The following is a 54215-nucleotide window of genomic DNA, read 5'->3' on the forward strand; positions in this document are numbered from 1 at the left end:
CCACAAACACGGCTGACACATGACAACCACACCCAGCTCCCCTGGGCCTCCCGATCCTACGAATGACCGAATCAACCCAAGAAGAAAGGTATGGAACCCATGACCGCCATCGTGGACGCGCCGCCGAACCAACTCAGCCCGGTGCGGTTTCATCAAGTAGGCAAGGCGTTCGGGACCGGCAGCAAGGCAGTGGTCGCGCTCGACGGTGTCGACCTCGAGGTCGGCGCGGGTGAGTTCGTCTGCCTGCTCGGCGCTTCGGGCTGCGGCAAGACCACGCTGCTGAACCTGGTCGCTGGACTGGACCGGCCGACCAGCGGGCGCATCGAGATCAACTCCTCACGTCCGGCCGTCGTCTTCCAGGAGGCTGCGCTGATGCCGTGGCTGACGGCTGCCGGGAATGTCGAGTTGCCGCTGCGAATGGCCGGCGTACCGAAAGCAGAACGACGGGCGAAGGCAGCCGAGCTGCTCGAACTCGTCCGGCTCGGCGGGCTCGGCGACAAGCGCCCGCACGAGCTGTCCGGCGGGATGCGCCAGCGTGTCGCCCTCGCCCGGGCACTCGCGTCCACGACCGACTCCCGTGACGCGGGCAAGCCGTCGTTGCTGTTGATGGACGAGCCGTTCTCCGCGCTCGACGCGATCACGCGCGACGTCCTCCAGGGCGAGCTGCTGCGCATTTGGGAAGCGACCGGTACGGCGATCCTCTTCGTCACGCACGACGTCCGAGAGGCGGTGCGGCTCGGGCAACGCGTCGTACTGCTGTCGTCTCGGCCGGGGCGGGTCGTGCGCGAGTGGGACGTCGAGGACGCGCCGAACGCGGTGGACGAGATCAACACGGCGCTGCGAAAGGTGATCAGTAGTCATGCCGCAGCTTGAGGTCCAGGAAGGATCGGTCGAGGCCGGCCTGGATGCCCTCGACACCCCGGTCCACGCGCCCGAAGGATCACGGGTGCGGCGGATCGCCGCGCGCGTGCTGCCGCCCGTTGGGGCGATCGTCGTCCTGGTGGCGATCTGGCAGGCGTTGTGGGCGGCGGCGTTCTGGCCCGAGTTCAAGCTGCCCGCGCCGGTCGACGTCTGGGGCCAGATCTGGCAACTGGTGACCACCGGCCAGATCCTCGAGCTGTTCTGGGTGTCGGTGCACCGCGCCGTGATCGGGTTCGCGATCTCGCTGCTGATCGCCGTACCGCTGGGGCTCGCGATCGCGAACATCCAGGTCGTCCGGCGGGGGATCGGGCCGCTGATCTCGGGACTGCAGAGCCTGCCGTCGGTGGCCTGGGTGCCGGCCGCGATCCTCTGGTTCGGGCTGAACGACCGGGCGATCTACTGGGTCGTCCTGCTCGGCGCGGTGCCGTCGATCGCGAACGGGCTGGTGTCCGGACTCGACCAGGTGCCGCCGATCCTGCCGCGGGTCGGCAAGGCACTCGGCGCCGGTCGGTTGAGCGGCATCCGGTACATCCTGCTGCCCGCGGCGCTGCCCGGGTTCCTCGGCGGGCTCAAGCAGGGCTGGGCGTTCTCGTGGCGGTCGCTGATGGCGGCCGAGCTGATCGCGACCTCACCGGAGCTCGGTGAGGGCCTCGGACAGTTCCTGCACAACGGCATGTCGCTGTCGGACATCTCGATGGTGTTCGCCGGGATCGTGCTGATCTTCGTGGTCGGCGTCGGCATCGAACTGCTCGTGTTCAGGCCGCTGGAGACCAGCGTGCTGCGCGCGCGGGGACTCACCGCCTCCGCCCGCTGATCGGGTCCGCACCGTACTGTTGGAACGTGGTTCGATTTCTGCCGTTCCTGATCAGCCTCGTGCTCACCGTGTACGCGCTGTTCTCCTGCATCCAGACACCCGACGAAGACGTGCCGCACCTGCCCAAGCTGGTGTGGATCGTCCTGATCGTGTTCGTCCCGTTCGCCGGGCCGATCATCTGGCTGCTGATCTCGCGGACCCACGGCGGTCGCGCCGAGCCCGTCGTACGACGACCCTCGGCGCAGCCGCTCAGTCGGCCGCTGGCGCCCGACGACGATCCGGACTTCCTCAAGTCCCTGGACCGCTACCGGGACCCGCGCACGACCGTGAAGCCACCGGAGCCCGAGGACCCGAAGGACTCACCGAAGCCGAAGGACTCCAACGGCTCCGGTGACTCACCGACCGAGGACGACGGGTCTGCCTGAGATCAGCTAGGCCGACTTGCGGTGCTCGGGGAGGACGGGGTTGTCGCGCTCCGACTCGGTGGTGCCGCCCCAGACGCCGTACGGCTCACCGACCGACAGCGCGTGCTGCCGGCACTCGGGCTGAACGGGGCAGGTGCCGCAGAGCGACTTGGCCACCATCTCGCGTGCGCGTTTGCGAACGCCACGCTCCGATTCGGGTGAGAAGAAGAGCTCCGGGTTGACGTCCCGGCAGGCAGCTTGTGACTGCCAGTCCCACAGATCCATGAGCGGGCGGGGCAGGCGAGGCATCCCTCTCGACATGGCAACCTCCTTGACTCACCGTAAGCGCGGACGGGCGCTCGGTGAAAACTATGCTCATCTCTTACGTAGTTCAACCCTTGTTGTCTCGAAGTTCGGGCGCATTGTTATCGGCGCGCGCCGTCGCGGGCCGTGATCGGCCCTTTTCAGGCGGCGAGCGTGTTCACGTCACCACCAGGTGTGACATGAGTCACTTCAGCGATGCACAATCAGCTGCACGTGCAGATGCGTCAGGCGCCGTTTGAAGGGTCGTAGCGGTAGTACTCGTGGGCCCCGTGCGCGGTGTTCTTCTCGCCGGTCAACGCCCGGATCACGGTCGTGTGCGTGATCGCCAGCACCGGTCCGTCGGTGCTCGCGGTGTGCCGGGCGAGAGCGGCGCGGGCCCGCTCGCGAACGCGCGAGAGCGGCTCCCAAGGCCGCTGGATGCCGTTCGGCCACTCGCCGTCGTACGCCTCGAACTCGGCCTGCGCGGCGCGCACGTCGGCGGCGCCGCGCCAGAGTCCGTTGTGGTCCGGCAGCCAGTCGCGCAGGTCGTGGTCGACCTTCACGCCGAGGGCGAGCCGGTGGCCGATGATCGCGGCACTGTGCAGGGCCCGCGTGAACGGGGAGCTGACCAGGTACGTCGCGCGGATGCCGCCGAGCAGGTCGGCAAGCTCTTCGGCCTGCTTCATCCCGACGGCGGTGAGGGGGGCGGAGTCGGCCGCCGTTCCCGGCCAGCCCCGGGAATCGATCGGCGCGTAGTCCGGCTCACCGTGCCGGACCAGATAGATCTGCGTCACGGGCATGTTCTACCGGAGATGCCGGGCCGCCGCCCATCCGCGCGGGTGACCGGGCGGCGTGAACGGGTCGGTGGCAGAGGGCGGGCGGATCTGGTGCAGCTCGTCGAAGAGGTTGTCGAGACCGGCCCGCGGCGCGGTCGGCGTCGCCTGCGCGTCGATCCAGCGGATCTCGGTCGCGCCCTGGTGGCCGTGCACGGCGAGGATTGCCTCGACGTTCGGCCAGACGGCTGTCGCCGGGTTGTCGCCGCGCCAGCGCAGGGCCACCGATCCGTCGGTGAACTCACATCCCTCCGCCACCACGCCGGTCCCCGACACACCGCTGGGATCCCGATACCGAACCAACTCAAAGGTCCGTGGCCTCACCACCTGCAGCACTCCCCGCTGTCTAGACCGTCTTGCAGCCCTCAACGAGCCCACACCACTCGTGGTTACTGCCCAGCAACCTCTCGCCGCATGAACATCCGCTGCACAGGGTCCAGCCCGAACTCGGTTTCCTTCGCCCGAATCACCAGCAGCCCAGGCGTGAGCTCATCAACCTCCACGAACCCGAGCCGCGCGTAGTACGGCCCGTTCCACGGGACACTCCGGAAGGTGCTGAGCGTCAGCGCCGGAAACCCCTGGTCGCCCGCCCACCGATCGACGTGATCGATCAGCCGCCGCCCGATCCCGTTGCCTTGGTACGCCGGATGCACGCTCACCTGCTCGACGGAAATCGTCTTGGTGGGCGGGACGGATGTTCATGGGTGCTATTGTCTGTCTCGTGAAGCGTTGCTATTGGCGATTTTTTGAGTGGCCGGCCTTGGTGCCGGGCGACTCAGCCGATTGCTGACGCCCACCCGCAGACACCAGAGCCGGCACGAAGGCAAGGACATCCGTCCTTGCCTTTTCTCGTTCCCAGCCGGCTGACTGCGATGCTTCGTGGCGACCGGCGGAAAGGTCCACCATGAACACCCTCCCCCGACCGAGCGAACAGACGCGCGTCGTCGACCGACGGATCGAGAAGACCGTCCCGCTGGTCACCCCGCAGGCCCTGCACGACGAGTACCCCCTCGACGACGACCTGGCCGGCACCGTCGCCGGCGGTCGCCAGGCAGTGGCCGACGTACTGAACGGCGTCGACGACCGGCTCGTGGTCGTGGTCGGCCCGTGCTCGGTGCACGACGCCGACGCTGCCCTCGAGTACGCCGGACGCCTCGCACCGGTCGCCGAGCGCCTCTCCGACGGCCTCCTGGTCGTGATGCGGGTGTACTTCGAGAAACCGCGCTCGACCCTCGGGTGGAAGGGCCTGATCAACGACCCGGGCCTGGACGGCTCCGGTGACGTGAACCGCGGGCTGCGGATCGCCCGGCAGCTCCTCGTCCAGGTCACCGAACTCGGACTCCCGGTCGGGTGCGAGTTCCTCGACCCGATCACCCCGCAGTACATCGCCGACACCGTCGGCTGGGGCGCGATCGGCGCCCGCACCGTCGAGAGCCAGGTGCACCGTCAGCTGTCCTCCGGCCTGTCGATGCCGATCGGGATGAAGAACCGCCCCGACGGTTCGGTCGCCACCGCGGTCGACGCCGTCAAGGCCGCCGCCGTACCGCACGTCTTCACCGGTATCGACCACGACGGCGCCCCCGCGATCCTGCACACCCGCGGCAACCCGGACTGCCATCTGGTACTGCGTGGCTCGGACAGCGGCCCGAACTACGACGCTGAGTCGGTCGCCGGTGCGGTCGAACTCCTCGGCAAGGCGGGCCTGCCCGAGCGGGTCGTCGTCGACGCCAGCCACGGAAACAGCCGCAAGGACCACCGCCGGCAGCCGGTCGTCGCCGAGGAGATCGGCGCGCAGGTCGCGGCCGGTAACAAGGCGATCGTCGGCGTGATGCTGGAGTCGTTCCTGCAGGAGGGCCGCCAGGAGCTCGACCCGACCCGCGAGCTGACCTACGGCCAGTCGATCACGGACGCCTGCATGGGTTGGGACACGACGGTAGAGACCCTGGAGAAGCTCCGGGACGCGGCAATCGCTCGACGCGGCTAGCTGTTCATCTGCAGGCCGCACAGCGGCTACAGGGCGATCCTAAGGTCCGGACCATGACTGTCTTGAATTCCGCGACTCCGTCGCGGGGGTCATTGGGCTTCAACTCCCGCCCTTCCCTCGTCGTTCCAGTCGCTTCGCTCCCTTCACTCCTCAGTCCAGGGCGGGAGGCCCAATGACCGGGATCTCCCGGCGCCTGGTGCTCGGTTCGGTGGCGGGTGGGGCAGCGGCTTCGCTGCTCCCACCGTCACTGCACACCGCGATGGCGCAACCTGTGCGGCGTGGTGGCCTGCGCGCGATCGAGCACGTGATCGTGCTGATGCAGGAGAACCGCTCGTTCGACCACTACTTCGGGACGCTGCGCGGCGTCCGTGGGTACGGCGATCGGCAGCCGCTGCGGCTGCGCAACGGCAAGAGCATCTTCCACCAGCCGAAATCCGGTGGTGGCGAGGTGCTGCCGTTCTCGCTCAGCAAGGCCGCCGCCGACGCGGGCCGGAAACCCGGCGACATCCAGTACCTCGGTGCGCTGGCGCACGGTTTCGGTGACGCCACCCAGGCCTGGGCCGGCGGCTGGAACGACGACTGGGTGCAGGCCAAGACGGCCGCCAGCCTGACCCACTACGAACGCCGCGACATCCCGCTGCAGTACGAACTCGCCGAGAACTTCACGATCTGCGACGCCTACCACTGTTCGGTCAACGGCTCGACGAACCCGAACCGCAACTACCTGTGGTCCGGCACCACCGGCAACGAGCCCGGTACGACGCAGCGCGCGGTCACGAATGCGGCGTACGACTACAATCACGCCGGCTACGACTGGACGGCGTACCCCGAGCGGCTCGAGAAGGCCGGGGTCTCGTGGCAGATCTACCAGGAGTGGGACAACTTCACCGACAACGCGGTCGAGTACTTCAAGACCTTCAAGGACATCGGTCACCGGATCCTGGCGAACGTGCCCGGCGGGTACCGCACGACCGAGGAGTTCTACGACAAGCTCTTCGCGAAGACTGAAGCCGACCGGACCGATGCGCTGAAGCAGCTGGACGCGGCCGTCGAGCAGCTGCCGGTCACGGACCAGAAGCTGTTCCGCAAGGCGATGTGCCGCTCCGAGCCGGAGTCGCTGGTCCCGCGGCTGCGGGCCGACATCAAGGCCGGCACCCTGCCGCAGGTCAGCTGGCTGGTCCCGTCCGCGGTCGACTCCGAACACCCCGGCTCGTCCACCCCGGTCGGCAGCGCGAACCTGATCTACGACGTCCTCGACGCGATCGCGTCCGACCCCGAGACCTGGTCGAAGACCGTGCTGTTCGTGAACTTCGACGAGAACGACGGGTACTTCGACCACGTCCCGCCGCCGGTCGCGCCGCAGCCGCCTTCGGGTGCCGGCGACGACTGGTACGCCGGTAAGCCGATCGGACTCGGCCCGCGGGTCCCGATGACCGTGGTGTCACCGTGGTCGGTCGGCGGGCACGTGAACTCGCAGGTCTTCGACCACACCTCGGTACTGCGCTTCCTCGAACGGTGGACCGGTGTCGAGGAGCCGAACATCAGCGCGTGGCGACGGACCGCCTGTGGCGACCTGACGTCCGCACTGGACTTCGACCGCAGCTACCGCCAGCCGTCCGTCGACCGGCCCGGTCCGGTGCCGGCGCCGATCGGCCGCTGGCACCCGACGCCGCCCGTCGACCAGGCGGTCCCGGTGCAGGAGCCCGGCCGGCGTCCGGCCCGCGCACTGCCTTACCAGCCGACGGTCTCGGGCTTCGTTGCCAGCGGCAATCTGATGTTGGCCCTCAGCAACCATGGCGCGCAGTCGGCACACTTCGCCATCTACCCGTACGGCGGCGAGTTGCCGGCGCCGGCGCACGTCGACGTCCACCACGCCGCGGCCGGGAAGACGCCGGGCGCGACACCGACCTCGGTCGCGATCCCGGTCGACGGCCCGTTCGAGCTCGCGATCCAGGGCCCGAACCGTTTCTGGGCGGAGATCGCCGGCTCGTCCGACGGCGCGGCGGCCGGCCTGGACGTGCGGATCGAGAACCGGGCGGGCGCGCTGCAGCTGCACCTCGTCAACACCTCGCGGAAGCCGCTGACGGTCAAGCTCAACGCCCGCGGGTACGCGAGCAAGACCACGACGCTCGACCTGCGCGGCAAGCAGACCCGGCCGATCTTCTGGCCGACCGATCACGGCTGGTACGACGTCGAGGTCACCACCGCGGACGACACGACGTACCGACGCCGATTGTCCGGCCACCTGGAGACCGGGAAACCAAGTATCACCGGCTGACGCAGCCGCAGGACTCACGGTGCATGATCTCCGCAGGCAGCCGGACTGCCTGCGGAGACGTGCCCGGGTCGTTCATCCGGCCGGGTCCCGTTGACGACGTGCGAGACCGTGCTCACCGATACGCCGGCGGGGCGTGCGACCTCGGTCATCGTGACCATCAGTCGTATGGTCGTCGCTCTCCGTGCTATCGCGCAAGAGATGACGCAAGTGCGCCGGCTGTCAGCGGGCGATCGCCGCTGTGAGCGCCCTGGTCACGCTGATCAGCGCGGCGGGGGACAGGCCGATGTCGAGACCGCGCCGGCCGCCCGACACGTAGACCGTCGGGTGCTCGGTGGCGGTGCTGTCGACGACCGTGGGCAGCGCGCGCTTCTGGCCGATCGGGCTGATCCCGCCGACGACGTACCCGGTGCTGCGTTCGGCGGCGGCCGGTTCGGCCATCACCGCTTTCTTGCCGCCGGCGGCGGCCGCGATCGCCTTCAGGTCGAGCTGCTTGCCGACCGGTACGACGCCGACGGTGAGCTTCCCGTCGACCTCGACGAGCAGCGTCTTGAACACCTGCTCCGGCGCCAGCCCGAGCGCTTCCGCGGCCTCCAGCCCGTACGACTTGGCCGCTGGGTCGTGTTCGTAGGTGTGCGTCGTGAACTCGACCTTTGCCTTGGTCAGCGCGACCGTCGCCGGCGTCCCCTGACTCTGCTTGCCCTTAGCCACGATCCGACTGTACGAGACGCACGCAGCAATGACCGGTGCCGGGAGCGAGCTCGGCCTGGAGTGGTGCGTCCAGACTCGCCAGCAGACCGGCGACCAGGTGCAGGTTCATTCCGCAGACCAGTTGCGGGTGGGCTCCGGCGAGTCGGCGGAAGGGGCAGTTGGCCAAGGTGATCCCGTCCTCGTCCGGACGCGGTTCGAAGCCGTTCGCTTCCAGTGCCTCGAGCAGAGTAGAGCCGGAGCGGCCGAGGGTTTCGCCGTACTCGCGGGCTCGGCGGTTGACCGCGTCGCGGGGCGAGCTGCCGGTCTCCTCGGCGTCCTGGATCGCCGCGGCGAGCAGGTGGCCCGCGACGGCGTACTGGCGTTCGGGGAGGGCGATCTCGATCTCCCGGTCGGAGCGGTGGTACAGCTTCGCGGGCCGCCCCGCGCCCGGGCCGGTCCGGCCGCTGCGGCGCTCGTAGCCGGTGTCGAGCAGCCCTTCCTCGGTGAGCTTGTCGAGGTGGAACGCGGCGGTGGTCCGGGGGATCCCGAGGGCGGTCGCGGCGTCGTCGCGGCTGACCGGGGCCGGCGCGCCCGCGACGTACTCGTAGAGGCGCCGCCGCGTCGGCTCCTCCAGCGCGGCGATCGCCTGAAGCCGAGCGTCCCAGGAGATGTCCACGGAATGATTCTATCGACAACTTCGGTTGGATAAACAGTATGATGGCTGTTCACTGATACTTCAGGGAGTGTGCAGATGGCGATCTCGGCCGACCTCGAGTCCGTCCCCCTCCATATCGTCGCCCGCCGGGAGGAGATCGATCTTCCCGCCGCGGAGCGCGCCGTCGCGGACCTGCTGACCGCCCTCGGGCGGGATCCGCGGAGCGCGCACCTCGCGGACACCCCGCGCCGGGTCGCGAACGCGTACGCCGAGATGCTCACCCCCCGCGAGTTCGAGCTCACCACCTTCCCCAACGACGAGGGGTACGACGAACTCGTCCTGGCCAAGGACATCCCGGTGCAGTCGCTGTGCGAGCACCACCTGCTGCCGTTCCAGGGCGTCGCCCACGTCGGGTACCTGCCGGGCGACCGGATCCTCGGGCTGTCGAAGCTGGCGCGCGTGGTGGAGCTGTTCGCCCGCGATTTCCAGGTGCAGGAGCGGCTGACCAAGCAGGTCGCCGACTGGCTGCAGGATCACCTGGACCCGAAGGGGGTCGGCGTGGTGATCGAGGCCGAGCACCAGTGCATGTCGCTGCGTGGGGTCCGCGCGACCGGATCGCGGACGGTTACGTCGGCATTGCACGGCGTACTGCGCAACAACCCCAGCTCGCGTCAGGAGTTCTTCGCCCTCACAGGTCTGACCCCCTGACGCTCGCAGGCGCGGTGCGTCAGGCCGACGCGGCCGTTGGGTGCTGGGTCCGCCGGCCGGTCGCGAGGATGTGGGTCAGTTCGCCGGGCAGGAGATCGGTGCCCGGGACCGGGTCCATCTCGGAGACGTCCAGCCAGCGCACCACGGTGGCACCGCAGTGGCCGTGCACGGCGAGGATGGAGTCCAGGTCCGGCCAGACGGCCGTCGACGGGTTTGGGCCGTGCCAGCGGAGCGCCACCGAACCATCGGTGAAGACGCATCCTTCGGCGACGACGCCGGTCCCGGAAACCCCGCTGATGTCGGTGTAACGGACGAGTTCGAAGGTCTGGGGTTTCACCGGCTACACCCCGCGGGGCGCGAATGAGCTGCCATGATCCTTTCCCCGTTGTGACGTGGGTGGGTTTCGCCACAAACCGGGGACGTCTACCGAGTGTCAGCGGGGAAGGACGGTCCGTAGCGACTCATCTTCTCAGAACAAGCTAGATCGAATCTGCCCGAACACGCCAGCCTTCAAACCGCGTGTCTCTTTCAGTGACCCATGATCGAATACTGCAGGTGTTCCTCACCCTCGGTACCGATCTGGCCGGCGTCGGCGTCCCCGCGAGCGACTTCGGGTTCCTGTTGCACAAGAACCCGGCCCGGCCGCAGGCGATCGATGTCACCGGCGGATCGGCCCACGTGTTCTACCCCGAGGCGACCGCGGAGCGCTGTACGGCGGCCGTCCTGCTGGAGATCGACCCGATCGGCCTGGTGAAGGCCGGTCGCGGCAAGGCCTCCGAGGGCTTCACGCTCGGCCAGTACGTCAACGACCGCCCGTACGCCGCGTCGAGCCTGCTCGCGGTGGCCATCGGAAAGCTGTTCCGGACCGCGATGAACGGTCGCTGCGACGCCCGTCCGGAGCTCGCGGCGCGGGGGATCCCGCTGGAGATCCACCTCCCGGCGCTGCCGTGCAGCGGTGGCAACGACCTGGCGCAGCGGTTGTTCGCGCCGCTCGGCTGGACCGTCGACGCGCGCCCCGTCCCGCTCGATCCGGAGATCCCGGCGTGGGGTCCTTCGCGGTACGTCGACCTGCGCCTCACCGGCGTACTGCGGCTGGCCGACGCGCTGAACCACCTGTACGTGATGCTCCCGGTGCTCGACGACGCCAAGCACTACTGGGTCGGGTCGGACGAGGTCGACAAGCTCGTCCGGGCAGGCGAGGGCTGGCTCGCCGAACACCCCGAGAAGGAACTGATCTCGCGCCGCTACCTCGCGCACCGGCGCTATCTGATGGACGCAGCATTGGAGAAGCTGGCCGAGGCGGACGGCGTCGAGCTCCCCGAAGACAGCCCCGAAGAGGGCTCGGTGTCACTGGCCGTGGAGCGGCGTACGACGGTGGCCGCCGTACTGCGGGAGCTCGGCGCCCGGCGGATCGCGGACATCGGCTGTGGCGAGGGAGCCCTGGTCGGCGAGCTGCTCAAGGACCCGATGATCGGCGAGCTGATCGCGACGGACGTGTCGGTACGGGCGATGCTCGCGGCCAAACGGCGGCTGCACTACGACGACCTGCCGGACCGGCAGCGAGATCGGCTGAAGTTCCTGCAGTCCTCGGTGACGTACGCCGACGAGCGGCTCGCCGGCCTGGACGCGGTCGTGCTGATGGAGGTCGTCGAACACGTCGACCCGCCGCGGCTGCCCGCGCTGGCCCAGTCGATCTTCCGGGCTGCCCGTCCGGGAGCTGTCGTGATGACCACGCCGAACAGCGAGTACAACGTCCGCTTCCCGTCGCTTGCCGCCGGCAACTTCCGGCACCCCGACCACCGGTTCGAGTGGACTCGCGCGGAGTTCGAGGGGTGGGCTGGCGAGGTTGCCGCGACGTACGGGTACTCGGTCGAGTTCCGGCCGGTCGGTGCGGTTGATGCCGAGGTCGGTGCGCCGACGCAGCTGGCGTTGTTCCGGCGGGAGGAGGCGTGATGACCATCGACGTACCTGCGCTGTGTCTGGTGGTGCTCGTGGGCGCGAGCGGGTCCGGGAAGTCCACGTTCGCGCGCCGGCACTTCCTGTCGACCGAGGTGATCTCGAGCGACTTCTGCCGCGGTCTGGTGTCCGACGACGAGAACGACCAGGCCGCGACGAAGGACGCCTTCGAGGTCCTGCACTTCATCGCGGGCAAGCGGCTCGCGGCCGGGCGGCTGACCGTGATCGACGCGACCAACGTGCAGCCGGAGGCCCGCAAGGAACTGGTGAACCTGGCCCGTGAGTACGACGTACTCCCGGTCGCGATCGTCCTGGACCCGCCGGAGCGGGTCTGTGTGGAGCGGAACGAGCAGCGGTCCGACCGGCAGTTCGGCGCGAAGGTGGTGGTCCGGCAGCGGTCGCAGCTGAAGCGTGGTCTGCGCAGCCTCAAGCGCGAGGGTTTCCGGACCGTGCACGTGCTGAACAGCGTCGAGGAGATCGATGCCGTCAGCATCGAACGCACCAAGCTGTACAACGACCTGACCGATCAGACCGGTCCGTTCGACGTGATCGGGGACGTGCACGGCTGCCGTCCCGAGCTCGAGCGGCTGCTCGCCGACCTCGGATACACGCTGACCCGCGACGCCGCCGGCCGGCCGGTCGACGCGGTGCACCCGGACCGGCGAGCGGTATTCGTCGGTGACCTGGTCGACCGCGGTCCCGACAGTCCCGGCGTACTCCGGCTGGTGATGGGGATGGTTGCCGCGGGCCACGCGTACTGCGTCCCGGGCAACCACGAGGACAAGCTGCTGCGCGCGCTCCGCGGCAAGAACGTGAAGATCAGCCACGGCCTGGAGACCACCCTGGAACAGCTCGCCGGCGAGCCGGAGGAGTTCCGGAACGCGGTCGCGGCGTTCATCGACGGGCTGATCTCGCACTACGTCTTTGACGACGGCAAGCTGGTCGTCTCGCACGCCGGCCTGGTCGAGCGGATGCACGGACGGACCAGCGGCCGCGTCCGCTCGTTCTGCCTGTACGGCGAGACGACCGGGGAGACCGACGAGTTCGGGCTGCCGGTGCGCTACCCGTGGGCGAACGACTACCGCGGTCGCGCGATGGTCGTCTACGGTCACACGCCGACGCCGGAGCCGGAGTGGATCAACAACACGATCTGCCTGGACACCGGCGCCGTCTTCGGTGGATCGCTGACCGCACTGCGGTACCCGGAGCGCGAGCTGGTGTCGGTGCAGGCGGCCGAGGAGTACTACGCCCCGGCCAAACCATTGCACGTGGCAACGGCACCGGAGCGCGAACCCGACGTACTCGAACTGACCGACGTCACCGGTCGCCGGGTGATCGAGACCGGGACGCACGGGCGGTTGAGCGTCCGCGCCGAGCAGGCCGGGGCGGCGCTCGAGGTGATGAGCCGGTTCGCGATCGACCCGCGGTTCCTGCTGTACCTGCCGCCGACGATGAGCCCGGTCGCGACCTCGCCGGAGCCGGGGCTGCTGGAGCACCCGCGGCAGGCGTTCGAGGCGTTCCGCGGGCAGGGCGTCACCGAGCTGGTGTGCGAGGAGAAGCACATGGGCTCGCGCGCGGTCGTACTGCTCACCCGGGACGACGACGTCGCCGAGAAGCGCTTCGGACTGGCCGGCCGCGGCGCGATCCACACCCGGACCGGACGCTCGTTCTTCGACGCCGGCCTGACCGACGAACTCCTGCTCCGGCTGCGTGCTGTCGTCGCGGACGCGGGTGTCTTCGACGAGCTGGACACATCCTGGCTGTTGCTCGACGCCGAGCTGCTCCCGTGGAGTGCGAAGGCCGAGGACCTGCTCAGGAACCAGTACGCCGCCGTTGGTGCGGCCGCCCGTACGTCGTTGCCCGCCGCAACCGCAGCGCTACGATCCGCTCGGGACGCCGGGCTGGATGTCGGCGGGCTGCTCGCGACGAACGAGCAGCGGATGGCGAACGCGGAACGGTTCACCGCGGCGTACCGGCGGTACTGCTGGCCGACCGACGGGCTCGACGGGGTGCGGCTGGCGCCGTTCCAGGTGCTCGCGTCCGAGGGGGCGACGTACCAGGACCGGCCGCATGCTTGGCACCTCGGCGTGGCCGACCGGATGGTTGCCGCGGGCCCGGAGCTGATCCTGCAGACCCGGCGGCTGTTCGTCGACGCTGACAACTGGGACGCCGGGATCGCGTGGTGGGAGGAACTCACCGGCGCCGGGGGAGAGGGCATGGTGGTGAAGCCGGCCGCCAACCTCACCCGGACGGCGAAGGGGATGGCGCAGCCGGGGCTGAAGGTACGCGGGCAGGAGTACCTGCGGCTGATCTACGGGCCGGACTACACCGAGCCGGCGAACTTCAGCCGGTTGCGCGACCGGAACCTCGGTCACAAACGCTCGCTCGCGCTCCGCGAGTACGCGCTCGGTCTGGAAGCGCTCGACCGCGCCACCCGCGGCGAACCGCTGTGGCGGATCCACGAGTGCGTCTTCGCCGTCCTCGCCCTCGAGTCGGAGCCGATCGACCCACGCCTCTAAGTCACTGCCGCCGTCGCGCGATGACCACGGTCGCCAGTGCGATCAGCAGCATGACGACTGGCAGCGCGGCGAAGGCCCCGAAGTCGAGGGCCGAAATCGTCGTGAGGCCAACGGTGGGGAGAAGGGCCAGCGTCACCGGGATCACCGCTCGGGGGTCGCCGCGCTGGACGTCGTACAGGACCAGTGGCGCGAGGAGCCAGAGGGCGAGCAGGACGAGGTAGGTAACCACCTGGCCGGGTTTGGGGTTGAGCCCGATCGCGCTGATGAGCCAGCCGAGTCCGCCGAGGGCGAGAGCGATGACGGCGATCGCTGTCGGCAGCCAGCGGCGGACGGCCGGGAGGTCGAGGGTTCGACGTCTCAGGGCCACGGCGATGTAGCAGCCGAGGATCACGAGCTGCGTCCCGGCTGTGATGAGCAGCAGGATCCATGCGGTGCTGGATCCCGTGATCGTGTCCAGGCTCGGGCAGGGTTCGTCGTCGTAACAGACGTCGTAGTCGGGCAGCGGTAGCCACAGATCGGCTGCGAGGAGCAGGGGGAGACTCAGTACGCTCACTGCGGCCGTGACGCGGAACAGGTTGCCGGCCGGCTTCCGCACGGGCCGCTGGAGGTCGAGACGTTCGGCGGTCATGTTCGCGCCTGTCGGGATCGGCGGACGATCGCAACCGAGACGACGGCGATCACGAGCATGAGGGGCGGCAAGGCCGCGGGCGGGACCTTCGGGAGCGCGCCCATGCTGACGAACGCGGTGGGGAGCAGCCCGAGGGCTACTGGAATCACCGCACTCCGGTCGCCGCGATGGACGCCGTACAGCACCAGGGGAGCGAGCAGCCACAGGCCGAGCAGGATCAGATAGCCCTTCCCTGGTGAGCTGCCGCCGTGGTTGGTGGGCGCTTCCAACCAGCCTCCGAGTCCCACCACGGCGAGAACGACGACGCCGATCGCGGTCGGCACGGCGCGGAACGCCACGCTCCGCGCGAGTCTGCCGCGTGCCGTCGCCAGGACGAGGTAGCCGCCGATCAGCAGGAGTTCGACGCCGGCGGTCGTGCCGAGGACGAACGCGGTATAGACCTCGGGAAGGATGAGCTCCTCACACTCCGGCCAGGGCCGGCATCGGCCGGCATGCGTGGCGATCTGCAGGACATAGGACGCGATGGCCAGTGGGATCGACAGGGCCACGACCACCGCGGTGACGCGGAACAGATGGCCGGCGGGCCTTCCGACCGGGCGGCCGAGGTCGAGGGGCGTGGCGGTCACGGGACCACACTGTCGGTCGAGGGGGCCACCGGGGGGATGACGCGGCGGACGATGCGGCGATCTCCGACGTCGATGGTTTCCGGCGTGTAAACGTCTTCCGTTTGCTCTTGGCAAGGTGTGACATTGCACTTAAGGTCAGTGCAATGTCACACGGTACAGAGGTGAAGGTCGCGCTGACCGGCGGTGTGCTGCACGCCTGGCAGCAGCGCAACCGGACGGCGACGATCCCGCACGCGATCGCCGAACTGCGCAAGGCCGGGAACCTGGAGAACCTCCGCCGGCTGACCGATCCGTCGGTCGGGCCGTACCGCGGGCGGTACCCGTTCCTGGACACGGATCTCTACAAGACCCTCGAGGGACTCGCCTACGAGATCGGCCGCGACGACGCGCCGGCCGGGGCGCGGGAGTTCTACGACGAGGTCGTCGAGCTGCTCGCCCAGGCGCAGGCCGACGACGGCTACCTGAACTCGTACTTCCAAGACCCGGACCAGCCCAAGCAACCTTGGTCGGACCTCGGCTGGGGACACGAGCTCTACAACCTCGGCCACCTGATCCAGGCAGCCGTCGCTGCCGCGCGTCAGCTCGGTGACGACCGACTACTGATCACCGCGCGCAAATTCGCCGACCTGGTGGTCGCGAAGTACGGCGAGCAAGGTGAGGAAGTCGTCGACGGTCACCCCGAGGTCGAGATGGCGCTTGTCGAGCTTTATCGTGAAACCGGCGACGCGGACTACCTCACCCAGGCCCGGCTGTTCGTCGATCGTCGCGGCCGGGGGAAGCTCAAGCACACGATCTTCCCGGGGGAGTACTTCCAGGACCACGTGCCGTTCCGCGAGCTGCCGTCGGTCACCGGGCACGCCGTACGGATGGCGTATCTCGCGGCCGGTGCGACGGACGTCCACCTGGAGACGGGCGATCCGACGTTGCTCGCAGCGCTCGAGCGGCTGTGGGACGACATGGTCGCCACCAAGCTGTACCTCACCGGCGGACTCGGCAGCCGGCACTCCGACGAGGCGATCGGCGACCGCTACGAGTTGCCGTCCGAGCGCGCGTACGCCGAGACGTGCGCGGCGATCGCGACGATGCAGTGGGCCTGGCGGATGTTCCGCGCGACCGGCAAGGCGTCGTACCTCGATGTCTACGAGACCGTGCTCTACAACGCTTACGCGGTAGGGCTTTCGGCCGACGGTACGGCGTTCTTCTACGACAACCCGCTGCAGCGCCGGCCGGACCACGAGCAGCGTTCCGGCGCCGAGGACGGTGGTGAGCTGCTCCGGCGCGCGTGGTTCGGCTGCCCGTGCTGCCCGCCGAACATCATCCGCTGGATGTCCGAACTCCAGGACCACGTCGCTCTCGAGCACGACAACACCTTGTACGTCGGGGTCTACGCCGACGCCCGCATCACCGCCGGGGATCTCACCGTCACGGTCGCCACAAACTACCCGTGGAACGGAGAGATCGCGCTCACCGTCGAGGAAGCACCGGCCGACGAACGCGGGATCGCCCTGCGCATACCTGGCTGGTCAACAGGAGCCGACCTCGATGGTCTGCCCGTCAGCGCCGGGTGGACCGAGGTCCGGCGGGCGTTCGCGGCGGGCGACGTCCTGAAGCTGACGTTGCCGATGACACCGAGAGCGCACGGTTCGCATCCGTACCTCGATGCCACTCGCGGCGCGATCGCCGTTGCCCGCGGCCCGCTTGTTTATTGCGTCGAGCAACAAGACGTCGACGCCCCCGTGGACGACCTGCTGCTGAAGCCGGCCACCGTTGCGCGGGCGACAGCACGACAGCAGGACGACCACGTCGTACTGGAGCTGACCGGCGGTGTCGCAGCCGAGGCGTCTCCCGAGCTCTATCCAGTGATCACCGATACACCCCAGGACTCCGCCGAACACGAAGTGCCCGTGACGCTCACGCCGTACTTCCTCTGGGGAAACCGTCAGGCCCTGGCCATGCGTGTGTGGCTGCGAACCGAAAGAGACAACTGATGAAGAGAACTTCCATGCTGGTGGGGCTCGTGGCGTCGGCCGCGCTCGCGCTCAGTGCGTGCGGCGGCAATGCCACCGGAACGAAGAGTGAGTCGGCCGGTCCAGGGGCGAAGGCCGCGCAGGGCGGAACCCTCCAGGTGCTCGCGAACGCGGCGTTCTCGCACCTCGACCCGGCGCGCGGCTTCGACGGCGGCGTGAACAACTTCTACCGGTTGGTCTATCGCACGCTGACCACCCAGGGCGCCGCGCCCGGGGGCGACGGCACCAAGATCGTCCCGGACCTGGCGACCGACACCGGTAAGCCGTCCGACGATGGCAAGACCTGGACGTTCACGCTGAAGGACGGCCTGTTCTTCGAGACCGGTGCGCCGATCACCAGCGCGGACGTGAAGTGGGGCGTCTCGCGGGCCTGGGATCCGGAGATCGGCATCGGCTCGCCGTACGCGAAGCAGTTGATCGAGGCGCCCGCGTCGTACCAGGGCCCCTACAAGTCGGGTGAGCTGTCGACGATCGAGACGCCGGACGCGAAGACGATCGTGTTCCACCTGAAGAAGCCGTTCGCGGACTTCGGCAGCGTGGTCGCGCAGAACACCTTCACCCCGGTGCCGAAGGGCCAGGGCGCCGGCAACCAGCTGGACAGCAAGCCGATCTCGTCCGGCCCGTACAAGCTCGCCGACTACAAGCCGGGCGCGTCGCTGAAGCTGGTCCGCAACGACAAGTGGGACAAGAAGACCGACGACGTGCGGACGGCGAACCCGGACGCGTTCCAGTGGACGTTCGGACTCGACCCGGCGACGATCGACGAGCGGATGATCGCCGGCCAGGGGACCGACGCCGACGCGATCGCCGGGACCGTCCAGGCCGCGACGGTGGCCCGGATGCAGACCCCGCAGCTCAAGCAGCGCACGATGACGGGCATCAACGGCTGTACGACGTACATGGGCCTGAACGTCACGAAGAAGCCGCTGGACAACGTGAAGGTCCGGCAGGCGATCAACCTCGCGATCAACAAGCAGACGGTCCGCGACGCGGACGGCGGTTCGGCGCTCGCCGAGATCGGCACCAGCATCCAGCCGCCGACGATCACCGGCCGGGTGGACTACGACCCGTACCCGAGCCCGGACGACAAGGGTGACGTCGAGGGCGCCCGCAAACTGCTCACCGAGGCCGGCTTCGCGGACGGGTTCACGATGACGCTCGACACCCGCGCGCAGCCGAAGATGCAGGCGATGGCGGTCGCGATCCAGCAGGCGCTCGAGCCGCTGAAGGTCACCGTGAAGATCAACACCATCGACACCGCGACGTACTACGAGGTCATCGGGACCACGTCGCAGCAGCACGACGCGGCGATCACCGGCTGGTGCCCGGACTGGCCGTCCGGCGCGACCTTCCTGCCGCCGCTGTTCGACGGCCGCAACATCACCCCGAAGGGCAACACCAACCTGTCGCAGCTGAACGACCCGGGCGTGAACGCGAAGATCGACGAGATCTCCAAGCTCACCGACGTCACCGCGGCGAACAAGGCGTACGGCGACCTCGACAAGCAGATCATGGAGCTCGCGCCGGTCGTCCCGCTGCTCTACGAAAAGGTGCTGATGCTGGTCGGCACCAACATCGGCGGCGCCTACCTGCACGACGGGTTCTCCGGTGGCATCGACCTGGTGTCGGTCGGCCTCAAGGACGCCGGAAAGTGACAACCGCCCCGACCCTTGCCGAACTCGAGGAGGCGGTGCCGCCGGGGCCGCCGGCACCGCCCGCCTCGGGCAAGCGGGTGCTCACCAAAGTCACCCGGGACAAGGGCGCGCTGGCCTGCCTGGTGTTCCTCGCGCTCGTGGTCCTGATGGCGATCGCGGCGCCGCTGATCACCAAGCTCAGCGGCTGGGGGCCGTATGCGTTCGACTCGGCCGCGATCATCTCCGACCTCGGCGGCCTGCCGCGCGGTCCGCTCGGCGGGATCAGCGGCTCGCACTGGTTCGGTGTCGAGCCGCAGAACGGCCGCGACCTGTTCGCCCGGATCGTGTACGGCGCGCGCGTGTCGATCACGATCTCGCTGTCGGCCACGCTGCTGACCGGGATCCTCGGCGTCGTGCTCGGCATGCTCGCCGGGTTCTACCGCGGCTGGGTGGACCAGGTGATCTCCCGGGTGATGGACTTCCTGATGGCGTTCCCGGCGCTGATCTTCATGATCGCGATCCTGTCGTCGCTGCCGTCCGGGAACCGGCCGGTGCTGCTGGTCGTGGTGATCAGCGCGTTCGGCTGGCCGTACCTGGCCCGGGTGATCCGCGGCCAGACGATGACGCTGGCGAACCGGGAGTTCGTCGAGGCGGCGCGGGCGTCCGGCGCGAAGGACTCCCAGGTGGTGTTCCGGGAGATCCTGCCGAACCTGCGCGGCTCGATCGTGGTGATGACGACGCTCGCGATCCCCGGCTACATCGGCACCGAGGCCGGCCTGTCGTTCCTCGGCGTCGGCGTCTCGCCGCCGACCGCGTCCTGGGGCCAGATGATCGCGAGTTCGGTGAGCTGGTACTCGGTCGACCCGATGTTCTTCGCGATCCCCGGTCTCTTCCTGTTCCTCACCGTCCTCTCGCTGACCGTCCTCGGCGACAAGATCCGCACCCTCATCGACCAGGGGGAGGCAGCCGCATGACGCGCTACATCCTCGGTCGGCTCGGTGGCGTCGTACTGATCCTGCTGGCCGTTTGTCTGTTCACGTATCTGATCTTCTTCAAGCTGTCGCCGGATCCGGCCGTGATGATCTGCGGGAAGACCTGTACGCCGGAGCGGATCAACTCGATCCGGGACGTGCTCGGGCTGAACCAGCCGATCCTGACCCAGTTCTGGGAGTTCCTGCGCGGGATCTTCGCGGGCCGCGAGTACGGCTCGGTGCACTGTCCGGCACCGTGTCTCGGGTACAGCTTCCAGACCAACGAGTCGGTGTGGAGCATGATCACCGCACGGCTTCCCGTCAGCATCACGGTCGCGGTCGGCGCCGCCGTACTCTGGCTGCTCGCCGGTGTGATCGGTGGTCTGGTCAGCGCGGTGAAGCAGGGGACGTGGTGGGACCGCACCGCGATGGGGCTCGCGCTCGGCGGCGTCAGCGTGCCGAACTACGTGCTCGCGCTGGTGCTGCAGTACGTCCTGGTCGTGAAGCTGCAGATCCTGCCGTTCCCGTCGGCGGTGTCGTTCGCCGACGATCCGGTCGTCTGGTTCGAGTCGTACCTGATGCCGTGGGTCGTGCTCGCCGTCGGCTACGCCTGTCTGTACGCACGGTTGACCCGGAGCAACGTGATCGACACCTTGTCCGAGAACTACTTCCGCACCGCCCGGGCCAAGGGACTCAACAGCTCGCTGATCATGCGCCGGCACGCACTCCGGCCCGCCCTGACCCCGATCACCACGATCTTCGGGATGGACTTCGCCGGCCTGCTCGGCGGCGCGCTGATCACCGAGACCGTCTTCGGGCTGAACGGGATCGGCAAGATGGCGGCCGACTCGATCGCCAAGAACGACCAGCCGGTGATCATGGCGGTGACGCTGCTCGCCGCGTTCTTCGTTGTCATCGGCAACGTTGTGGTCGACCTGTTGTACACGGCGCTGGATCCGCGGGTCCGGGTGGTGACGTCATGAGCGACGAGTTGTTCGTTGTCGACGATCTGACGGTCACGTTGCCGACCAGTCGCGGTCCGGTGGACGTGGTGAAGAACGTGTCGTTCACGGTCGGCCGGGACGAGACGCTGGGTATCGTCGGCGAGTCCGGATCGGGCAAGTCGATGACGGCGCTCGCCGTCCTCGGCCTGTTGCCCCGCGGGGCGCGGACGTCCGGCAGCGTGAAGCTGGACGGCGCCGAGTTGCTCGGCCGGTCGGAGCGGGAGTTCAGATCCGTGCGGGGCAACGCGATCTCGATGGTGTTCCAGGACCCGCTGTCGTCGCTGAACCCCTACTACACTGTGGGCCTGCAGATCGAGGAGATGTACCGGACGCACTGCGGCAGCTCCAAACGGGCCGCTCGGCAGGTGGCGATCGAGGCGCTCGAACGGGTCCGGATTCCCGACCCGGAACGGCGCGTCGATCACTATCCGCACCAGTTCTCCGGTGGCCAGCGGCAACGCGTGATGATCGCGATGGCGTTGTGCTGCTCGCCCTCGCTGCTGATCGCGGACGAGCCGACGACTGCGCTCGACGTCACCGTGCAGGCGCAGATCCTGGAACTCCTGCACGACCTGCAGGCCTCGACGGGTACCGGGATGGTGTTCATCACCCACGACCTGGCCGTGATCAGTTCGATCGCGCAGCGAGTACTGGTGATGCGGTCGGGTGACCCGGTCGAGTACGGGACGGCGGAAGCGGTGTTCTCGGATCCGCAGCACGAGTACACCCGGATGCTGCTGGACGCCGTACCGCGGATCGACGACGAGGTAGCGCTATGACACTGCTCGAGGTGAAGGGCGTGACGAAGGAGTTCGTCACGCGAGGCGAAGGGGCGATGGCGCGGAAGTCTACGTTCACCGCCGTCGACGACGTCAGCTTCGACGTCGAGCTCGGCGAGACCCTGGCCATCGTGGGGGAGTCCGGCAGTGGGAAGTCGACCACGGCCCGGATCGCGGCCCGGTTGCTGGAGCCGACCGGCGGTACGGTCGTGTTCGACGGGCAGGACGTGACGCGGGCCCGGGGCAAGGACCTGGCGACGTTCCGCAACAACGTGCAGGTGGTGTTCCAGGACCCGTTCTCGTCGCTGAACCCGCGGTACACGGTGGAGCGGATCATCACCGCGCCGCTGACCTACCAGGGCATCACGCCGAAGGGCGGGCGGCGGGCGTTCACACAGGAGCTGATGGAGCGGGTCGGGCTGGACCCGGACCACTGCCGGCGGTACCCGGCGCAGTTCTCCGGCGGGCAGGCGCAACGGATCGGGATCGCCCGGGCGCTCGCGGTGAACCCGAAGCTGGTGATCTGCGACGAGGCGGTGTCGGCGCTGGACGTGTCGATCCAGGCGCAGGTGCTGGAGCTGCTGATGCGGCTGCAGCGGGAGAGCGGGTTCAGCTACATCTTCATCGCGCACGATCTGGCCGTCGTCCGGCAGATCTCGCAGCGGGTGGCGGTGATGAACCGAGGCAGAATCGTGGAGTTGGGGTCGCGGGACCAGGTGTTCGGCGAACCTCGGGACGAGTACACGAAGACGCTGCTGGCCGCCGTACCGCGGATCAACCCGGAGTGGGACGCCAGACGGAGGAGACGCGATGGTTGAGTACACGATCCCTGGAATGCACGTTCGCGAGCACCTTGCCGAGGTGCCCCTGGACTGGTCGAAGCCAGGTAAGACCATCATGGTCTTCGCGCGCGAACTCGTCGACCCGACGCGCAAGGACGAGGACCTGCCGTGCCTGGTGTTCCTCCAGGGCGGTCCGGGCGGGAAGGGCCCGCGTCCGACGGGTCCGTCGGGGTGGGTCGGGCAGGCGCTGAAGAAGTACCGGGTCGTGCTGATGGACCAGCGCGGGACCGGACGGAGTACGCCGGTCAGCGGCCGGCTGATGGCGTCGATGTCCGCGCAGGAAGGCGCCGACTACCTGGCGTGCTTCCGGGCGGACTCGATCGTCGCCGACGCCGAGCACCTGCGGAAGACCGTGTTCGGCGGCAAACGCTGGTCGACCCTCGGGCAGAGCTACGGCGGATTCCTGACGCTCACCTACCTGTCGAAGGCACCCGAGGGACTGTCGGCCTGCTACGTGACAGGCGGGCTCGCATCGATCGACCCGTCGGCGGCCGAGGTGTATCGCCGTACCTATCCGCGGGTCGCGGCGAAGAACCGCGAGTTCTACCGGCGGTACCCGCACAACGTGGAGCAGGTCGGCAGGATCGCGGACCGGCTCGCGAGCGACGACGTACGGCTGCCGGACGGTGACCGGCTGACGGTCCGGCGGCTCCAGTCGCTGGGCATCGACTTCGGGATGAAGCCCGGGTACGAGCGCATCCACTGGCTGCTCGACGAAGCATTCGATGGGGACGAACTCTCGGACACCTTCCTGGGTCAGGTTCTCGCCTCGTCCTCCTACCTCGGGAACCCGCTCTTCGCGGCGCTCCAGGAGAGCATCTACGGCTCCGGCGACGGTGCGACTGCCTGGGCAGCCGAGGCGGAGCGGGCGCGGCGTCCGGAGTTCGCTGAGGACGCACGACCGCTGCTGTTCACCGGCGAGATGATGTACCCCTGGATGTTCGACGAGATCCGCGGGCTGCGGCCGTTCCAGGGTGCGGTCGAATTGCTCGCGCAGCGGCCGTCGTGGCCCGAGCTGTACGACCTCGACCGGCTCGCGGCGAACGACGTACCGGTGGCTGCCGCTGTCTACTTCGACGACATGTACGTCGACTCCGGGCTGCAGCTCGACACCGCCGGGCGGGTCGGGAACGTGCAGGCCTGGGTGACGAACGAGTACGAGCACGACGGCATCGGCGCGGACCGGGTGTTCGAGCGACTCACCGAGCTGGTCGCGTCCGTCGGGGGTGGCATCCCGAATCCGTGAGGTCCGGTGTTCACAATAGGCGGCGACCCAGGGAGGTGAATCATGGCTGCCGATTCGATCGGTCCGCTGCCGAGCGTACGGCGCCTCGCGCAGCGGGAGAACCTGCGCGACAGCGTCGCCAACGCGCTGCGGGCAGCGGTGATCTCGGGTGAGCTGACGCCGGGAGAGGTGTACTCGGCGCCGACGCTCGGAGCGCGGTTCGGGGTCTCCGCGACGCCGGTCCGCGAGGCGATGCTGGACCTGGTTCGCGAGGGCCTGGTGATCTCGCTGCGCAACAAGGGGTTCCGGGTCACCGAGGTGTCCGACGCGGATCTCGACAACGTGGCGGCGGTCCGGCAACTCATCGAGCCGCCGACGATCCGCGACGTCGTACCCGCGATCCCCGCGGAGGACTACCCGCGGCTGCGGCGGCTGGCCGAGGACATCGTGGTCGCGGCGGAGGCCGGCGACCTGATCGCGTACATCGAGGCGGACCGGGTCTTCCACGTCACGCTGCTGGCGTACTCCGGGAACCAGAAGCTCGTCGACGTCGTGTCGGATCTGCGCTCGCAAACCCGATTGCTGGGGCTCACGCCGCTCCTGGAGAGCGGTCGCCTCGTCCCGTCAGCGGCCGAACACCACGAGTTGCTCGACCTCGTGGAGGCCGGCGACGCGGACGGCGCCGAGCAGTTGATGCGCCGCCACATCGGCCACGTCCGCGGATTGTGGGCCCGCTCTCAGAGCAGCTGACGGTGGAGCACGTCGGCGACGAAGGCCTCGAACTCCTCCGGACTCCAGCCCGACTCGTCGACCAGCTCCTGGTACACGCCCGGCGCCGCGACCGCGCGGTACACGGCCTGTGCCTGCTGCAGCGGGATCCGTAGGGCGTCCTCGAGCGACGCGATCATCGCGTCCATCACCTGGTTGCGGCCGGCAAGCTTCGAGCGCAGCAGCGCCTTGGTCTCGGGGCTCTCGTCGGTCGCCGCCTCGAAGATCAGGACGACGTCGAATCCGGCGGCGTACAGGGTGGTCAGCCAGCCGGCAGCGCCACCGAGGCGCTCGACCGGGTCCTCGATCGCGAGCACCTGCTCGGCGCGCTCGACCGCTCCGGCCTCCTGCAGCCAGAGGTCGCAGATCAGCGACAGGATCTCCCGCTTGGTGCCGAAGGCCGAGTACACGGTCCGGGTCGCGACGCCGGCCTCCTTGGCGATCGCGTCGATACTCGTGGCGCCGTACCCCTGCGCGGCGAAGAGCCGGCGCGCGGCCGGGTGCGCGGTACCGCGACCGGCTCGTTCTTCGGTCCGCCCAGCAACGCGCCCGTCGACATCGCGCTGTTCGAGATGGCGCGTGTTGTCGACGGCCGGATCGTCGAGCACTGGGGCTGTCCGGACCGGTTCGCCCTCCCCGCGCAGACCGGCGCGCTGGCGCGGCTGTCCTAGCTCAGGGCGCGCTTCGCGGTGGTGGCGGCGTCGGCGCCGTACGCGGTGGTGAGGCGGTCCATGAACGACGCGTGGTCGAGGGTGTACTCCTGGGTACCGACTTTCTCCAGGACCGTGGTCGCCAGCGTGCAGCCGAGGTGCGCGGCCGGCTCGTGGTCGAGGCCGGCGGCGCGCCCGGTCAGGTAGCCGGCGCGGAACGCGTCGCCGCCGCCGGTCGGGTCGACCAGGTTCGGCGCGGGCACCGCCGGGACCTTCGCGAGGATCCCGTTGGAGTCCTCGATCACGACCCCGTCGCCGCCGTGCGTGGTGATCCGGACGCCGACCCGCTGCAGGATCTCCTCATGGCTCCAGCCGGTCTTCTGCACCAGCAGGCCGGCCTCGTACTCGTTGCTGAACAGGTACGCCGCCCCGTCGATGAGCCGCCGGATGTCCGTACCCTCCATCCGGGCCAGCTGCTGTGACGGGTCCGCGGCGACCGCGATCCCGTGCTGCCGCGCCAGCTCGGTGTGCTTGATCATCGCGTCCGGGTCGTCGGCGCCGATCAGCACCAGGTCGACGCCGCCGGCGGCCTGGTGGATCGCTCCCAGGTCGAGCTCGCGGGCCTCGGCCATCGCGCCGGTGTAGAACGAGGCGATCTGGTTCGCGTCGAGGTCCGTCGTACAGGTGAACCGGGCGGTGTGTACGTTCTCGCAGACACGGACGTGCGAGATGTCCACGCCGGCCGCCGTCAGCGCCGCGCCGTACTCGGCGAAGTCGGCGCCGACCGAGCCGACGAGCAGCGACGGGAAGCCGAGCTGCGCCATCCCGTAGCAGATGTTCGCGCCGACGCCGCCGCGATGCACCACCAGTTCGTCGACCAGGAACGACAGGGAGACCTTGTGCAGCTGCTCCTCGAGGAACTGGTCCTTGAACCGGCCCGGGAACGTCATCAGGATGTCGGTCGCGATCGATCCGGCGACGGCGATGCGCATACGGAGTGCTCCTCGGGGGTGGTGTACATCGGTTTGGACAACCCATAGAGACTACAGGCGACCGATCTAATACACGGAGGGCGGGAATTCATGGGCCATCAGGTACCGGTGACCGAGGAACTGCACGATTACATGGTCGCCCACGGCATGCCGCTGGACGAGATCGCGACCGAACTGCGGGCCGAGACCGAGACGCTCGGCAACCCGGCCGGCATGCTCACGACCGCCGACCAGGCCGGTCTGCTGACCACGCTGACCCGGCTGATCGGCGCCCGCCGGGCGGTCGAGATCGGCACCTTCACCGGCTTCTCCGCGCTGGCGATCTCGCGCGGTCTGCCGGACGACGGCGAGCTGATCTGCCTGGACGTCAGCGACGAGTGGACCTCGATCGGGCGCAAGTACTGGGAGCGGGCCGGCGTCGCGGGCAAGATCGACCTGCGGATCGGCGACGCGCACGAGTCGGCCACCAAGCTCGACGGTGAGTTCGACCTGGCCTTCGTCGACGCCGACAAGGACTGGTACATCCAGTACTTCGAGACGGTGCTGCCGCTGATCCGGCCGAACGGCCTGCTGCTGTTCGACAACACGCTGGCCGGTGGCCGCGTGGTGGACGCCGACGGTCCGGCCGACCGCAAGGAGTTCAACGCGCACATCGCCGCCGACGACCGCGTGGACGTGATCATGCTCGGCATCGGCGACGGACTGACGCTGGTCCGCAAGAAGTGAGCCAGCAGAAATAAGCAGGCCGAGACGGGCCGGCAGAAATGAGCCAGGAGAAATGAGCAAGAAGGCGGCGCCACGGCTGGCCGTGACGGACCTGCAGCACAAGTACGGCGACCGGCCGGTGATCGAGGGCCTCACGTTCACCTTGGCCGCCGGTCAGGCGATCGCGCTGGTCGGCCCGAACGGCGCCGGCAAGACGACCGTGCTGAAGTGCATCGTCGGCGCGGCCGCTCCGGCCGCGGGCAAGATCATGCTCGACGGCCGGCCGATCGACGAACGCGCCGAGGCGGTCCGCCGCGACGTCGCCTCCCTGCTCGACGACCTGGACTTCTTCCCGGACCTGACCGCGGCCGAGCACCTGGATCTGCTCGCCCGCGCGCACGGCAACCCGACGCCCGAGGATCTCGTCGACACCACGCTCGACGAGATCGGCCTGCTTCCGGCCGCCGATCAGCTGCCCGGTTCGCTGTCCTCCGGTCAGCGCCGCCGGCTCGCGCTCGCGACGGCGCTGGTCCGGCCGCGGACGCTGATGGTGCTCGACGAGCCCGAGGCCCGGCTGGACGTCGGCGGCGTCCAGTGGCTGTCCGAGCGGCTGGTCGCCGAGAAGAAGTCCGGTACGTCGATCCTGTTCGCGAGCCACGACCCGGCCCTCGTCGAGACGGTCGCCGACTCGATCGTCACGCTCACCCCGCTGCCATGAGCACCGCGGACGGACCGGTCGAGTTCGACCCGGCGGACTTCGGGACGATCCCGTCGTCGCGGTCGATGCGGCAGTGGATGCGCACGACGCGGCGGCGGCACGCGGACCGGTCGTTCTGGGAGATCTTCGAGGATGTGTACCTCGTCCTGTTCACCATCGCGATGGCGGGGGCGACCGGCGGGAACGTCGTACGGCAGCTGAACTCGGACGCCGCGGGGTGCTCGTCGTGGCGCTGCGGTCAGCTGACGACGTGGCTGCCGTTGATCATCATTCCGTTGCTGGTGGCAATCACAGTGCGGATGCTGCTCGCGATCGGGCCGGTGTCGGCGACGCGGGCCAGCGGGTTCTGGTTGCTGGCCACTCCGATCAATCGGGCGGCCTTGTTGCGACCGGCGTACCGGCTCGTGACGGCCGCTGTGGGTGCTGTCGGCCTGGTCGTCGCGGCGGTGATCTGGGCGTTGCTCGGGGCGCCGGTGATCGGGGTCCTCGAGGCTGCGGTGCTGATCAGCGCGCTGTTGGTGTGTACGGCGATGGCGACGGTCTGGGTGCAGCAGAGTGCTCGGCGGTCGAAGTGGACCCTGCGGGTCGCGGATCTGTTCCTACTTGCAGCCGTGGTGCCTGCGGTGGCACTCGCTGTGAGGCCTGACCCGCTGAAGGGCGCACGAGCAGGAACTCTCGACCTGGCCGTTGCCGAGGTGCGGAACGGGAGCGCGTTGACGTCGGGCCAGACGTATCTGCTCGTGGTGTGTGCGGTGGTTCTGCTGCTCGCGGTCGCGCTGACGATGGTGACGTCGCGGTCGCTCGACAAGCTCGGGCGGGCGAGTGTGATCGCGGGCGGCGAATTGCTGGCCGGGCTCGCGGGCGCGGCGAGCAGTCTGGACATCAGCATGCTCGGCGACGTCATCTCCGGACGGCACTGGCGGATGCAGGGCCGGGTGCGGTCCCGTCGTGGTCGGGGCGCGCAGGGTGCCGCGATCGTGAACCGTGAGTTCCTCCGGATCCTCCGCTGGCCGCGCCGTCTGGTGATCGGCGCGGCACTGCTCGTCGTCCCGTACGCCGTCCACGGGGCGGGCTTCCGCGTACTGGTTCCGGTCGCCGCCGGGATCGCCGGCTTCGTCGCCGTCCGGCCGTTGCTCGACGGACTGCGCACCGCCTGCCGTTCGACCGGTCTCGTCCGCGCGCTCGGGATGGACCTGCGCGAGCTGCGGGTGCTGATGGGTGTGGTCCCAGGTCTGTTCGCGATCGTCTGGACGGCGCTCGCCTACCCCGCGATCGGCAGCGCTTCGGCCTGTTTCGCGGTTGCCGCCGGCATCATCACCGGCACTGTCCGGCAGGCGTCCGCCCGACCCCCGTCGTACGCCGGTCCGCTGGTCACCTCGCCGATGGGCGCGATCCCGCCGGGGCTGTTCTCGCAGCCGGCCCGCGGTTTCGATCTCCTGGTGGTCTGCCTCGCCCCCGTGCTCTTCAACCTCCCCAGCCTGTGGGTGGTGGTGATCCCGTCGTTCGTGGTCACCGTCATGTTCGCGGTGCGCCCCAAGACCGACTGACCGTTTCGACTGACTGACGCGGCAGGCGTTCTTGCCGGATCTTGGCGCGAACAGGTACCTTGTGTCGCATGGTAGCCGAGAAAGTCTTCACGCAGCTGCGCCGCGGGACGCTGGAGTTCTGCGTCCTGGCGCTGTTGCAGGGAGAGGCTCGTTACGGTTTCGAGTTGGTCAAGGCGCTGGGTGAGATCGACGGACTGGTCACCACGGAAGGCACGATCTACCCACTCCTCGCGCGGTTGCGGCGCGAGGGTCTGGTGGAGACGAGCTGGCAGGAGTCCGAGTCCGGGCCACCGCGGCGCTACTACACCTCGACACCCGAGGGCAGCCGAGCCCTGACCGAGTTCACCGCGGACTGGCAACGGTTCTGTGCGTCGGTCGACAAGATCTTGCAGAGTGGGAGACGGGGATGAACATGGAACTGGACAGCGACCGCCTGGTCGATGCGTACCTGAAGGAGCTGGCCGCCGAGGCCGAGGTGCTGCCGGCCGGCCGCCGGGACGAGTTGCTCGCCGACATGAAGGCGCACATCGCCGAGGCGCGTGCGGGCGGCGCGACGTCCGAGGACGAGATCCGCGACGTGCTGCAGCGGCTCGGCCGGCCGAGCGAGATCGTTGCCGCCGCCACCGACGGTCTGGTGCAGGTCGTGGTCCCGCCGCGGATGCGCCCGCAGGACTTCGTCGCGGTCGGGCTGGCGATGTTCGGGCCGTACCTGCTGGAGCTCAACACGATCCTGGCACTGGTCGCCTGGGGAGTCGGCCTCGGGCTGCTCTGGACGTCGAACCGCTGGACCACGATCTGGAAGCTGCTCGGCACCCTGAGCTGGCCGATCGGGTACGCCGTGGTGATCGCGGTAGACACGATCTTCCTGGGCCCGGTCTGGGTCAGCATGGCAGCCGACGCGGTGGTCACGCTCGCGCTGACCGCCGGACTCTTGCTGAACGCCCGCCCGCCGCGTCAGGACTCGTAGACCAGCCACTTCCGCTCGATCTCGGCCGGGAGATCGACATCGTGCTGCTTCGCGAACAGGAGCAGCTGGCACAGTACGTCGGCGAACTCCTGGTGGAACGTGTCGCGGATCTGCTCGGTGGTCGCACCCTTCGTCCGAGCTCGGCCGGTCTGCTGGAGGTAGGCCTGGGTGAGCTCGCCGACCTCCTCCTGGAGTTTGAGCAGGAACCAGTCGGGGTCGCGCTCGAAGCCGAGGTGTGCGCCGTACCCGGCGGAGATCTGCTCGAGCCGGTCCTGCAGGTGCTTGAGATCCACCCGGACAGGAAACCAGGCCCCACCGACAGAAAGCCGGTGGGGCCTGGGCTTTGTCCTACTGTGCTGGTTCTGCTGCCTTGGGTTCCTCGACCGGCGGGAACGGGTCGAGGGCGTGGTCCTCGAGCGCCGGGTCGATGTTGGGGTCCGGGACCTGCGGCTCCTGCTGGGCCGGCGCGTCGGCGGCCAGGTTCTTCGGTGCGGTGGCCCAGACCGCGGCGGCCGCGCGGGCGGCGTCGGCGGCGTCGGTCTGGCGTTCGTAGTTCTTGATGTCGAGCGCGTACGCCTTGGCCACCGCCGTCAGGTCGCGGCGCAGCTGCTTGTGCACCCAGAGCGCGTAGGCCTGCGAACGGGCCTCGATGAAGTTCTTCAGTTCCTGCATCTGGGCGGGGGTCATGTCGTCGTCCTCCGAGTGGCCGGGTGTGAATTCGCCGCGGGCGATCGCGGCGCGGGCGGGGTCGCCGGGGCAGTCGGTCGGCTCCGGGCGGACCGCGGAGTGCGGCCGGATCGCCGTACCGCGCGGGTAGAGCTTGCGGAAGTCGGCGATCACCCCGCGGGTGGTCGCCTTCATCGCGGCGGACGGCTGCTCACCGGTGACGAGGACCAGCAGAATGGCGCCGTACCGCTCGTTCACGTCGTTGTCGCCGTTGGCGCCGGACTGGGTCCGTAGGCCGCGCAGGGTCCAGGCCCGGCCTTCTTGATCGACCGCGATCTGGTAGGCGATGTCCGACCAGCCGCGGCTGTCCATGTGGTAGTCCTGCCAGCCACGCAACGCGGACGCGACCGCCGCCTTGGTGTGGATGACCTTCGTCGAGCCGGTGCCCGGCCAGTGGATGACCGCGCCCTCGACGCGGGACACGGTCAGGTTGCCCGGCCCGGCGTTCGGCGGTCGTGCGTTCCAGGCGGACCGGGGCAGATATTCGACCATCAGCGCTCCTCACATGCCTCACAGCGCACATACCCAGGGTTGGCGCTCGGTAACCAACCGAACACTTTCGGGCAGGCGAGCGTCAAGCGATGGCCCTCATCCAAGCAGCTTAGGAGAGCAGCGGGAGGAGTTGATCACCGATCCGCACCGTTTCCTCGCGGTACGGAGTGTCGGAGAGGACGAAGTGCGTGATGCCGAGATCGCGGTACTTGCTCAGCGATTTGGCGACGTCCTCGGGGGAGCCGACCAGCCAGGTGGTGCCGGCGCCGCCACCGCCGTACTTGCCGGGTGCGGTGTAGAGGTTGTCGTCGAGGACCTCGCCGCGGTCGGCCAGGTCGAGCAGCCGCTGCTGGCCGACAGCCTTGAACCAGCGCCGGTCCCGCTTGCCCTGTGCCTCGGCCATCTTGGCGACCTTGGCCTCGGCATCGGCCCACGCCTGCTCCGTCGTGTCGCGTACCAGCGTGGTGATCCGGAGTCCGAACTCCAGAGCAGCGTGCTCACGACCAAGTTCGGCCTCGAGCTCCTTCAGTCGCGCGATCCGTGCCGCGACGCCGTCCAGCGGCTCACCCCAGAACAGCTGTACGTCGGCATCCGTCGCGGCCACCCTTTGCGCGGCCTCGGACGCGCCACCGAAGTACAACCGCGGATGCGGCCGCCCTTCCCGTACGACGGGGCGTGTCGCGACCGTGGATCCGGCAACCGAGAAGTACTCGCCGTCGAACGTGACGTTCTCCTCGGTCCACAACCGCCTGACCAGTTGGAGGAACTCCTTGGTCCGGGCGTAGCGCTGCGGCTGGTCGCCCTCGCTGTCGCCGTACGCCGCGAGGTTGTCCTGACCGGAGACGATGTTGATCAGCAGCCGCCCGCCGCTCAGCTGGTCGAGCGTGCTCGCCGCGGACGCGAAGTGCGCGGGATGCCAGTACCCGGGGCGGATCGCGGCGAGTGGCTGGAAGGTGGTCGTCCGGGCGGCCAGCGCGGTCGCGACGGTGAACGTGTCGGGCCGGCCCCACCCGGTGCCGAGCAGCGCGCCGGACCAGCCGTGGTCCTCGGTGAGCCGGGCCAGCCCGGTCAGCCGCTCGAGGCTGTTGTGTCCCTGGACGGCGTCGTCCCCGCGGTGCCCGGGGTCGACCTGGTTCGGGATGTACCAGAGGAAGGTCATGAAAATCAGCTTAAGTTCACTCAGTTAGTCGACTTTGGGCATCTCGCGGGCTGGTCACCCGGCTGAGCAGGGCTCAGCAGTTGGTCTACGGCTGCGGGCACAGCGAGAAGCTGATCGCGGACGCGCTCGGGGACGTCCGCGACGACATCGTGATCGCCTCGAAGGCCGGCTACACGTACGTCGAGGAGACCCGCGAGGCGCCGGGGGAGAACGGTGACCCCGCTGACCGCGGCGCAGTTCGACGAGATCGGCGCGATTCTCGGCTGAAAACTCACGGTCGTCGCGCCATTGACATCGTTGTCTGGCGCGACGACGATACATCCTCGGAAGCTCGGTGAAACGTTTCCAAGCCCCTCGAGGAGATCCGCCCATGGTCTTGCCCCGACGTACCTTCCGTTTGCTCATGGCCGGGGCGGTGACGCTGGCCCTCGGGTTCGCGGCACCGCCGGCCGGCGCGGCGCCCACCCCGGCCGACGGCCCGACCGCCGTCGCCCGCGCCCGGGTCGCCGCCGACCAGCTGATGAGTTCCTACGAGCCGAACAAGGCCTGGTTCCCGTCGAGCTGGTGGAACTCAGCGGTCGCCCTGCAGACCATCGGCGACTACATGCAGCGCACCGGCGACCGGCGCTACCTGGGTCAGCTGGACAACACGTTCGAGAAGGACAAGGGCAAGTTCCCGGCCGGGGTCCTGTCCGGTGACGAGCTGCTCGGAAACTTCACCAGTCGCGCGATCGACGACTCCGAATGGTGGGGCCTGACCTGGGTCCAGGCCTACGACCTGACCAAGAACCCGAAGTACCTCGACATGGCGGTGAAGATCGCGGAGTACGTCGAGGGATACTGGGACCCGAGCTCGTGCGGCGGCGGTGTCTGGTGGAACGGCGAGCGCACCTACAAGAACGCCGTCACCAACGGTCTGTGGATCCGGCTCACCGCGGAGCTGCACAACCGGATGCCGAAGGACACGCGCTGGCTCGGCCGCGCGCAGGAAGGCTGGACCTGGTTCACCAACAGCGGGATGATCAACTCCGCCGGTCTGGTGAACGACGGTCTGAAGGACAACTGCGAGAGCAACGGCGACACGGTCTGGTCCTACAACCAGGGCCTGGCGATCGGTGCCGGCCTCGAGCTCTGGCGCGCGACCCACGACCCGAAACTGCTCACCTCGGTACGGCGGTTGGCGGACGCGGCGATCGGTTCTGGTGGACTGGTCACCGACGGCGCGCTGACCGAGTTCTGCGATCAGCCCGGGCGCACGTGTGACGACAACGGCAAGCAGTTCAAGGGCATCTTCATGCGGTACTGGATGGACCTCGCCGACACCACGCACGACAGCCACTACCAGAACTTCGTCGCGCAGCAGGTCGCGACGATCTGGGACAACGACCGGGATGCCTCGGACCGGCTGGGGGAGCGGTGGTCCGGCGCGACCCCGAACGTCTTCGACTGGCGTACCCAGGCCAGTGCGCTGAGCGCGTTGCTCGCCGCCGTCCCCGCGACGCCGCCGGTGCGATCGTTGTCGGCGACAACCGATCCGGCGCTCCCGGTGGTCATGCCGGCGACCGGAAGCGTGACGCACGTGAAGGTCAAGGTCACGGTCCAGGCGACGGGACCCGTGGACCAGCCGGTGAAGGTCGCGGTGAAGGCCGCAGGCCCGTCGGGCTGGACGGTGACTCCGGCGGTCTCGAACGTGACGCTCCGGCCGCGCGGGAACGCCGTACCGGTGGAGACGTCCGTGGACCTCGACGTGACGATCCCGGCCGGTACGACGGACGGTCTGCACTCGGTGAACGTGACGGCGACGTCCGGTTCGCAGCTCGCGTTCAGCTCGCGTTCGGACATCCTGATCGCCCACACGGCCGACTTCGACACCGGTACGGCGGCCGAGACCCCGTGGCTGTTCGACGCGGACGGTTCACAGAGCAACGGCGTACAGAACCGGTTCGCTGACGGGCACTCGTACTTCGTCTACCGGTTCCCGTTCCCGTCCGACACCACGAAGGCCTCGGCGACGCTGACGATCGACAACGAGTTCGTCGTCCAGGTCAGCGGCGACGGGCAGAACTGGACCACGGTCGCGACCGAGACCAACCAGGAGCACGACGGCAACAACAAGGCGGCGCGGACGTTCGACCTCACGCCGTACCTCGGTGCCGACAAAGCCGGGTACGTCCGGGTGTCGGACTCGTTCCCCAATGACGGGTGGGGCGGCCGCGTCTACCACGTGACGGCGAACTACAGCTAGCGGTAGCGGCTTGCGAGCTGCGGGTTCTGGCCGCCGAACGCGGCCAGATCCGCGGCGAACACCGTGTCCAGCAGGCTGCTGTCCTCGAGGCCTGGAGCCGTGACCGTCTCACCGAGCTCCAGGCCGCGCAGGCTGGCCGTGACGACGTCGTCGGCGCTCATCCGCGGGATCGAGCTCAGGTCCATGCCCTGGCGGGTGTGGAACTCGGTGGCGACGACTCCCGGGAGCAGCGCCTGCACCCGGACTCCGGTGCCTTCGAGTTCCGCGCTCAGGGTCTGCGAGAAGGCGAGCAGGTTCGCGAGCGCTCCGGCGTACACGGCGCGGCGCGGCATCACGGAGCTCGGGGCCGGACCGCTGAACGCGATCATGCCGCCGACGTTGATGATCGTGCCGCTGCCGCGCTCCTGCATTCCGCCGACCACGGCCCGGGTCAGCAGGGTCGGCGCGAGGACCTTGACGGTGACCAACTCGGTCGCCTTGTCCGCGGGGAGGTCGGCGAGCGGCATGTAGTGCGCGACGCCGGCGTTGTTGATCAGCAGGTCGACGGGTTCGGCGGCCGCGATGTCGGCGACGCTCTGGATCCCGGCGAGGGTGGAGAGATCGGCGGACACCGGCCGGATCTTCACCTCCGGATGGGCTTCGACGAGCTGGCCGAGCCGTTCGGCGTTGCGGCCGACGGCGATCACGTCGTACCCGTCGGACACCAGCCGCTCGGCGAAGGCTTTGCCGATGCCGGAGGTGGCGCCGGTGACGAGTGCGAGCTTGCTCATGGCAATGATTCCCTTCAGGTGGTCTCATCACCGAGCATCCGTGACCCGCACTCGCCCGACAAGGGTCCCGCTGTCCCTAGGAGTCGAGGGACCAGGCTGGGCTACGCGGCGGCGCGGTCGCCGACCGTCCGGCGACGCAGCGACGGGTCGAGGATCGCCGGGGTGTTGTAGTCCATGTCGAGGCGCCCGACATCCGTACCGGGCGGGACGATCTTGTCGATCTGGTCGAGGACGTCGTCGTCGAGGACCACGTCCGCGCCGGCCAGCGCGTCGTCGAGATGCTCCATGGTCCGCGGTCCGATGATCGCCGAGGTGACCGCCGGGTGCGCGATCGCGAACGCCATCGCCAGGTGCGTCAGCTTCAGTCCTGCCGCGTCAGCCACCGGGCCCAGTTGCTCCACGACCTCGAGCCGCCGCGCGTCGGTCATGTGCCGGAACATCGCCGTACGCCGAAGGTCTGACGGCGCCCGCCCGGTGAGCTGGCCACCCGCGAGCGGGCTCCACACGAGCGCACCGAGACCGTACTTCTGAACCATCGGCAGCACCTCGCGCTCGATCCCACGGTTCAGAATCGAGTACGGCGGCTGCTCGGTGCGGAACCGTTCCAGACCGCGCCGGTCGGCGACCCACTGTGCCTCGACGATCTCGCTCGCCGGGGTGGTCGACGAGCCGATCGCGCGGACCTTGCCGCTGCGGATCAGGTCGGTCAGCGCCGACAGCGTCTCCTCGACATCGGTGTCCGGGTCGGGACGGTGCATCTGGAAGACGTCGATGTAGTCGGTCTGCAGGCGGCGCAGTGAGTCCTCGACGGCGGTCATGATCCAGCGCCGGGAGTTGCCGCGCTGGTTCGGGTCCTCGCCCATCGGGAGGTGCGACTTGGTCGCCAGGACGACGTGCTCCCGGCGGCCCTTCAGCGCCTCGCCGACGATCACCTCGGACTCACCGTGCGAGTACATGTCCGCGGTGTCGACGAAGTTGATGCCGGCGTCGAGGGCCTTGTGGATGATCCGGGTCGAGGCGGCGTGATCGTCGTTGCCGACGGCACCGAACATCATCGCGCCGAGGGCGTACGGGCTGACCTTGATCCCGGTCCGGCCGAGTGTGCGGTAGTGCATGAACTTCCTCCTTGGGGTTGCTCCCAGCGTTGCCGGGCCGCCGGGTGGGGAGAAGGCCCACTTCATCCACGGACAGGTTGTCCCTGGATAGCCGCTTGGGTGGTCACGCATGATGGATGTGTGACCGATCGTGACGGCCTGGCCGATTTCCTCCGCCGGCGCCGGGAGCTGCTGCACCCGGCCGACGTGGGCCTGCCGGACGGCGCGCGCCGCCGTACGCCCGGCCTGCGCCGCGAAGAGGTCGCCCAGCTTGCGGGGATGTCGACCGACTACTACTCGCGCCTCGAGCAGTCGCGCGGCGCGAACCCGTCCGAGCCGATCATCGCCGGCCTCGCCCGCGCCCTGCGCTGCGACCTCGACGAACGTGACCACCTGTACAACCTGGCCGGCCTGGCACCGCCGCTTCGGCGCGCCGGTCGGCACATCAGCCCCGGCCTGACCGGCCTCGTCGAGCGCCTCGTCGACATCCCGGTCTTCATCGTGACCGACCTCGACGAGGTCCTCTGGCAGAACGCCCTGGCCGACGTCGTTATCGGCCGGTACTCCGGCACGGGACTCGCCCGGAACCTGACCTGGCTCTGGTTCACCGACCAGACCATCCGGCGAATCTTCCCCGAGGAGGACTGGGACGCGCACTCGGCCGCGCACGTCGCCGACCTGCGCGGCACCTACTCCCGCCGGATGGGTGACCCCGACGTCACCGAGCTGGTTGACGCACTCGTCGCGCAGAGTGCGGAGTTCCGCGCACTGTGGGAGCTGCACGAGGTCGCCGTACGCCGGCTGCCGCGCAAGCGGTTCCTGCACCCGGAGGTCGGCGAGCTCGACCTGACCTGCGAGACCCTCCTGACGCCCGCTGCCGATCTGAGAGTGCGCGCGTTCCTGCCCCTCGACGGCACCGACGCTCGCGAGAAGCTCGACCTCCTCCGCGTGATCGGCACGCAGACCTTCGTCTAGCGCTGCCGGAGACCGTCGATCAGTAGCCTGAGCAGCCGCTCGGTCTGTTCGCGTTGCTGCTCCGGATCGGCGGCGATCACGGCACCGGCCATCGCCGCCACCACGTCCTCAGGCGGTACGTCGCTCCGCAGCACGCCCGCGCCGGCTTCCAAGAAGTGTCCGATCGCCGCGGTCAGCCGAGCCCGGGTGTCCGCCTGCGTGACGGCGCCCGAGGCGACGATCGCCCGGAGGCTGCCCCCCATCGCGCGCTTGGAGTCGACGAAGTCGGCGTACCGGAACATCCAGGCGAGCAGCGCTTCGTCCGTGGGTCCGTCGTTGGCCAGCTCGGGCGCCGCGTCGCACAGCCGGGTCAGTTCCTGCTGATACACGGCCGCGAGCAGGGCCTCACGGGTCGGGAAATGCCGGTACAGCGTCGCCACGCCGACCTGCGCGCGCGCCGCGACGCGGTCGAGCGACAGGTGCACCGAGTCGCCCTGGCGTGCGGCCTCGGCGAGATCGGCCAGCTCGCCCGCCGCGGCCGTCACCACCTGCTCCCGTTTTCGCGCCGCATCGGCGCGGAGCGGCCGGACTCCCTGGCTCATAAGTGGAGAAACCTCCAGTTAGTGCTACGGTAATCGGAGAAACCTCCACTTACTCTACCTCGGGACGTCCTCATGGCCACGACACCGAAGCACCCGGGCGGCACCGTCGCCCTCGGCCGGCACCAGATCAGCAGGATCGGGTACGGCGCGATGCAGCTCGAACACCTGGACACGGCCGCGGCCACCACCGTCCTGCGACGCATGGTCGAGCTCGGCATCAACCACCTCGACACCGCATCCTTTTACGGCGACACCACGGTCAACCAGCACCTCCGCGCCGCCCTGCACCCGTACGCCGACGACCTCGTGATCGTGAGCAAGGTCGGAGCGCGACGCGTCGACGCCCCGGTCCCGCTGGCCCTGGCGCAACGGCCGGAGGAGTTGCGGAAGCAGGTCCACCTCGACCTCGACTCGCTCGGCATCGACCAGGTGCCGGTGGTCAACCTGCGCCGTGCGGACCAAGGCCCGGGCCTGATCGCGGAAGGCGACCAGGTCGTCCCGCTCGACGACCAGCTCGCCGAAGTGATCGCCTTGCGCGACGAGGGGCTGATCGGAGCGATCGGCCTGAGCAACGTCAGCACCGAGCAGCTGAAGCAGGCGCTGCCCGCCGGGATCGTCTGCGTGCAGAACGCCTACCACCTGCTCGACCGTTCGAGCGAGGACCAGCTCGCACTCTGCGCCGCGAACGGCATCACCTGGGTGCCGTTCTTCCCCCTGGGCTCAGCGTTCCGCCAGCCACCCTTCGACCAGCTGGCAGTCCCCACCGAGCACCCCGTCGTACAGCGGATCGCCGAACGCCTAGGAGTCAGTACGGCGGCCGTCTGTCTCGCCTGGATTCTTGCCCACGACAACCACACCGCACTGATCCCCGGCACCCGCAGCATCGCCCACCTCGAGGACAACGTCCGAACCGCCGACGTCGAGCTCGACACCGAAACCCTGGCAGAGCTGGACGCCATCGCCTGAACACGGAAACCTCTGCCGATGAGCGGTGGTTCCCCCGTACGATGCGCACCTGTGAGCGAAGCACAGGAATTCGACATCAAGGCGCGTACCGAAGCGCCACTGCACGGCAGCGAAGTCGTGATCCTGCGTGGATCACTGGCGTACCAACGCGACACGCTCCGGTGGAAGTGCTCCGGCCTCACCCAGGAACAGTTGGCGCAGCAATGCCCGCCGACCGACATGACACTGGGCGGCCTGATGAAGCACCTCGCGCTCGTTGAGTCCCAGTGGTTCGATCACTGGTTCCGCAACGCAGGTTTCGCGCAGCCTTTTGACACCGTCGACTGGGCTCTCGTCGAGAACGACTGGGAGTTCGATTCGGCTCGTGACGACACTCCGGAGGAGCTGCGGGCGCTCTTCGACGAGGCCGTCAGCCGTTCAGACGCGGTCATCGACGAAGCGCTCACGCGCGGTGGACTCGACGAGGAGTCGGCACTCACGAGCCCGCATACCGGCGAGACCTTCACCTTGCGGTGGATCCTGGTCCACATGATCGAGGAGTACGCACGGCACAACGGCCACGCCGACTTGATCAGGGAGTCGATCGACGGTCAGACCGGGTGAACGGCCCGAGTTACTTAGTGCACAGCTGTTACACAGGAGCACGAAAAAGGCCCCGTCCGCCTTGCCGGACGGGGCCTTTCCCTCAGACGAACTCAGACGTCGTAGATCTGATCGAGCCTAGGAAGAACCTGCAGGTGAGAGCGTCATTCGACGGCACGCAGCACCCCCGGAGTCAACGCGGGGTCAACAGCGGTCGCACTGAACGCCTGGTCGATCGCCTGCCGCGCCCTGGTTTCAGAGTCCGGCATCAGGTGTGTGTACACGCGCAGGGTGAAACCGGCATCGGAGTGACCGAGGTATTCACTCACAGTCTTAATAGACTCCCCGGCGTGCAGTAGCACGCTCGCATAGGTGTGCCTCAGTACATGCATGCCGTTGTCCCTGGTTGTTTCAATACTCGCGGCCTTGAGTGACGGCTTCCAGATGAACGGATTGAAGTAGTTTCTGTTCATAGCCTTGCCCTCGCGGCTGGTCAGGATCAGGTCAGCCGCTACCAGCCTTCCGGTAGGGGAGTCCCAAGGCAAGGTAACCGACTTAGCGGGGAGAGCCTGTAGGTAGGCTGCGAGTTCGTTGCCGACGGACTCAGGCAACGGAACATCTCGCACCTTGCCACCTTTCGGGAGGCCGAAGACTAGGCGAGCCTTGACGATCTTGACCTGCCTCTGTACGTGGATAACGCCACGGAGGAAATCAATATCGCTGACGGCCAGACCGAAGATCTCGTCGTTTTAAGAGTCGCCGCCGTGCCCGCGAGGCAGACTGAGAATGGAACGGCGAGGCGGCGCCGATGCAGGGATCAAGACACCGCCTCGCCGGTATTGTAGGAAACCACATCCACGGCGATTACTACCTTCGCGCCGGTTGCTCCCTCAAAGTGCTCTCTGATGCGCTTCGGGTCACCGAGGACTGCGAAATGCAGCATGCTAGGCAAGATGACGGTTTCAACCTTGTCGTTGACGACCGCCTGAACCAGACGCTCGAATGCGTCTGGTGCGGTCTGAACCTCTTCCACGAAAACGGCGGATAAGTTGTAGCCGGCTTGTTTCGCGAAGTAGGTAAGCCGCTCTTTGGTGCGGTTCACTTCCGACTCGCACATCAAGAGATGCTTTCGCGCGTAGGCATATGCGCGGGGGAGTTCAGTCTTCGTCTCGCCATCGGCGGAATGTGTCGTTGAGCTTGCGCCACAGGATGAATAGCCGTCGCCGGAGTCGCTCACGCACCATCGCCTCTTTGCCGTACCCCGTGTGCCGGTTGCATGCGACAAACTTAGGGAGCGGCGAACGGTAAGGGCTACGTTGTTGCGATTAGTTTCTACATCGCGTTCAGCGCGTTGACGATCAGGTCGCGCGCGTCGCGGCCGTATACGGCTGGCTTGCGCAGGGTCTCGAACATTCGCACGTAGAGAGCTATCTCTTGGGGCTGGCTGACCTCGATACCTGCGGTCGGAGTCTCAAGCTTGACGAGCTTGTCATCGAATATCCAGAAGCCAGCAGTGCCGATGACTTCCCGGTCAACTGTGCGGGGCACGATGCCTATCGACACATTCGGCAGGCTTGCGGCGGTCAGCAAGCGGTCGAGCTGGCCGATCATGGTGTCGGTCCCACCGAACCGCGTGTAGAGCGCGGCTTCTTCCAACACAATGGCGAAGGTCTTCGAGCTCTGATACAGGACCGCTTGGCGCTCCATACGTGCCGACACAGATTCGTCAATGTCGTTTTGGATTTCGAGAAAGCGAAACCAGAATTCGAGCATCGCTCGTATGTAGTCGGGTGTCTGAAAGAGTCCCGGTATCGCGTTGTGCTCGTACAGCCGGAAGTGCGTTGTTTGCTGATAGAGCGGGACTGCTGACAACATCAGTTGTTTCATGCCCGAGCGAGCGCGGTGCCGGAACTCCATGTACATGGACTGGATCGTCCGGGCCTGCGCTATCAGGTCGGCTGCCTGGTCTTCCGCGCCGCACGCTGCGCACCATACGCGGATATCTAGATCTGATGGTGTTTGAATGGCATTCTCTAACTTGCTGATGCGCGTGAAATGCCAGCCGGTCGCCTCGGCGAGAGCGCGACCGGTGAAGCCAGCATCTTTACGCAATCCCCGAAGGCGCAGACCTAATGCTTCCTGTGCCTTCCGGGCTGCGCTATTAGGGTTTGTATTCACTATGTGGTGTGGCCAATGCCCAAACTTGTTCAAATGCCGTGCGGCATCGTTGGATATCTTCAGGATCGGTGGAAATCGTGTGAGCGTTCGCAAGACCGTTCCCGCTAAAATGCATGAAAATGACCAGTTCGTCGTCCAGAACGTAATAGTCATTTCCGGGGATCGCGATTGACGAGACGAGCCGTCTAGGTGTCCATCGAATGTCTTCCCCGGCATCTGCAATCGGAGTGAGGACCGTGTAGGCCCAACGTTGGTAGTCGCTCAACGGCTCGGAGACGACCTTTGCGCGCCTGGTCATCGCTCCCGCGTCAACGTGACTGCGGATGTTGCTACACCACGCCTGCAGCCATTCGAGGTCGTCCGGCTCGCCCGCTGCCCATTTCGCCATGTGCGGAAGTTCGGTTTCCGTGCCGTAGGCGTCGCGGGTTTCCAGATGAATAGCGCTCCGCTTGAAGTCGTTCAGCAAGCGCCTGAATTCGTCTAGTGAGATATCCTCCACGGTCCGCCTTACTGGAAGAACTGAATCATGCGGTCGGGGATCTCGACCACAGTTTCCCCGTCAGGGACGTTGAGTGCGGCGAGTGCCTCCGGATCATTGACGACCCAACCTTGTACGACCCAACTTCCCCGATCGGTCTTGTAGAGCGTGGGCGAGTTGTCGGGTACGGACTGCGGGTCACCGGCGACGAGTGTAAGTTTCATGATTTGTCCCCTCGTATTCCGTTGCGAATGATTGCTTGCCCAAGTCTCCTGTTGCTCTGATCGAGCGTCAATGGTTGTTGCGAAAAGTTGCGAGCAGACCTCCGGGCGGCATATCCGACGTACGCGGCGACTGTGGGGGCTGACGGGGCCGGGGTAGCGGAAGCGCTGTGCGGATGCACCCGGCGCCCATGCAGCCCGCCATGAGCGGCCCGTGAGGGCCCCTGTGAGCCTCGTACGGCGCTGCTGGGTTGTCGGGGTGCCAGCTCGGCTAGCTGCGTGCCTGAGGGGCGTTGCGACACGGAAGCCCTTGGGCTGGGTCAACGGAAAGTCAACCGGAGGGGGCCGAACGCATGACAAGGGCCCCTAACCCTTGTGAGGCTAGAGGCCCTTGTTTATAAGGCTTTTCGTGACGGGACCGGACTAGGACCGAAGGGTCCTAAAGCCTGGGCTTAAACGTCGTAGTAGAGCTCGAACTCGTGCGGGTGCGGGCGGAGCTGGATCGGGGCGATCTCCTGCTCACGCTTGAGGTCGATCCAGGTCTCGATCAGGTCGGACGTGAACACGTCGCCCTCGAGCAGGAAGTCGTGGTCGGCCTCGAGGGCGTCGATCACGGCCGGCAGCGAGGTCGGCACCTGGGCGATGCCCGCGTGCTCCTCCGGCGGCAGCTCGTAGAGGTCCTTGTCGACCGGGTCGGCCGGCTCGATCTTGTTGCGGATACCGTCCAGGCCGGCCAGCAGCTGCGCCGCGAAGGCCAGGTACGGGTTCGCCGACGGGTCGGGGCAGCGGAACTCGATCCGCTTCGCCTTCGGGTTCGACCCGGTGATCGGGATCCGGATGCAGGCCGAGCGGTTCCGGGACGAGTAGACCAGGTTGACCGGCGCCTCGAAGCCCGGGACCAGGCGGTGGTAGGAGTTCACCGTCGGGTTGGTGAAGGCCAGCAGCGACGGGGCGTGCTTCAGCAGACCGCCGATGTACCAGCGGGCGGTGTCGGACAGGCCGCCGTACCCGGACTCGTCGTAGAACAGCGGGTCGCCGTTGCTCCACAGCGACTGGTGGCAGTGCATGCCGGAGCCGTTGTCACCGAAGATCGGCTTCGGCATGAAGGTCGCGGTCTTGCCGGCCTCCCACGCCTTGTTCTTGACGATGTACTTGAACTTCATCACGTCGTCGGCGGCCTTGAGCAGCTCGTCGAAGCGGAAGTTGATCTCCGCCTGACCCGCCGTGCCGACCTCGTGGTGGGCGCGCTCGACGATCAGCCCGGAGCGCTCCAGCGCCAGCGTGATGTCGTCGCGCAGCTCGCCGAAGTGGTCGGTCGGCGCGACCGGGAAGTAACCACCCTTGTAGCGGACCTTGTACCCGCGGTTGCCGCCGTCCTCGACGCGGCCCGTGTTCCAGGCGCCGGCGACCGAGTCGATCGAGTAGTGCGCGCCGTTCGCCTTGGTCTCGAACCGGACGTCGTCGAAGACGTAGAACTCGGCCTCGGGGGCGAAGAACGCGGTGTCCGCGATGCCGGTCGACTTCAGGTACTCCTGCGCCTTGCGGGCGATGTTCCGCGGGTCACGCGAGTACGCCTCACCGGTCAGCGGGTCGTGCACGAAGAAGTTGATCACCAGCGTCTTCGCGGTGCGGAACTCGTCGATGTACGCGCTGGTCGGGTCCGGCAGCAGCTTCATGTCGGACTCGTGGATCTGCTGGAAACCGCGGACCGACGAACCATCGAACGCGAGGCCGTCCTCGAAGACCTCGGGCCCGAACGACGACACCGGGACGGTGAAGTGCTGCATGATGCCCGGCAGGTCACAGAACCGGACGTCGACGATCTCGACGCCCTCGTCCTTGACGTAGGCGAGCAGCTCCTCCGCACTGGAAAACATACGTACTCCTAGGGTGGCTCAGAGATTGCATCTGAACGTAGGGCCCGCCGGTTTCTCCGTCATGACCCTGATGTTTCGCGGATGTTACGCCCAGCGTGTCCGCGCTGACCCACTGGTGTACGGCGGTTACGCCCTGAGATATCGCGGCCGCCTTGGGCCGCCTCCGAACGTGTCCGTAGGCTAGACATCATGGCATCATCCCCGGCGAGTGCTGCAGGACCCTCTGAAGAATTCCGTTACCCGGGCAACCGGCTCGGGCTGCCGGAGGAGGGCGCGGGCTCGGTCGCGAGCTGGGGCCGCCGCGTGCTCGCCCTGGTCGTGGACTGGCTGATCGCAGGCCTGATCGCCTCCGCCGTGGTCGGCAAACCGATGTGGGCGGGAGGGAACGACTACAACACCTCGCACCTGGCGATCTTCTTTGTGATGAGCGCCATACTGACCGGCCTGGTCGGCGGCACGATCGGTCACCGGCTGCTCGGGCTGCGGGTGATTCCGGTCCGGGACAAGAAGACCTTCACGGCGCCGGCCGGTCTGCTCGGCGGCGTGATCCGCTCGTTCCTGATCTGCGTGGTGATCCCGGCCGTCGTCTTCGACCGGGACCGGCGCGGTCTCCACGACCTGGCCGCCAAGACCGTCGTCGTACGCCGGTAGTTCAGCGGCGCGTGAGTCGCAGCTGCACGTCGTCCAGGTATCCGGTGCGGAATCCCGCCTCGGAGTACGCGAGGTAGAACTCCCACATCCGCCGGAACGTGTCGTCGAACCCGAGCGCCCCGATCGCCGGCCAGCGCTCGATGAACCGGTTCCGCCAGATCCGCAGCGTTCGCGCGTAGTCCCCGCCGAGATGCCGGACCACTTCGGCGCGCAGGCCGGTGTGCTTCGCGGTCACGTCCTCGATCACCTCGACCGACGGGATCAGCCCACCGGGGAAGATGTACTTCTGCACCCAGGTGAACGTGTTCCGGGTGGCGAGCATCCGCTCGTGCGGCATCACGATCGCCTGTACGACGCCGACCCCGCCCGGCGCCAGCCGCCGCTCGATCGCGTCGAAGTAGACCGGCCAGTACTTCTCGCCGACCGCCTCGATCATCTCGACGCTCAGGACGGCGTCGAACTCACCGATCTGGTCACGGTAGTCACGCAGCGCGACCTGTACCCGGTCGCCGACCCCGGCGTCGGCGATCCGCCGCTGCGCTAGCAGCGCCTGCTGGGAGGCGATCGTGATCGCGGTCACCCAGGCGCCGCGTTGCGCGGCCCGGATCGCCAGGCTCGCCCAGCCGCAGCCGATGTCGAGCACCCGCGACCCGGACTGCACCCCGGCGGCGTCCAGGATCGCGTCCAGCTTCCGCAGCTGCGCATCATTGAGCTCGTCGTACGACGCCGTCGCGAGATCAGCCGCGGCATCGCGAGTGCCGAAGTACGCCGCTGAGTAAGTCAGCGTCGGATCCAAGAACTCCGAGAACATCGCGTTGCTCAGGTCGTAGTGCCGGCTGATGTTCTCGCGCGCGCCGGCCCGGTCGTTCTCCTGCTCGCCGGGCTGCGAGCGGGTGACCAGCCAGCGCAGCGACTGCGCCCACTTGGGCAGCAGGTGCCGGGTCTCCTCGTTGCTGAACCGCTCGGCGAACGGGACCAGCAGGTCGGCCAGGTCGGTGCCCGGCTCCGGGTCCCAGTCGCCGGCCAGGTAGGCCTCGCCGAACCCGGACCCGGCGTCGTGCCCGAGCCGGTCCAGGAACGCGGCCGTCCGGTGCACCCGCATCGCGGGCCCACCGAGCCCGTACGACCGGTTGCTGTCCAGATGGATCGTGGCGGGCAGGTCCTTCGCGATCAGACGGATCGCGGTCGCTGCGCCGTACCGGCGGACCGGGTTGGAGCGCGGACGGGCCAGCGTCGGCCACGTCTCGGTGGCCGGCTGGTGCACCGCCGGCATCAGGTCCGTCATGTCTGCTGTTCCCCTGTAATCCGTCCTGGTCGCACCCTAAGGGCAACCAGCCTCCCCACGGTGCATGCTGAACAGATCAACTGTCCGCATGCCTTTCGGGTTACCGTCCCCGCATCGCCTGCCGGGCGCCCTTCAGGTTGTTCGGCATCGGGCCCTTCGGCATCGGCACCTGCGGCCGGACCGCGTCCAGGGCCTTCAGGCGCTGCAGCAGGTCGGTGATCTCCGACGGCTGCATGACCGCCGGGAGCTTCATCACGTGCTTGGTCAGCTTGCGGATGTCGATCTCGCCCTCGCCCTGCCCGGCGACGATCTGGGTCACCGGCGCGCCGCCCGCGACCCGGCCGTGCTTCTTCGCCTCGGCGGTGAGCAGGTTCTTCACCCGGCTGGCCTGTCCCTCGCCGACCAGCACGATGCCCGGCCGGCCGACCACCCGGTGGACGATGTCGGCGTTCTTGGTGACCGCGATCGCGGGCGTGACGTTCCAGCCGCGGCGCAGCGTCTGCAGCGCGGACGCGGCCGCACCGGCCTGACCCTCGATCTGGCTGTACGCCGCCTTCTCGACCTTCCGGCCGAACACGATCGTGGCGGCCAGGAACCCGAGCGCGACACCGAGCGGGATCCAGATCAGCAGCGGGCCGACCAGCAGACCGCCGACCACGGCGAGCGCTACGACGCCGAGGAAGATCCCGGCGAGCACCCAGCCGACCGTCGGGTCGGACTTCCTGGTCAGCTTGTACGCCGAGGCGATCTGCTTGAGCCGACCGGTCTTCTCTTCGGGGGCGTCGTTCTTGGCCATCTCTAACCCTGTCCCTGGTTATGCCTGGTTGGCGTTCATACGTGACTCGACCGCCTGACGGTACAGCCGACCGGCGCGGTACGAGGACCGTACCAGCGGACCGGACATGACACCGGCGAAACCGATCTCCTGCGCCTCGGAGTCGAGCTCCACGAACTCCTCGGGCTTCACCCAGCGCTCGACCGGGTGGTGCCGCACCGAGGGCCGCAGGTACTGCGTGATCGTGATGATCTCGCACCCGGCCGCGTGCAGGTCCTTCAGCGCCTGACTGACCTCGTCACGGGTCTCGCCCATGCCGAGGATCAGGTTCGACTTGGTGACCAGGCCGTAGTCCCGGGCCTGGGTGATGACGTCCAGGGAGCGCTCGTAGCGGAAGCCGGGGCGGATCCGGCGGAAGATCCGCGGCACCGTCTCGACGTTGTGCGCGAACACCTCGGGCCGCGAGGAGAACACCTCGGCGAGCTGCTCGGGGACCGCGTTGAAGTCCGGCGCGAGCATCTCGACACCGGTGCCCGGGTTCAGCTCGTGGATCTGCCGGATGGTCTCGGCGTACAGCCAGGCGCCGCCGTCGTCCAGGTCGTCGCGGGCGACACCGGTGACGGTCGCGTACCGCAGGCCCATGGTGCGGACCGACTCGGCCACGCGGCGCGGCTCGTCACGATCCAGCGCCTCGGGTTTGCCGGTGTCGATCTGACAGAAGTCACAGCGCCGGGTGCACTGGTCGCCGCCGATCAGGAAGGTGGCCTCGCGGTCCTCCCAGCATTCGAAGATGTTCGGGCAGCCGGCTTCCTGGCACACCGTGTGCAGTCCCTCGGACTTCACCAGCTTCTGCAGTGCCTGGTACTCCGGGCCCATCTTGGCGCGAGTCTTGATCCACTCGGGTTTGCGCTCGATCGGGGTCTCCGCGTTGCGCACCTCGAGCCTGAGCAGCTTCCGTCCTTCTGGGGCGATCGTCACGCCCTCCAGGGTACGCGTCCCGGGTCAGGCGTGTTTCACCCGTAGGGTGATGAGCTATGTCCACCGTTGAGCTGCGTTCGGATGCCGAACCGGGCAGTCCACCGGCGTCCGGTCCGGCGGTCCGCGGCTGGACCCGTCCCGTGCCGACGGCCCGCGAGCAGCGGTACGACGTACTCCTGGGGCTCGGGATGGCGCTGGCGGCCGTGCTCGGGACGGAGTTCGCCCGCGGCAGCTGGCCGTCGCACGTCAGCCTCGGGATCTGGGGTGTTGAGCCGTACGTGCTGAGCGCGGCGATCGCGCTGCCGCTGTGTTTCCGGCGCCGGTGGCCGATCCCGGTGCTGCTGATCGTGGCGGTGCTGTTCGTGGTGAACGGGGAGCGCGCGCTGTTCGCGTACCAGGGCAACCTGGTCACCCAGTCGGCGATGTTCATGGCGATCTACGCGGCGGTGGCGTGGGCGCGGGACCGGCGGCTGATGAAGGGCGCCGTCGCGCTGGTGTTCGTGGCGATGTTCGGCTGGCTGACGATCAACTTCGTCGAGGCGCTGCGGGCGAACGCGATCGAGGGGCCGAACCACGCACTGTTCTCGCCGTACGTGTCGAACGTGATCATCACCGTCTCGCTGAACGTCCTGTACTTCTTCGGCGCCTACTTCTGGGGCCGGACCGCGTGGCGGACCGCCCGGCAGCGGTTCGAGCTGGAGCAGCAGGCGACCGAACTGGCCGCGCAGCAGGACGCGAACTCGCGGCGCGCGGTGATCGACGAGCGGCTGCGGATCTCCCGTGAACTGCACGACGTCGTTGCCCACCACATCAGCAGCATCGGCATCCAGGCCGGTGGCGCGCGCCGCGTGATGGACACCGATCCGGAGGCCGCGAAGGGCGCGCTGAACGTGATCGAGGAGTCCAGCCGGAGCGCCGTGAACGAGATGCGGCAACTGCTCGGCATGCTCCGCGCCGCGGACCCGGACATCGACGTCAGTACGCCGGACCCGAAGACGCCGCAGGCGGGCGCCGACCGGCTGCCGGCGCTGATCGCGGACGCGAACAGCCAGGGCCTGGAGGTCGGCTTCCACCAGATCGGCGCGCCGGCGGAGCTGCCCAAGACCGTCTCGGTGTCGGTGTACCGGATCGCGCAGGAGGCGCTGTCGAACGTCCGGAAGCACTCGACGGCACGCAGCGCGCACCTGACGCTGCGGTACCTCGGTGAGACCGTCGAGCTCGAGGTCATCGACGACGGCCGCCCGAAGCACGCGCCGGTGGGCAGCCGGCTCGGTCACGTCGGCATCCGGGAGCGGGTCGCGCTGCTCGGCGGCGAGAGTGAGATCGGCCCACGGCCCGTGGGAGGATTCCGGGTCCGGGTCCGGATCCCGTTGGACCCGCAAACCTTTGGAAGGGACACGTAATGGGGGAGACACCCATGCGGGTGTTGCTCGTCGACGACCAGGACCTGGTCCGCGCCGGGTTCCGGATGATCCTGTCGGTCGAGCCGGACATCGAGGTGATCGGCGAGGCCTCGGACGGCGAGAAAGCGATCGAGCTGGCGCTGGACCTGCGGCCGGACGTCGTCCTGATGGACGTCCAGATGCCCGGGATGGACGGTATCTCCGCCACCCAGCGGATCGTTGCCGAGGACGCCGGCAAGGTCGTCATCCTCACCACGTTCGACCGCGACGACTACCTGTTCGAGTCGCTCGGCGCTGGCGCCAGCGGGTTCCTGTTGAAGAACACCGCCCCCGAGGACCTGGTCGAGGCGATCCAGGTCGTGCACTCCGGTCACGCCCTGCTCGCCCCGGAGGTCACCCGCCGCGTGATCAAGCGCTTCGCCGGCGGCGGCGAGCGGGTCTACCGTCCCGATCTCCTGGCCGACCTCACCGATCGCGAACGCGAGGTCCTCAGCCTGATCGCCCGCGGTCTGACCAACACCGAGATCGCGACCCAGTTGTTCGTCGGCGAGGCCACGGTCAAGACCCATGTCTCCCGGGTGCTGCTGAAGCTGGGGCTCCGCGACCGCGTGCAGGCGGTCGTCTTCGCGTACGAGTGCGGTCTGGTCACCCCTGGAGACGACACCTCTGCCTGATCCGTCCGTCCCGCGGATGACCTCGGTGATCACCCTCTCGACCGACGTGTCGGTAGCGGTCGGTTGACTAGCTTGGTCAGGGTCGGGCGCAGGCCCGGCCTGACCTGATGGGAACGGTGACACATGCTCAGGGTGGACGGGCTCACCCGGCGGTTCGGTGATCATCTGGCACTGGACGACGTGACCTTCGACGTCGTACCGGGACGGATGACCGGGTTCGTCGGGGCCAACGGGGCCGGGAAGACGACGACGATGCGGATCATCCTCGGCGTCCTGGCCGCGACCGCGGGCGAGGTGCGGTGGAAGGGTGAGCTGCTGACCCAGGACGTCCGCCGGGACTTCGGCTACATGCCCGAGGAACGTGGGCTGTACCCGAAGATGAAGATCCGCGACCAGTTGGTGTTCTTCGGCCGGCTGCACGGGCTCGACCCGGATCGGGCCGGCGAGCGGACCGACAAGATCCTCGAGCGGCTCGGGCTCGCCGAGCGCGCCACCGACGTACTCGAGATGCTGTCGCTGGGCAACCAGCAGCGGGTGCAGATCGCGGCCGCGCTGGTGCACGAGCCGATCGCGCTGGTGCTGGACGAGCCGTTCAGCGGCCTCGACCCGTTGGCCGTCGACGCGATGGTCGATCTGCTCCGCGAGGAGGTCACGCCGGAGGTGCCGGTGCTGTTCTCGAGTCACCAGCTCGACCTGGTGGAGCGGTTGTGCGACGACCTGGTCGTGTTGTCCCGGGGCAAGGTCGTTGCCGCGGGCTCCGTTGCGGATCTCTCGGCCGGGCCCACGTCGACGTACCGCCTGGTGGTCGATGGTGACGCCGGCTGGCTGCGGGACGTGCGGGGGATCACCGTGCGCGATGTGGCCGGCGGTACGGCGCTGTTCGACGTACTGGATGGTGCTTCGGAGCAACAGATTCTGCAGGAGGCGATCAGCCGCGGGACGGTCCGTGAGTTCGGGCCGGAGCGGGTGGCGTTGAGCGACGTCTTCCGGGAGGCGACCCGATGAACTCGTTGGACAGGCCGTGGGTGCTCATCGCGGAGCGCGAGATCAGCACGAAGCTGCGGGACAAGACCTTCATCGGCTCGACGGTGGTGATGCTGTTCATCGTGATGGTCGCGGTGATCGTGCCCGCGGTCCTCGCGGGTCGCGGCGGTACGGACAAGATCGCGGTGATCGACGACAGGGGCGCGAAGGTCGTGCAGCAGGCGTCGACGACCAAGGGGGACGACGGCTACGAGGTGAAGCGGGTCGCCGACCGGGGGGCCGCCGAGCAGGCGGTCACTGACGGCGACGTCAAGGCCGCACTGCTGCCAGGCGACGACGGATACGTAGTCCTCGGCAAGGATCGGGTCGACTCGAGCATCGAGAGCGCGTTGCGCGAGGCCGCCGCCTCCGTTGGTATGGAGACGAACGCCGGCAAGGCGGGCCTGACGCCCGCGGAGCTGCACGCCGGCACCAAGGTCTCGTTGCAGTTGCTGAAGCCCGGCCCGCTGCCGGACATCGTCTCGGACTTCGTGAACATCGGGCTCGCGCTGGTGTTCTACATGACCGCGCTCGGCTTCGGGATGATGATCGCGCAGAGCGTCGTCCAGGAGAAGGAGAGCCGGGTCGTCGAGATCCTTGCGGCCGCCGTACCGATCCGGTCGCTGCTGTGGGGCAAGGTGCTCGGCAACACGGTGCTGGCGCTTTCGCAGATCGTCGTCATCGCGGCGGCGTCGCTGATCGGGCTGCTGGCCACGGATCAGGCCGACATCCTCGAGGTGGTCGCACCGGTCGCCGGGTGGTTCGTGGTGTTCTTCGTGCTCGGGTTCGTGGCCCTGGCCGGGCTCTGGGCGGTCGCCGGCTCGCTGGCGACGCGGCAGGAAGATCTCGGGTCGACCACGCTGCCGGGGCAGATGATCCTGATGATCCCGTTCTTCTTCTCGGTGTTCGCCGGGTCGTCGGCCAAGACGGTGGCGTCCTTCGTCCCGATCGCGTCGTCGATGTCGATGCCGGGCCGGATGCTCACCGAGGACGTGCCGATCTGGCAGCCGCTGGTCGCGATCGCGCTGCTGCTCGGCGCCACGGTGCTGATCATCCGGCTGGGGGCCCGGCTGTACGAGCGGACCCTGCTGCAGACCGGCCGCCGGCTCGGTTACCGCGAGGCGCTGGCGCTCAGAGCGTCGTAGCACATCGTCACAGCCGGGCCCGGCGTTACAGATCCGGGCCGGGCTGTGACGAAACCGCAATGTAGGGCGCCTGTGAGCTGTGCGTAGACCTCGACTACGGTCTCAACGCATGAACGTTGAGCTGCGTCATCTGCGGGTGGTGGTCCTGGTCGCCGAAGCGGGGTCCGTCGGTCGGGCCGCCCGCTGGCTCAAGGTCAGCCAACCGAGCCTGACCGCGCAGCTGAAAAGGATCGAGGCGGCGTTCGGCGGTGAGCTGTTCGAGCGCTCCCGCACCGGCGTCACCCCCACACCGCTCGGCCGGTACGCCGTGGATCGCGCGCGAGCGATCCTGGTCGACGTCGACCACCTGTCCGCGACGGTGTCCGCGATGACCGCGGTCGAGTCATCAGCGGTTCGGCTCGGCGGGTTCCCGACCGCGCCGATGTCCGGGATCGCGTCCCGGCTCCGCGACCACGGCGAGATCGAGCAGGTCAGCATCGAGGTCGAGTGGTCCACCAGCGTACTGCTGCAGCAGCTGGAGAGCGGTCGGCTGGACTTCGCACTGCTCCGGGAGTTCCCGGGGTTCGAGCTGCGGCTGCCGGCCGGGGTCGAGGCCATCACGGTCGTCGAGTCCGAGTCGGCGTACGTCGTCTTGGCAGCGGACCACCCGGTGGCCGCACGCACGCGTGGTGAGGTCGACCTGGCCGCGCTGTGCGACGAGGAATGGATCGGGGAACCGCCGGACGACAGCGGGTTCCACGTGCTGTTCCGGGCCGCGTGCGAAGCGGCCGGGTTCCAGCCGAAGGTCGAGCACCACTCGGTCGACACCTCGGTACTGATGGGGTTCGTGACGAGTGGTCAGGGCGTCGCGCTGATCTCGCCGACGTCGTACCGGATGCTCTCCTCGGACGTCACCACGCGGACGCTGGCGGGTGACCCGATCCACCGAAAGCTGGTGCTCGCATGGAGCGCCGACTCACCGCGGGCGCAGATGTCGGGCGACGTGCTGGAGATGGCGAGCGCGGCGTACGACCAGGCGATCACCGAGCATGCGCGGCGGGATCAGCACCAGCAGCGCATGCACGTCGCGTGAGGGTTCTTACGCCGGCTTGACGACCGGGTTCTCGAAGGCGAGGTGGAACTCGCCGGTGTCTTCGGGGTCTTCCATCCGCTCGCGGTACTGAGAACCCACCTGCTCCTTGGGAGTCACCTTGGGAGCGGCTTCCTTGGTCGCCTTGGTTTCGTCGGCGGCTTTCGGGGCCTCGGGCTGCTTGGGTTCTTCGGCCTTCGGTGCTTCGGCCGGCTTGGGGTCCGTGGCCTTCGGTTCCTCGGCCTTGGGCTGCTCGACCGGCTTCGGGGCCTCGGCGGCCGGTGCCGGGGCGACTACTGTCTCGTCGTCGCCGGAACTGTTGCTCTCGGCATCGGGTCCTGGGAACGGCTGGGTGTGCTCGAGCTCGTTCTCCGGCTCCACCTCGGCGTCGACTTCGGCGTCGGGCTCGGCATCGGGCACGGCCGCGGCGTTCGACTCGACAACGGCGGTCGGTTCGGCATCGTTGTTCGGTTCGATCGGGAACTGGCGGGTCGGCTCATCGGCCTGGTTCCGCGGCCGTACCGGCTCGGGCTCCGGCTCGTCGAACAGGTCGTCGTACGAGGTGTGGCTCTCGTACGCCGGCGGCGCGGGCTGATAGGTGCTCCCGGCAACCGGGTACACCGCCGCGGCGTCGGCGTCCTGCTGCGCCTGCACGGCCTCCTGCTCGCGCTGCAGTCGCTCGGCCTCGGCCCGCTCCCGGCGCCGCCGCTGCGCGCTGCGGAC

Annotated in this window: 60 protein-coding genes and 1 pseudogene (1 of these 61 running past the window's edge); 33 read left to right on the forward strand and 28 right to left on the reverse strand. The window is 68.2% G+C overall.

Annotated elements, in window-relative coordinates:
- Positions 1–99 precede the first annotated feature (99 nt).
- From AC0662_RS40515 to AC0662_RS40525, 3 genes are read left to right on the forward strand one after another with little or no spacing between them, the layout of a single operon-like run.
- On the forward strand, positions 100–873 hold the full coding sequence (locus tag AC0662_RS40515) for an ABC transporter ATP-binding protein (protein ID WP_452197917.1): 774 nt from the start codon (positions 100–102) through the stop codon (positions 871–873).
- On the forward strand, positions 860–1735 hold the full coding sequence (locus tag AC0662_RS40520) for an ABC transporter permease (RefSeq protein WP_478307314.1): 876 nt from the start codon (positions 860–862) through the stop codon (positions 1733–1735). The genes AC0662_RS40515 and AC0662_RS40520 overlap by 14 nt, the downstream gene beginning before the upstream one ends.
- A gap of 26 nt (positions 1736–1761) precedes the next feature.
- A complete protein-coding gene (locus AC0662_RS40525) occupies positions 1762–2160 on the forward strand; it encodes a PLD nuclease N-terminal domain-containing protein (RefSeq protein WP_452197913.1) in 399 nt (132 codons plus the stop codon).
- 6 nt (positions 2161–2166) lie between these two features.
- On the opposite strand, the gene AC0662_RS40530 is transcribed toward AC0662_RS40525, so the two are convergent.
- From AC0662_RS40530 to AC0662_RS40545, 4 genes are all read right to left on the reverse strand, one after another.
- Positions 2167–2460 carry a WhiB family transcriptional regulator gene (locus tag AC0662_RS40530; RefSeq protein ID WP_141862871.1) on the reverse strand — a complete coding sequence of 98 codons (294 nt, stop codon included), beginning with the start codon at positions 2458–2460 and terminating at the stop codon, positions 2167–2169.
- A gap of 227 nt (positions 2461–2687) precedes the next feature.
- Positions 2688–3236, reverse strand: a complete 549-nt coding sequence (locus AC0662_RS40535) for a histidine phosphatase family protein (RefSeq protein WP_478307316.1) — start codon at positions 3234–3236, stop codon at positions 2688–2690.
- 9 nt (positions 3237–3245) lie between these two features.
- On the reverse strand, positions 3246–3533 hold the full coding sequence (locus AC0662_RS40540) for a hypothetical protein (protein ID WP_478307318.1): 288 nt from the start codon (positions 3531–3533) through the stop codon (positions 3246–3248).
- A 131-nt stretch (positions 3534–3664) separates the two neighbouring features.
- Complete coding sequence (locus AC0662_RS40545) at positions 3665–3949, reverse strand: GNAT family N-acetyltransferase (protein WP_478307400.1); 285 nt, start codon at positions 3947–3949, stop codon at positions 3665–3667.
- Positions 3950–4179: 230 nt separating this feature from the next.
- On the opposite strand from AC0662_RS40545, the gene AC0662_RS40550 reads away from it, so the two are divergent.
- Both AC0662_RS40550 and AC0662_RS40555 read left to right on the forward strand, forming a co-directional pair.
- Positions 4180–5259 (forward strand): 3-deoxy-7-phosphoheptulonate synthase, encoded by a 1080-nt coding sequence (locus tag AC0662_RS40550; protein ID WP_452197906.1) that lies wholly within the window; start codon positions 4180–4182, stop codon positions 5257–5259.
- 172 nt (positions 5260–5431) lie between these two features.
- Positions 5432–7537 carry a phosphocholine-specific phospholipase C gene (locus AC0662_RS40555; RefSeq protein ID WP_478307320.1) on the forward strand — a complete coding sequence of 702 codons (2106 nt, stop codon included), beginning with the start codon at positions 5432–5434 and terminating at the stop codon, positions 7535–7537.
- Between the two features lie 14 nt (positions 7538–7551).
- On the opposite strand, the gene AC0662_RS40560 is transcribed toward AC0662_RS40555, so the two are convergent.
- From AC0662_RS40560 to AC0662_RS40570, 3 genes are all read right to left on the reverse strand, one after another.
- A complete protein-coding gene (locus AC0662_RS40560) occupies positions 7552–7695 on the reverse strand; it encodes a LacI family DNA-binding transcriptional regulator (protein ID WP_478307322.1) in 144 nt (47 codons plus the stop codon).
- Between the two features lie 61 nt (positions 7696–7756).
- Positions 7757–8245: a Cys-tRNA(Pro) deacylase gene (gene ybaK / locus AC0662_RS40565; protein WP_452197902.1), complete on the reverse strand. Its 489-nt coding sequence runs from the start codon at positions 8243–8245 to the stop codon at positions 7757–7759.
- Positions 8238–8900, reverse strand: a complete 663-nt coding sequence (locus tag AC0662_RS40570; RefSeq protein ID WP_478307324.1) for a helix-turn-helix transcriptional regulator — start codon at positions 8898–8900, stop codon at positions 8238–8240. Before AC0662_RS40570 ends, ybaK begins: the two co-directional genes overlap by 8 nt.
- 75 nt (positions 8901–8975) lie before the next feature.
- Between AC0662_RS40570 and folE the strand changes: the two genes are divergently transcribed.
- Positions 8976–9587: a GTP cyclohydrolase I FolE gene (gene folE, locus AC0662_RS40575; RefSeq protein WP_452197898.1), complete on the forward strand. Its 612-nt coding sequence runs from the start codon at positions 8976–8978 to the stop codon at positions 9585–9587.
- A 19-nt stretch (positions 9588–9606) separates the two neighbouring features.
- Here the strand turns inward: folE and AC0662_RS40580 are convergent, their stop codons facing one another.
- On the reverse strand, positions 9607–9924 hold the full coding sequence (locus AC0662_RS40580) for a hypothetical protein (protein ID WP_452197897.1): 318 nt from the start codon (positions 9922–9924) through the stop codon (positions 9607–9609).
- A 218-nt stretch (positions 9925–10142) separates the two neighbouring features.
- Here AC0662_RS40580 and AC0662_RS40585 point away from each other — a divergent pair, with 218 nt between their 5' ends.
- Together AC0662_RS40585 and AC0662_RS40590 are read left to right on the forward strand one after the other, a co-directional pair.
- On the forward strand, positions 10143–11540 hold the full coding sequence (locus AC0662_RS40585; RefSeq protein ID WP_478307326.1) for a 3' terminal RNA ribose 2'-O-methyltransferase Hen1: 1398 nt from the start codon (positions 10143–10145) through the stop codon (positions 11538–11540).
- Positions 11540–14062, forward strand: coding sequence for a polynucleotide kinase-phosphatase (locus AC0662_RS40590; RefSeq protein ID WP_478307328.1), 2523 nt, complete (start codon positions 11540–11542; stop codon positions 14060–14062). The genes AC0662_RS40585 and AC0662_RS40590 overlap by 1 nt, the downstream gene beginning before the upstream one ends.
- Position 14063: 1 nt before the next feature.
- Here the strand turns inward: AC0662_RS40590 and AC0662_RS40595 are convergent, their stop codons facing one another.
- Both AC0662_RS40595 and AC0662_RS40600 read right to left on the reverse strand, forming a co-directional pair.
- Positions 14064–14690: a hypothetical protein gene (locus AC0662_RS40595; RefSeq protein ID WP_478307330.1), complete on the reverse strand. Its 627-nt coding sequence runs from the start codon at positions 14688–14690 to the stop codon at positions 14064–14066.
- Entirely contained in the window at positions 14687–15316 is a 630-nt protein-coding gene (locus AC0662_RS40600) for a hypothetical protein (protein WP_478307332.1), read from the reverse strand. Before AC0662_RS40600 ends, AC0662_RS40595 begins: the two co-directional genes overlap by 4 nt.
- Before the next feature lie 143 nt (positions 15317–15459).
- Here AC0662_RS40600 and AC0662_RS40605 point away from each other — a divergent pair, with 143 nt between their 5' ends.
- The 8 genes from AC0662_RS40605 to AC0662_RS40640 are packed head-to-tail and all read left to right on the forward strand — an operon-like array spanning position 15460 to position 24548.
- On the forward strand, positions 15460–17304 hold the full coding sequence (locus AC0662_RS40605; protein WP_478307334.1) for a glycoside hydrolase family 127 protein: 1845 nt from the start codon (positions 15460–15462) through the stop codon (positions 17302–17304).
- A complete protein-coding gene (locus AC0662_RS40610) occupies positions 17304–18998 on the forward strand; it encodes an ABC transporter substrate-binding protein (RefSeq protein WP_478307336.1) in 1695 nt (564 codons plus the stop codon). The genes AC0662_RS40605 and AC0662_RS40610 overlap by 1 nt, the downstream gene beginning before the upstream one ends.
- Positions 18995–19951, forward strand: coding sequence for an ABC transporter permease (locus AC0662_RS40615; protein ID WP_478307338.1), 957 nt, complete (start codon positions 18995–18997; stop codon positions 19949–19951). Before AC0662_RS40610 ends, AC0662_RS40615 begins: the two co-directional genes overlap by 4 nt.
- On the forward strand, positions 19948–20931 hold the full coding sequence (locus tag AC0662_RS40620) for an ABC transporter permease (protein ID WP_452197883.1): 984 nt from the start codon (positions 19948–19950) through the stop codon (positions 20929–20931). Before AC0662_RS40615 ends, AC0662_RS40620 begins: the two co-directional genes overlap by 4 nt.
- Complete coding sequence (locus tag AC0662_RS40625; RefSeq protein WP_478307340.1) at positions 20928–21731, forward strand: ABC transporter ATP-binding protein; 804 nt, start codon at positions 20928–20930, stop codon at positions 21729–21731. Before AC0662_RS40620 ends, AC0662_RS40625 begins: the two co-directional genes overlap by 4 nt.
- Positions 21728–22549 carry an ABC transporter ATP-binding protein gene (locus AC0662_RS40630; RefSeq protein WP_478307342.1) on the forward strand — a complete coding sequence of 274 codons (822 nt, stop codon included), beginning with the start codon at positions 21728–21730 and terminating at the stop codon, positions 22547–22549. Before AC0662_RS40625 ends, AC0662_RS40630 begins: the two co-directional genes overlap by 4 nt.
- A complete protein-coding gene (locus AC0662_RS40635) occupies positions 22542–23819 on the forward strand; it encodes an alpha/beta fold hydrolase (RefSeq protein WP_478307344.1) in 1278 nt (425 codons plus the stop codon). Before AC0662_RS40630 ends, AC0662_RS40635 begins: the two co-directional genes overlap by 8 nt.
- A 42-nt stretch (positions 23820–23861) precedes the next feature.
- Positions 23862–24548: a GntR family transcriptional regulator gene (locus tag AC0662_RS40640; RefSeq protein WP_452197875.1), complete on the forward strand. Its 687-nt coding sequence runs from the start codon at positions 23862–23864 to the stop codon at positions 24546–24548.
- On the opposite strand, the pseudogene AC0662_RS40645 reads toward AC0662_RS40640, so the two are convergent.
- Positions 24536–25051, reverse strand: a pseudogene (locus AC0662_RS40645) (TetR/AcrR family transcriptional regulator); the annotation flags it as partial. The gene AC0662_RS40640 and the pseudogene AC0662_RS40645 sit on opposite strands and share 13 nt — an antisense overlap.
- Before the next feature lie 15 nt (positions 25052–25066).
- Here AC0662_RS40645 and AC0662_RS40650 point away from each other — a divergent pair.
- On the forward strand, positions 25067–25237 hold the full coding sequence (locus AC0662_RS40650; protein ID WP_478307346.1) for an ester cyclase: 171 nt from the start codon (positions 25067–25069) through the stop codon (positions 25235–25237).
- Here the strand turns inward: AC0662_RS40650 and AC0662_RS40655 are convergent.
- Positions 25234–26208: a carbohydrate kinase family protein gene (locus AC0662_RS40655; RefSeq protein WP_478307348.1), complete on the reverse strand. Its 975-nt coding sequence runs from the start codon at positions 26206–26208 to the stop codon at positions 25234–25236. The two genes, AC0662_RS40650 and AC0662_RS40655, sit on opposite strands and share 4 nt — an antisense overlap.
- Before the next feature lie 90 nt (positions 26209–26298).
- Between AC0662_RS40655 and AC0662_RS40660 the strand changes: the two genes are divergently transcribed.
- The 5 genes from AC0662_RS40660 (at position 26299) to AC0662_RS40680 (ending at position 30145) form a co-directional block, all read left to right on the forward strand.
- Positions 26299–26934, forward strand: a complete 636-nt coding sequence (locus AC0662_RS40660; protein WP_452197869.1) for an O-methyltransferase — start codon at positions 26299–26301, stop codon at positions 26932–26934.
- Between the two features lie 52 nt (positions 26935–26986).
- Entirely contained in the window at positions 26987–27631 is a 645-nt protein-coding gene (locus tag AC0662_RS40665) for an ABC transporter ATP-binding protein (RefSeq protein ID WP_452197868.1), read from the forward strand.
- Positions 27628–29178, forward strand: coding sequence for a DUF6297 family protein (locus AC0662_RS40670; protein ID WP_478307350.1), 1551 nt, complete (start codon positions 27628–27630; stop codon positions 29176–29178). The genes AC0662_RS40665 and AC0662_RS40670 overlap by 4 nt, the downstream gene beginning before the upstream one ends.
- Positions 29179–29246: 68 nt before the next feature.
- Positions 29247–29588: a PadR family transcriptional regulator gene (locus tag AC0662_RS40675; RefSeq protein ID WP_452197864.1), complete on the forward strand. Its 342-nt coding sequence runs from the start codon at positions 29247–29249 to the stop codon at positions 29586–29588.
- Positions 29585–30145, forward strand: a complete 561-nt coding sequence (locus AC0662_RS40680; RefSeq protein WP_478307352.1) for an HAAS signaling domain-containing protein — start codon at positions 29585–29587, stop codon at positions 30143–30145. Before AC0662_RS40675 ends, AC0662_RS40680 begins: the two co-directional genes overlap by 4 nt.
- Here AC0662_RS40680 and AC0662_RS40685 read toward each other — a convergent pair.
- From AC0662_RS40685 to AC0662_RS40695, 3 genes are all read right to left on the reverse strand, one after another.
- Positions 30133–30438, reverse strand: a complete 306-nt coding sequence (locus AC0662_RS40685) for a nucleoside triphosphate pyrophosphohydrolase family protein (protein WP_452197861.1) — start codon at positions 30436–30438, stop codon at positions 30133–30135. The two genes, AC0662_RS40680 and AC0662_RS40685, sit on opposite strands and share 13 nt — an antisense overlap.
- A 55-nt stretch (positions 30439–30493) precedes the next feature.
- Positions 30494–31363, reverse strand: coding sequence for a peptidoglycan recognition protein family protein (locus AC0662_RS40690; protein WP_452197859.1), 870 nt, complete (start codon positions 31361–31363; stop codon positions 30494–30496).
- A gap of 109 nt (positions 31364–31472) precedes the next feature.
- On the reverse strand, positions 31473–32522 hold the full coding sequence (locus AC0662_RS40695; RefSeq protein WP_478307354.1) for an LLM class flavin-dependent oxidoreductase: 1050 nt from the start codon (positions 32520–32522) through the stop codon (positions 31473–31475).
- Between the two features lie 80 nt (positions 32523–32602).
- On the opposite strand from AC0662_RS40695, the gene AC0662_RS40700 reads away from it, so the two are divergent.
- Both AC0662_RS40700 and AC0662_RS40705 read left to right on the forward strand, forming a co-directional pair.
- Positions 32603–32860, forward strand: coding sequence for a hypothetical protein (locus AC0662_RS40700; protein ID WP_478307356.1), 258 nt, complete (start codon positions 32603–32605; stop codon positions 32858–32860).
- A 65-nt stretch (positions 32861–32925) separates the two neighbouring features.
- Positions 32926–34767, forward strand: coding sequence for a glycoside hydrolase family 76 protein (locus AC0662_RS40705; protein WP_478307358.1), 1842 nt, complete (start codon positions 32926–32928; stop codon positions 34765–34767).
- Here AC0662_RS40705 and AC0662_RS40710 read toward each other — a convergent pair.
- A complete protein-coding gene (locus AC0662_RS40710) occupies positions 34764–35537 on the reverse strand; it encodes an SDR family NAD(P)-dependent oxidoreductase (RefSeq protein WP_478307360.1) in 774 nt (257 codons plus the stop codon). The genes AC0662_RS40705 and AC0662_RS40710 overlap by 4 nt on opposite strands.
- Before the next feature lie 101 nt (positions 35538–35638).
- Positions 35639–36652, reverse strand: coding sequence for an aldo/keto reductase (locus AC0662_RS40715; RefSeq protein ID WP_452197848.1), 1014 nt, complete (start codon positions 36650–36652; stop codon positions 35639–35641).
- A 120-nt stretch (positions 36653–36772) separates the two neighbouring features.
- On the opposite strand from AC0662_RS40715, the gene AC0662_RS40720 reads away from it, so the two are divergent.
- On the forward strand, positions 36773–37606 hold the full coding sequence (locus tag AC0662_RS40720) for a helix-turn-helix transcriptional regulator (protein ID WP_478307362.1): 834 nt from the start codon (positions 36773–36775) through the stop codon (positions 37604–37606).
- Here AC0662_RS40720 and AC0662_RS40725 read toward each other — a convergent pair.
- Positions 37603–38187 (reverse strand): TetR/AcrR family transcriptional regulator, encoded by a 585-nt coding sequence (locus tag AC0662_RS40725; protein WP_452197844.1) that lies wholly within the window; start codon positions 38185–38187, stop codon positions 37603–37605. The two genes, AC0662_RS40720 and AC0662_RS40725, sit on opposite strands and share 4 nt — an antisense overlap.
- 72 nt (positions 38188–38259) lie before the next feature.
- Between AC0662_RS40725 and AC0662_RS40730 the strand changes: the two genes are divergently transcribed.
- Together AC0662_RS40730 and AC0662_RS40735 are read left to right on the forward strand one after the other, a co-directional pair.
- The gene (locus AC0662_RS40730; protein WP_478307364.1) at positions 38260–39153 is read left to right on the forward strand and encodes an aldo/keto reductase; all 894 of its coding nucleotides are present in this window, start codon (positions 38260–38262) and stop codon (positions 39151–39153) included.
- Positions 39154–39204: 51 nt separating this feature from the next.
- On the forward strand, positions 39205–39756 hold the full coding sequence (locus AC0662_RS40735) for a DinB family protein (protein ID WP_478307366.1): 552 nt from the start codon (positions 39205–39207) through the stop codon (positions 39754–39756).
- Positions 39757–39899: 143 nt separating this feature from the next.
- Here AC0662_RS40735 and AC0662_RS40740 read toward each other — a convergent pair whose 3' ends face one another.
- The 6 genes from AC0662_RS40740 to glnA form a co-directional block, all read right to left on the reverse strand.
- On the reverse strand, positions 39900–40475 hold the full coding sequence (locus AC0662_RS40740) for a tyrosine-type recombinase/integrase (protein WP_478307402.1): 576 nt from the start codon (positions 40473–40475) through the stop codon (positions 39900–39902).
- Positions 40476–40552: 77 nt separating this feature from the next.
- Positions 40553–40972, reverse strand: coding sequence for a hypothetical protein (locus AC0662_RS40745; protein ID WP_452204739.1), 420 nt, complete (start codon positions 40970–40972; stop codon positions 40553–40555).
- Between the two features lie 95 nt (positions 40973–41067).
- Complete coding sequence (locus AC0662_RS40750) at positions 41068–41913, reverse strand: helix-turn-helix domain-containing protein (RefSeq protein ID WP_452204738.1); 846 nt, start codon at positions 41911–41913, stop codon at positions 41068–41070.
- Entirely contained in the window at positions 41897–42412 is a 516-nt protein-coding gene (locus AC0662_RS40755) for a DUF6879 family protein (RefSeq protein ID WP_452204737.1), read from the reverse strand. The genes AC0662_RS40750 and AC0662_RS40755 overlap by 17 nt, the downstream gene beginning before the upstream one ends.
- An 8-nt stretch (positions 42413–42420) precedes the next feature.
- Entirely contained in the window at positions 42421–42615 is a 195-nt protein-coding gene (locus tag AC0662_RS40760) for a hypothetical protein (protein WP_478307368.1), read from the reverse strand.
- Between the two features lie 449 nt (positions 42616–43064).
- Positions 43065–44489 carry a type I glutamate--ammonia ligase gene (glnA, locus tag AC0662_RS40765; RefSeq protein ID WP_452204736.1) on the reverse strand — a complete coding sequence of 475 codons (1425 nt, stop codon included), beginning with the start codon at positions 44487–44489 and terminating at the stop codon, positions 43065–43067.
- 189 nt (positions 44490–44678) lie between these two features.
- Between glnA and AC0662_RS40770 the strand changes: the two genes are divergently transcribed.
- On the forward strand, positions 44679–45140 hold the full coding sequence (locus AC0662_RS40770; protein WP_452204735.1) for an RDD family protein: 462 nt from the start codon (positions 44679–44681) through the stop codon (positions 45138–45140).
- A 1-nt stretch (position 45141) separates the two neighbouring features.
- Here AC0662_RS40770 and AC0662_RS40775 read toward each other — a convergent pair whose 3' ends face one another.
- From AC0662_RS40775 to lipA, 3 genes are all read right to left on the reverse strand, one after another.
- Positions 45142–46425, reverse strand: a complete 1284-nt coding sequence (locus AC0662_RS40775) for a class I SAM-dependent methyltransferase (protein WP_478307370.1) — start codon at positions 46423–46425, stop codon at positions 45142–45144.
- A gap of 100 nt (positions 46426–46525) precedes the next feature.
- Entirely contained in the window at positions 46526–47221 is a 696-nt protein-coding gene (locus AC0662_RS40780; protein ID WP_452204733.1) for a DUF4191 domain-containing protein, read from the reverse strand.
- An 18-nt stretch (positions 47222–47239) separates the two neighbouring features.
- Positions 47240–48178 (reverse strand): lipoyl synthase, encoded by a 939-nt coding sequence (lipA, locus tag AC0662_RS40785; protein WP_452204732.1) that lies wholly within the window; start codon positions 48176–48178, stop codon positions 47240–47242.
- A gap of 56 nt (positions 48179–48234) precedes the next feature.
- On the opposite strand from lipA, the gene AC0662_RS40790 reads away from it, so the two are divergent.
- From AC0662_RS40790 to AC0662_RS40810, 5 genes are all read left to right on the forward strand, one after another.
- Entirely contained in the window at positions 48235–49581 is a 1347-nt protein-coding gene (locus AC0662_RS40790) for a sensor histidine kinase (RefSeq protein WP_478307373.1), read from the forward strand.
- A 14-nt stretch (positions 49582–49595) separates the two neighbouring features.
- The gene (locus AC0662_RS40795) at positions 49596–50255 is read left to right on the forward strand and encodes a response regulator (protein ID WP_452204730.1); all 660 of its coding nucleotides are present in this window, start codon (positions 49596–49598) and stop codon (positions 50253–50255) included.
- Between the two features lie 123 nt (positions 50256–50378).
- Positions 50379–51260, forward strand: coding sequence for an ABC transporter ATP-binding protein (locus AC0662_RS40800; protein WP_478307375.1), 882 nt, complete (start codon positions 50379–50381; stop codon positions 51258–51260).
- Entirely contained in the window at positions 51257–52423 is a 1167-nt protein-coding gene (locus AC0662_RS40805) for an ABC transporter permease (RefSeq protein ID WP_478307377.1), read from the forward strand. Before AC0662_RS40800 ends, AC0662_RS40805 begins: the two co-directional genes overlap by 4 nt.
- 109 nt (positions 52424–52532) lie before the next feature.
- Positions 52533–53495: a LysR family transcriptional regulator gene (locus tag AC0662_RS40810; protein ID WP_452204727.1), complete on the forward strand. Its 963-nt coding sequence runs from the start codon at positions 52533–52535 to the stop codon at positions 53493–53495.
- A gap of 6 nt (positions 53496–53501) precedes the next feature.
- Here AC0662_RS40810 and AC0662_RS40815 read toward each other — a convergent pair whose 3' ends face one another.
- On the reverse strand, positions 53502–54215 hold the 3' portion of the coding sequence (locus AC0662_RS40815; RefSeq protein WP_478307379.1) for a prolipoprotein diacylglyceryl transferase. Its footprint extends 369 nt past the window's final position; only the last 714 of its 1083 coding nucleotides appear in the window; the start codon falls outside the window, past its right edge; it ends in the stop codon at positions 53502–53504.

This window comes from Kribbella sp. NPDC043289, from assembly GCF_056436705.1.

What these genes read in the sequence shown, in the direction of transcription:
- AC0662_RS40515 (WP_452197917.1), top strand. Translation starts at nt 100, where the DNA reads ATGACCGCCATCGTGGACGCGCCGCCGAACCAACTCAGCCCGGTGCGG.
- AC0662_RS40520 (WP_478307314.1), top strand. Translation starts at nt 860, where the DNA reads ATGCCGCAGCTTGAGGTCCAGGAAGGATCGGTCGAGGCCGGCCTGGAT.
- AC0662_RS40530 (WP_141862871.1), bottom strand. Translation starts at nt 2,460, where the DNA reads ATGTCGAGAGGGATGCCTCGCCTGCCCCGCCCGCTCATGGATCTGTGG.
- AC0662_RS40550 (WP_452197906.1), top strand. Translation starts at nt 4,180, where the DNA reads ATGAACACCCTCCCCCGACCGAGCGAACAGACGCGCGTCGTCGACCGA.
- AC0662_RS40555 (WP_478307320.1), top strand. Translation starts at nt 5,432, where the DNA reads ATGACCGGGATCTCCCGGCGCCTGGTGCTCGGTTCGGTGGCGGGTGGG.
- AC0662_RS40560 (WP_478307322.1), bottom strand. Translation starts at nt 7,695, where the DNA reads ATGGTCACGATGACCGAGGTCGCACGCCCCGCCGGCGTATCGGTGAGC.
- folE (WP_452197898.1), top strand. Translation starts at nt 8,976, where the DNA reads ATGGCGATCTCGGCCGACCTCGAGTCCGTCCCCCTCCATATCGTCGCC.
- AC0662_RS40590 (WP_478307328.1), top strand. Translation starts at nt 11,540, where the DNA reads ATGACCATCGACGTACCTGCGCTGTGTCTGGTGGTGCTCGTGGGCGCG.
- AC0662_RS40595 (WP_478307330.1), bottom strand. Translation starts at nt 14,690, where the DNA reads ATGACCGCCGAACGTCTCGACCTCCAGCGGCCCGTGCGGAAGCCGGCC.
- AC0662_RS40605 (WP_478307334.1), top strand. Translation starts at nt 15,460, where the DNA reads ATGTCACACGGTACAGAGGTGAAGGTCGCGCTGACCGGCGGTGTGCTG.
- AC0662_RS40610 (WP_478307336.1), top strand. Translation starts at nt 17,304, where the DNA reads ATGAAGAGAACTTCCATGCTGGTGGGGCTCGTGGCGTCGGCCGCGCTC.
- AC0662_RS40620 (WP_452197883.1), top strand. Translation starts at nt 19,948, where the DNA reads ATGACGCGCTACATCCTCGGTCGGCTCGGTGGCGTCGTACTGATCCTG.
- AC0662_RS40625 (WP_478307340.1), top strand. Translation starts at nt 20,928, where the DNA reads ATGAGCGACGAGTTGTTCGTTGTCGACGATCTGACGGTCACGTTGCCG.
- AC0662_RS40630 (WP_478307342.1), top strand. Translation starts at nt 21,728, where the DNA reads ATGACACTGCTCGAGGTGAAGGGCGTGACGAAGGAGTTCGTCACGCGA.
- AC0662_RS40635 (WP_478307344.1), top strand. Translation starts at nt 22,542, where the DNA reads ATGGTTGAGTACACGATCCCTGGAATGCACGTTCGCGAGCACCTTGCC.
- AC0662_RS40640 (WP_452197875.1), top strand. Translation starts at nt 23,862, where the DNA reads ATGGCTGCCGATTCGATCGGTCCGCTGCCGAGCGTACGGCGCCTCGCG.
- AC0662_RS40655 (WP_478307348.1), bottom strand. Translation starts at nt 26,208, where the DNA reads ATGCGCATCGCCGTCGCCGGATCGATCGCGACCGACATCCTGATGACG.
- AC0662_RS40660 (WP_452197869.1), top strand. Translation starts at nt 26,299, where the DNA reads ATGGGCCATCAGGTACCGGTGACCGAGGAACTGCACGATTACATGGTC.
- AC0662_RS40665 (WP_452197868.1), top strand. Translation starts at nt 26,987, where the DNA reads ATGAGCAAGAAGGCGGCGCCACGGCTGGCCGTGACGGACCTGCAGCAC.
- AC0662_RS40670 (WP_478307350.1), top strand. Translation starts at nt 27,628, where the DNA reads ATGAGCACCGCGGACGGACCGGTCGAGTTCGACCCGGCGGACTTCGGG.
- AC0662_RS40675 (WP_452197864.1), top strand. Translation starts at nt 29,247, where the DNA reads ATGGTAGCCGAGAAAGTCTTCACGCAGCTGCGCCGCGGGACGCTGGAG.
- AC0662_RS40680 (WP_478307352.1), top strand. Translation starts at nt 29,585, where the DNA reads ATGAACATGGAACTGGACAGCGACCGCCTGGTCGATGCGTACCTGAAG.
- AC0662_RS40690 (WP_452197859.1), bottom strand. Translation starts at nt 31,363, where the DNA reads ATGGTCGAATATCTGCCCCGGTCCGCCTGGAACGCACGACCGCCGAAC.
- AC0662_RS40695 (WP_478307354.1), bottom strand. Translation starts at nt 32,522, where the DNA reads ATGACCTTCCTCTGGTACATCCCGAACCAGGTCGACCCCGGGCACCGC.
- AC0662_RS40705 (WP_478307358.1), top strand. Translation starts at nt 32,926, where the DNA reads ATGGCCGGGGCGGTGACGCTGGCCCTCGGGTTCGCGGCACCGCCGGCC.
- AC0662_RS40710 (WP_478307360.1), bottom strand. Translation starts at nt 35,537, where the DNA reads ATGAGCAAGCTCGCACTCGTCACCGGCGCCACCTCCGGCATCGGCAAA.
- AC0662_RS40715 (WP_452197848.1), bottom strand. Translation starts at nt 36,652, where the DNA reads ATGCACTACCGCACACTCGGCCGGACCGGGATCAAGGTCAGCCCGTAC.
- AC0662_RS40725 (WP_452197844.1), bottom strand. Translation starts at nt 38,187, where the DNA reads ATGAGCCAGGGAGTCCGGCCGCTCCGCGCCGATGCGGCGCGAAAACGG.
- AC0662_RS40730 (WP_478307364.1), top strand. Translation starts at nt 38,260, where the DNA reads ATGGCCACGACACCGAAGCACCCGGGCGGCACCGTCGCCCTCGGCCGG.
- AC0662_RS40760 (WP_478307368.1), bottom strand. Translation starts at nt 42,615, where the DNA reads ATGAAACTTACACTCGTCGCCGGTGACCCGCAGTCCGTACCCGACAAC.
- glnA (WP_452204736.1), bottom strand. Translation starts at nt 44,489, where the DNA reads ATGTTTTCCAGTGCGGAGGAGCTGCTCGCCTACGTCAAGGACGAGGGC.
- AC0662_RS40770 (WP_452204735.1), top strand. Translation starts at nt 44,679, where the DNA reads ATGGCATCATCCCCGGCGAGTGCTGCAGGACCCTCTGAAGAATTCCGT.
- AC0662_RS40775 (WP_478307370.1), bottom strand. Translation starts at nt 46,425, where the DNA reads ATGACGGACCTGATGCCGGCGGTGCACCAGCCGGCCACCGAGACGTGG.
- AC0662_RS40780 (WP_452204733.1), bottom strand. Translation starts at nt 47,221, where the DNA reads ATGGCCAAGAACGACGCCCCCGAAGAGAAGACCGGTCGGCTCAAGCAG.
- AC0662_RS40790 (WP_478307373.1), top strand. Translation starts at nt 48,235, where the DNA reads ATGTCCACCGTTGAGCTGCGTTCGGATGCCGAACCGGGCAGTCCACCG.
- AC0662_RS40795 (WP_452204730.1), top strand. Translation starts at nt 49,596, where the DNA reads ATGCGGGTGTTGCTCGTCGACGACCAGGACCTGGTCCGCGCCGGGTTC.
- AC0662_RS40800 (WP_478307375.1), top strand. Translation starts at nt 50,379, where the DNA reads ATGCTCAGGGTGGACGGGCTCACCCGGCGGTTCGGTGATCATCTGGCA.
- AC0662_RS40805 (WP_478307377.1), top strand. Translation starts at nt 51,257, where the DNA reads ATGAACTCGTTGGACAGGCCGTGGGTGCTCATCGCGGAGCGCGAGATC.
- AC0662_RS40810 (WP_452204727.1), top strand. Translation starts at nt 52,533, where the DNA reads ATGAACGTTGAGCTGCGTCATCTGCGGGTGGTGGTCCTGGTCGCCGAA.